Below are 57,464 nucleotides of genomic sequence, written 5' to 3' on the forward strand. Positions count from 1 at the left end.
CACCAGTATCGTCCAGCACTTTATGAACAAGGTCATTCTCCAAAAACGTTTTCAGCGTTCTATAAATAGTTACCCTATCAAAATTATCCTTTAATGCATCTTCTAGATCAGCATGAGACAAGGCTACTTTCCTATTAAGAAAAGTGGAAAGCACATCTCTCCTGCAACTGGTTACTCTTAGGTTATTGTCTTTTAATATTTCAGCCGTTTTATTAGCCATAAGTTTTCTTTTGGGATGACTTAAATATTCAACTGCTATAAGGGTGTTTTCATCTATTAATAAGCTGAAACCACTCTTATTTCTGGTCTTAATCTGTAATAAGTGATCCCTTTAGGATCACCTCATTTTTTTCCAACCTTTATAAACTAGGACACCACCAGCAAATGTAATTATTGTTGCAATTATTGCTGGAATTGTTTCGCCATAAATCCAGAACCCTACACCAAATAAAGCCGAGAAGACCATAATTGAAGCAATCAGCATTAAGCCTATTTCCATAGGCAATTGCCCTACTTCTTCTTTTACATCAGGGTGTTTGATTAATAATTTTTTCCAACCGTAAGATGCAGGCCTAACTTTCTTATAAAAAGCAATTAACACTTTATCATCCTCAGGCTTGGTCAATAAGGTAACAGACACCCATGTAATCGTAGTGATAGATACACCCAAAAGTAATTTCAGGTATCCCATGTCTTCCGGTATAGGCCAAAAGCCTAATTTATTGTGAATTGATTCAAAATAAATCGCCACTATAAAGGAAACGATCATTGCCGAGATTTCAGTATAAGCGTTAATTCTCCACCAAAACCAGCGCAAAATAAATATCAAACCAGTACCTGCACCAATTTGTAACAGAATATTGAAAGCTTCAAGGGCATTGGAAAGTACTGTGGCCAATAATGCTGCAAGCAACATTAGGCCAACTGTGGAAATTCTACCAACAGCCACAAGCTCTTTGTCAGAAGCATCTGGCTTGACAAACCTTGAGTAGAAATCATTAACCACATAAGAAGAACCCCAGTTAAGGTGTGTTGACAAGGTAGACATTACTGCAGCGATCAAGGATGCAAGTACAATTCCTATTAGCCCCTTAGGGAGGAAGGTAAGCATGGCTGAGTAAGCTAAATCATCCCCAAGCTTGCTCGCTTCTATATGAGGAAAAGCCTCTTGCATATCACTCAACTGAGGGAAAAGTATGAGGGAAGACAAAGCAATTATAATCCAAGGCCAAGGTCGAATGGCATAATGAGTGATATTAAACAACAAAGTTGCACCGATCGCATTCTTCTCGTCTTTGGCCGATAACATTCTTTGAGCGATGTAACCCCCACCACCTGGCTCTGCGCCTGGGTACCATGTAGCCCACCACTGGATGGCCAAAGGCATTATAAATAAAGGTATCAATACGTTCCAATCACTGAAGTCTGGAATGATGTTAAGTTTTCCCACTACATTTGGATGTGTCAACAATGCATCTAGACTACCTATTTCAGGTAAAGTAATGATATAAATGGCTGCACCGAAGGCTCCAATCATGGCAATGAAAAACTGAAAAAAATCAGTAAGTAAAACGCCTTTTAGACCTCCCAAAGAACTATAAAATACAGTAACTACAGAGACAATCAAAAGCGTTTCAATAGAACTAAGTCCTAACATCACGCCAAAGATCTTTATCGCAGCAAGGGAAACCGTGGCCATAATTACAACGTTGAAAAACACTCCCAGGTACAAGGCCCTAAATGCTCTCAAAAAAGCAGCAGCCTTACCTCCATACCTAAGTTCATAGAATTCCAAGTCGGTAGTGACTTCAGACCTTCTCCAAAGTTTTGCGTAAACAAATACCGTCAACATCCCTGTCAATAAGAATGCCCACCAAACCCAGTTACCAGAAACACCGTTTTTCCTAACAATATCGGTTACCAAATTGGGTGTATCTGCTGAAAAGGTCGTGGCTACCATACTAACCCCCAATAACCACCAAGGCATATTTCTTCCGGAAAGAAAGAATTCTTTAGCGTTTTTGCCTGCCGTTTTAGAGGCATAAACCCCTACTAGCATGGAAATAACAAAAAATGCAATGATTATTGCCCAATCAAGGATTGAAATATTCATGTTGAAGTATTTATATTATAATTTTTTCAAATAATGCTTATGTGCTAGGTATTCAACCTTCGAGTAAGAAGAAAATTTTTCCAAATAAATAAAACTTTTTCAATTATTTTAATTAATTCCTTTAAATATTTGTAGAACAAGAAGTATTTCTTCTTTCATTGAGTTTCAAAACACTTCAAAGGTAAATATAAACCCTTTCAATAATATATAATTTAAAAGTATTGTAAATTTACCCTTTGGAAATGCTAAAGGGACAACTTAAATCTTTTAAGCTTCTAAGAACTTCGAATTAATACTATGAAAGATACCATATTGGATGCGCTCAAAGCTGCATATAAGTTAGATGCAGACAACCTAGTTGCCAGTAGATTTGGCTCAGGACATATCCATAAAACGTACAAGGTAGATAGCAATACTCAGTCCTATATACTACAGGAATTCAACGATACCGTTTTCAAATATCCAGAACGGATTTCAAATAACCTGGGCTACCTACTTGATAATTTTGACCCTGCCAACATTCCATTTATTTTGCCACTCCCTATCCCCAACCTTGATGGTGGTCTATTTACAGAATTGGACGGAGGCCTGTACAGGCTTTTTCCATTCGTAAACGGAGTGACCAGAGATGATATTGATTACAAAGAGCAGGCAAGCAAGGCCGCTGAAGCCTTTGCCTATTTTGTACTCGTCTTTTTACCTACAGATGCTAACAAACTTCAGGATACCATTCAGGATTTTCATCACCTAGGATGGCGCTACAGTCAATTCGATGATGCATTAAAAGCCCCATCCATTGAGATAGATGAGGAGACCAGAGAGATGATTGCCTACTACGAAAAACGCAAGGACTTGCTTGGTCAATATGGGGCTTACCGCGATAAGTTACCACTGAGGGCAACCCATAATGACACCAAGATTAACAACCTAATCTTTAGTGAAGACTTAAAAAAAGTCAACGCTGTAATAGATCTGGATACCATTATGGCAGGTTTCGTATTCTATGACTTTGGAGACCTTGCCAGAACAGTGGCCTGTACAAGAGACGAATCTTCTCTAGACTGGGGAAATATAAATATCGACATGGTCAAATATGAAGGGCTTCTTGAAGGTTTTTATACTGTCTTGGCGGGTCATGTTACTGAGGAGGAGTTAAATTCCCTTTCATATGGTGCCGAAATGATGACCCTTATCATGGGCCTTCGTTTTCTTACTGACCACCTTAAAGGAAACACTTACTATCAAGTGGATTACGAGGAACAGAATCTTCACCGGTCCAAAAATCAAGCGGAGTTGCTAAATGCTTTTATGGAAAAAAGAGCCGAAATCAAAACCCTTGAAACGAATCTAAAAAGAAAATTTCTGTGAAGCATTAAATAGTAAGACTTGTCCGGATTCTTTGATACTAAAATCGAATACCTGAAAGGAGTAGGCCCTCAAAAAGCAGCTTTGATCAATAAGGAGTTGGATATTTTTACCTTCGGTGAAATGCTACAGCACTATCCTTTCAGGTATGAGGATAGGACTAAATTTTATAAGATTAGTGACATCCGATCAGACATGCAACAGGTGCAATTGATTGGCTCGATCTACTCCATGGAGACCATCGGTGATGGTAGAAAAAAGCGGCTGGTCGCACAGTTTAGGGACGAAACAGGGGCGATAGAATTGACTTGGTTTAAAGGCATACAATGGGTAACCAAAAGACTGGTGAAAGGTGCCCCAATGATCGTTTTTGGGAAACCACAGCAGTTTGGAAGAAAAATTAGCATAGCCCATCCTGAACTTGAACCCCTCACCAATAAGCAGGAAAAAGAGGTTAACTTTCAACCGGTCTATCCTACTACTGAGAAATTGCGTAGCAGGTACCTTGACAGCAAGGGTTTGTCCAAAATAGTAGAAACCCTGCTTCCTTTGGTCCTTCCAAAGGTACCGGAGACCTTGCCTTTCACCCTTTGCCAATCTCTGAGCTTAGCCCCAAAACCTTTAGCCCTAAAAGAAATACACTTTCCATCCGGCCATCAGGCATTAAAAAAAGCACTCTACAGGCTGAAGTTTGAAGAATTCTTTTTCTTACAATTGCGGTTGCTTAAAATGAACCTGACCAGAACTGAAACATTCAGAGGTAAAGTTTTGGACAAGACAGGACTATTAACAAAGTTTTACCAGGATTTTTTGCCTTTTGACCTTACCAATGCCCAAAAAAGGGTCATTAGAGAAATATACAACAACCTGAAATCTGGCTTACAAATGAATCGATTGGTTCAGGGAGATGTGGGCTCGGGCAAAACCATTGTAGCATTTATTTGTCTATTGGTAGCGGTGGATTCCGGTTTTCAAACCTGTCTGATGGCTCCCACCGAAATCCTAGCCACACAGCATTACGAAGGATTAAAAGATTATTCCGATAAAATGGGCCTAAAGATAGCCCTGCTTACAGGCTCCACCAGTAAAAAAAATCGCGCGATTATTCATGGGGCATTAAAATCAGGAGAACTTAATTTACTGGTAGGTACCCATGCCCTCTTAGAGGATGTCGTAGTATTCAAACAGCTAGGCTTGGCTATCATCGATGAACAGCATCGATTTGGAGTGGCTCAAAGGGCAAAGTTATGGGGAAAGAACACGGACTTTTACCCACATGTGCTCGTGATGACTGCTACGCCAATCCCTAGAACACTTGCCATGACGGTTTATGGCGATCTGGATATTTCTGTGATCGATGAAATGCCTGCAGGTAGGAAACCTATTCAAACAGTGCACAGGTATGACAAGGACAGGCTTAAAGTTTTTGGCTTTTTAAAAAAAGAAATTGAAAAAGGCCGTCAGGTTTATATTGTCTACCCCTTGATTGAAGATTCTGAAAAAATGGATCTCAAAAGCTTAATGGATGGACATGAAAGCATTTGTCGGGCCTTCCCTAATATGCCTATAGGCATATTGCATGGCAATATGAAGCCTGTCGACAAAGATTTTGAGATGAACAGGTTTGTAAAAAACGAAACAAAAATCATGGTAGCAACCACTGTCATTGAAGTTGGCGTAAATGTCCCCAATGCTTCGGTCATGGTTATAGAAAATGCAGAAAGATTCGGCCTCTCTCAGTTACACCAATTGAGAGGACGCGTAGGCAGGGGTTCGGACCAATCCTACTGTGTATTGATGAGCAAATACGAGTTAAGTAAAGACAGTAGGGTACGTCTTGATACCATGGTAAGAACCAATGATGGATTTGAGATTGCAGACGTAGATCTCAAGCTGAGAGGACCTGGTGATTTAGCTGGCACACAACAATCAGGCATTACGGATTTAAAAATTGCAGACATTGGAAGAGACAGTGAGATTCTGGTACAAGCCCGAGCATCTGCCCAATCCATTTTGGAAAAAGACCCCCAACTAAATAGCCAAGAAAATAAGCCAATAGCTGATCAGTTGGCCCGGCTAAAAAAGAATGAAATGAATTGGAGCAGGATTTCTTGAACTATTTGGCCGAAAAAGCAATGTTTTCAACAGAAGCCCTTAAATTGGTATGTTTTTCGTTACAGGTTTCTTAAAACTAGACAATTATGTGGAACAAGATAATTTTTCGAAGTATCGTACTATTGATTCCTTTATGGTATTCATGCGTACCCCAAAAGAAATACAACGAAGTAAATATAAGGAATGCAGAAATGATGCGTTCATTGAGAGAGACAGAAAACAACCTGGACAGTACCAATAATAGTCTTGAGGACTTTAAGACAAAGGCTGAAAAGCTGGAAGAGGAAGTCGCTTCCTATAAAAGTAAAAATGCTGCCTTGGATGCCAAGCTAGACAGGGCCATCGCTACCTCCTCATCCGTTCAGCAAGAGCTGTCTGCAAAAGACCAACGAATGGTAGAGCAACAGGAAAGATTAGATTTATTGCAAAGTCTACTGGATGAGCAAAAAGCGGTGATGGAAGGGTTAAAAACCACTATAGACAAAGCGCTGGTTCAATACCGTTCAGATGAGTTGCAGGTATATGAGCAGGACGGAAAATTGTACGTTTCTCTACAGGACAAGCTATTGTTTCCTTCAGGAAGTGCCACGGTCAACAAAGATGGCAAAGAAGCCCTCAGCAAATTGGCTGTCGTAATCAATAACAGTCCTGACATACAGATTTTGGTCGAAGGGCATACCGACAATGTTCCTATACGAGGTAAATTTGAAGACAATTGGGCATTAAGTACTGCCAGAGCAACTGCAATTGTGCGCATTTTAACCAATTCTTATGATGTTGTTCCCGAACGGGTAACAGCTGCAGGTAGAAGTTTTTACTATCCAAAAACCTCAAATGAAACTGCAGAAGGAAGGGCTAAAAACAGGAGAACTGAAATCATTCTTACCCCTCAATTGAACGAACTATTCCAATTGTTGCGGTAAAAGATATTATGGCACTTAGTTATTACATTATTTACAAACCTTTTGGCGTGCTGAGTCAATTTAGCGGAGAAGGAAACACCCTGGGCATGCTTAGTGATTTCCCTTCCGATGTTTACCCTGTGGGTAGGCTGGACAAGGATAGCGAAGGTTTATTGCTATTAACCAATGACACCCGATTAAACCATTTATTGCTGGACCCAAATTATTCTCATGAAAGAACCTACTGGGTTCAGGTAGAAGGAGAAATAACGGATCAAGCCTTGAAAGATCTTGAATCGGGAGTAGAAATTTCCGTTAATAAAAAAATACATAAAACGCTCAAGGCAAAAGCTGAGCGACTTAAAGATGTGGCAGGCATATTACCTGAACGGGATCCCCCCATTAGGTTTAGGAAAAATGTACCTGATTCATGGATAGCCATCACCCTCAAAGAGGGGAAAAACCGGCAGGTAAGAAAAATGACGGCCGCAGTTGGCTTTCCAACCCTTCGCTTGGTGAGGTGGTCATTGGAAGGGTTAAGCATTAAAGGATTTGGAGTCGGTGACGTAAGGCTCCTGGATGGTGCTACTCTTTACCCTACTTTGGGTATTTCAGGTAAAGGACAAACCAGTGAAGCCCTAAAAAAGCCTCAATATCAAAAAACGAAAAAGAAGAAAAGGTACTAAATTGCGATAAAGAATGAATTGTTCTAATTTAGGCTTCTTATAGGCAAAAAATAAATAGAAATTTCAAATATCCATTATGCATCAGGAGAAGATAAAGGAAGTAATTAATGAAGTAAAAAAAGTTGTAGTTGGGCAGGAAAAAATGGTCAACAGGCTTTTAATAGGTCTATTTACAAATGGTCATATTTTGTTGGAGGGAGTACCCGGTCTAGCCAAAACGTTGACCGTAAACACCCTATCCAAGGTGCTTCACCTGGACTTTAAGCGTATCCAGTTTACCCCAGATCTATTGCCAGCTGATCTGATCGGTACTATGATATACAATCAATTGAATGCTAATTTTGAGGTGAAAAAAGGACCTATTTTTTCGAATATTGTTTTAGCAGATGAGATTAACAGGTCTCCAGCCAAAGTACAATCAGCTTTACTTGAAGCCATGCAGGAAAAACAGGTCACCATTGGTGAAACTACTTTCCCCCTTGATAAACCTTTTCTAGTATTGGCCACACAAAACCCTGTAGATCAGGAAGGCACTTACCCCTTGCCTGAAGCGCAGGTGGATAGGTTTATGATGAAGGTAAATATTGAGTACCCTACAAAATCTGATGAGCTAGAAGTCATGAGAAGGATGACCAATGCTAATTTCATTTCAGAAGTCAACCCAATTTTGGGTAAAGAAGATATTTTCGCCATAAGAAGTGCCATTAATGAAGTTCAAATAGCGGAAGCATTAGAAAACTATATTATCGAGGTGGTTTTTTCTACAAGATATCCGGAAAAATATGGCATGCATGAAGAGGCGAAGTACATCCAATTTGGTGCTTCTCCTAGAGCATCCATAAACCTAAACCTCGCAGCCAAAGCAAACGCTTTTATGCAAGGCAGAGATTATGTATTGCCTGAAGACATTAAAGAAATTGCTGAGGATGTTCTTAACCACAGAATAATCTTAAATTATGAGGCTGAGGCAGACGGCATCAGCACACGTGATTTGATCAATAAAATTCTTGACAAAATACCTTTAAATAAAACAGTTGCAATTCAGTAGAGGCAAAGGTGCAGCCGGAAGAAGGGTTTGAATGGATAAATACAAGTTATATTGGTTGTTACAAATTTTTGGTTGGCTGAGCTTCGCTTTAGTCAACCTGTTTTTTGTATCTATGGCCCGAGGGATAACTCCTATTCAAATTGGTGCCTATATATCTTTAGCGATTTTCTATTTTGCATCTACCCACTTTTTTCGCTACTTAATCAAAAATAAAAGCTGGCTTGAGTTCCCAATTGGCAAATTGATAAGCCATGTCTTGATCGCCGTTTTGATCCTTGGAATTCTAAATACAATCTCTCAAATCCTCATCAACTGGATCTTTGGCACCCTACATCTTCCACAGGATTTCAGCCCATTGGTGATTATAGTCAACCTATTCACCAGCTTTCTTTATTATTCCTTATGGGCCTTGTTGTATTTTCTTTTTTACTTTCTAGACAATTACAACTCTAGCTTGCAATACCAGGCAAGGATTAATGAGATTAAGCTTATCCACCTTCGCAATCAACTGAACCCTCACTTTATTTTCAATGCCTTGAATAGCGTACGGGCTTTGGTAGATGAAGATCCTATAAAAGCCAAATCTGCCATCACCCAATTGTCTAATATATTGAGGTATTCTTTAGTGGTAGACAAACACAAAACTATTTCCTTAGCAGATGAAATGAAGACGGTAAAGGATTATTTAAATCTTGAATCTATCCGGTTTGAAGAGCGGTTAAAGGTAATATATGATGTGGAGCCCAAAACCAATCAATACAGAATTCCTCCGATGATGTTACAAACGATAGTGGAAAATGGCATCAAACATGGGATTTCAAATTTAATGAAAGGTGGGCTAATTGAGATAAAATGCACCGTCGGATTGCTAGATGATTTATACATTTGGGTAAGGAACAGTGGTCAGTTAAAACCATCAGGATCTACCAAAAAAAAAGGTGAAGGACACGGTATCGCCAACACCATTCAACGGTTAAAACTTATTTTTGGAAACAAGGCTTCATTCAAGATTTTCAATTATGGAAATGAATTTGTAGTGACAGAAATAAAAATACCGAAACAAAAAGGTTAATTTAGAGGAAAATATAAATATTATGCGCGTATTAGTAGTAGATGATGAAAGATTGGCCAGAAAAGAGCTTATCAGCTTACTGAGCCAAAATGACAACATAGAAATTCTGGGCGAAGCACCAAATGTAGATGAAGCCAAGGAAAAAATAGAATCGCTACAGCCCGATGTAGTTTTTTTAGATATTCAAATGCCAGAGAAAACTGGTTTTGACCTTCTTGAAGAATTGGATTATGTCCCTTTGGTCGTGTTTATCACCGCTTATGATGAATTTGCGCTTCAGGCTTTTCAGGTAAATGCACTCGACTATTTACTAAAACCAATTGAATCGGAAAGATTAACTGAAACCTTAAAAAAGCTTGAGAAAAAGCTCGAGGAATTAAAAAAAGAGGATGAATTCACAACAGATGCTCCTAAGGATAAGCTTGCTTTAAACGATCAGGTCTTTGTTAAAGACGGAGACAAGTGCTGGTTTGTGAAATTGGCAAATGTTAGACTTTTCGAATCTGATGGGAATTATATTAAGGTCTATTTTGAAAAAAATAAGCCGATGATTCACAAGTCACTTAATGCACTCGATGAAAGATTAGACGAAAAATCCTTCTTTAGAGCCAGTAGAAAACACATCATAAACCTGAGCTGGGTAGAAACTATAGAACCATGGTTCAACGGTGGTTTAGTCGTAACGCTCAAGGGTGGCGAGCGAATCGAAGTCAGTAGAAGACAGGCTGCCAGGTTCAAAGATTTAATGAGTTTATAGCTTTAAAACCAAAATAATTGAATTAAATGATCAGTTAATTGTTTATTCTGTGCTTTTTTTTGTATTTTAATTTGTAAATTTCGTTACAGCAATGATACCAATATTTTTCAATTACAAAACAGTTTAGAAATGAAAGAAGAACGGATACTGATCGTTGAGGACGATGTAAATATTTCCGAAAATATCGAAGAGATTTTACAACTTTTAGGTTATGTAAACATAGACATTGCCAATTCTGCAAATCAGGCCATCAAAGTGGTGAAAAAATACCGCCCTGACATGGTATTTATGGATATCAAGTTAAAAGGCGATAAAGATGGAATAGAATTGGGAGAAATAATCCAGCAAATGGTGGATGCCCCTATTGTATATGTTACCTCTTACAGCGATCCAGCAATTATAGAAAGAGCCAAGAGAACCCACCCTGCAGGTTTTATAGTTAAGCCTTTCAATAGCAATGACATCCATGCGATGGTGGAAATTGTACTGTACAATCAAAGAACAAGACCCGCTACCTCCGAAGGAACCTCTTCAAAGATAGCAGAAAGCCCCTACTTAGTGGTTGACGCGGTTTATATCAAGGCAGACAATAGTTTTGAAAGAGTAGATTACAGCGATATTTATTATGTTGAAGCCAATGGGAACATGGTAACCATTTTCTCGAAAAACAGAAACTTCACGATCCGCAAATCAATGAAGGATATGGAAGAGAAGTTACCCTCCAATTTATTTTTAAGGGTTCAAAAATCATACATTGTTCAATTGGCTCAAATAGAAAGCTTCAACACTAAAGAGATTTACCTGAGAACAGGTGATGTAGTGCAAGTGGGAAGACAATACTACAATAGCTTCCTAGCGAAACTCAATACAATAACGGAGAGTTAAGCTACTATTTCATAGCAATTCATTGGCGAGATTGGCCAATTCCGACCTTTCTCCCTTTTCTAATTTAATATGGGCATAAAGAGGGTGATTCCTTGCTCTGTCTATCAGGTAGGACAAGCCGTTACTCTGACTATCCAGATAAGGAGTGTCAATTTGAAAAACATCTCCGGTGAAAACGATCTTAGTGTTTTCACCGGCCCTACTTATTATGGTTTTGACCTCATGAGGAGTTAAATTCTGCGCTTCGTCTACTATAAAGAAAATATTAGACAAGGAACGGCCACGAATATAGGCCAATGGCTGAATGACCAATTTTTCTTGGTTGATCATGTCCGTGATACGTTGGTATTCCTTATCACTTTCCTGGTATTGATTTTGGATGAACTTCAAATTATCCCAAAGTGGTTCCATATAGGGATTCAACTTTGATTTGATATCACCTGGCAAATAACCTATATCCTTGTTGCTCAAGGGAACAATCGGTCTTGCTAAAAAGATCTGCTTGTAATCTTTTCGCTGCTCCAAAGCACCAGCAAGAGCTAAAAGTGTTTTTCCCGTTCCTGCTACGCCCTGAATGGACAAAAGCTTGATTTCCGGATCCAAAATGGCATGAAGGGCAAAAGCTTGTTCCGCATTTTTTGGTGTAATATTGTACGCGATGGATTTAGAAATTCTAGAAAATCGACTTTGTTCGGCTCGATAAAAAGCAAGTATGGATGCGTTACTTTCCACTCCTTTAAGAATATAAAAAGTATTGTTTTTTGGTAGGGCTTTTACTTTACCAAAAATCTCCTTGCCTTCAAGACTTCCTTTTTCGTAAAGATCATTGATTATGTCATTGTTTAAGTTTTCGATTATGCCTTTCCCCGTATTTTCTATTTCACTTATATTCTTAATTTTTCCCGTTTCATAATCTTCAGCAGCAATATCCAACGATTTAGCCTTCAGTCTAAGGTTAATGTCTTTGCTGACAAGGACAACTTTTCTGTTTTTTTCAGTTTCCTTTAAGCTTAATGCTGCATTCAGAATCCTATGGTCATTCTTTTCTTCTCCAAAAATCTCATTGGCATTGAGCTTATTATCGGAATTCATCATTATTTTAAAAGACCCTTTATTTTTCCCATTTAAAGGGGTCCAGTGTTGAATCATATGGTCTTTGGATAGCTTATCCAAAAGCCGAATAAATTCTCTGGACTCAAAATTTTTAGTATCGTTCCCTTTTTTAAACTGATCCAACTCTTCCAATACTGTAATGGGGATGACCACATCATGCTCAGCAAAATTCAAAATGGAATGATGGTCATATAGAATAACCGAGGTGTCAAGCACAAAAATTTTCGAGGCACTACTTGTTGTTTTTTTCAACATATGGCTTATCTGAAGGTAAAAGTCTACTAATAATAATTATTTTAATTTACAATGCTTCAATAATGGCACCGAAAATTCAGGACTGATTAAGGGAAAATTGTGGCCCAAAACATAAATGACTAATAAACTGTGGTTTACAGAAAATAAAAATTTTTAATATATATATCCTGTATCCAGTTATAGCTATTTATCAGAATTTAGGGAAAAATAGCCTGTAATACTACCATTTCATTTATCTAAAACGAAACTTAAATCGTTCGTTTTAGGGTTGTTCAGCTCCTTCCCAAATGCTATTTTTGTACATTTTATCTTAAATTGATTGGTTTCATAAGCAGAGATTATTTTTCTTTGGCACTGAAAAATAATTTTATCATGAAAGATCCCCAAACTTTAACAGCCGTAGCTCGCTTTCACCAAACCTTCAAACACCCCATTCTTCCTTCACCTGTTATACCTGAAGCCAAAAGGTGCAAACTTCGCGTATCCTTAATCGCCGAAGAGTTAAAGGAATTGGAAGAAGCTATTGCCAATGATGACTTGGTAGAAGTTGCTGATGCCTTGTGCGACATTCAATATGTATTGTCCGGAGCCATATTGGAATTCGGCTTAGCAGATAAATTCAAAACCCTTTTTGACGAAGTGCAACGATCCAATATGAGCAAAGCTTGTAAAACTGAAAAGGAAGCCATAGATACTGTGGCCCATTACGAAGGTAAAGGCACAAATTGTTACTATATAAAAACAGACGATGTCTACCTGGTTTATCGCAAGGAAGACAATAAGACGCTTAAATCAATTAACTACTCCCCTGCTGATTTGACAACAATTTTGAAAACCCCCTAACCATTTACCTTTCATTGGACCGGCAATAGTTTCCACACTGTTGTCCGGATTCATTGATTTTTTTAACAGACTAAATCACGAAATAGAAGGTTAATTGCCTATTCCAAGCTAAACCTACTGTAGCACAAAACCTTTAACATCAGTCAGAATTCCATTTTTTATCTCTATATTATTCATACAATCAATTGATTGTATTTTATTTTTAAATTTATTAAAATTTAATAGAGAAATCCAGTTACATTATTGCAGTAATTACACTTAACCTTCTAATACTCATTCTGCTCCTAAGCACTTGAATAACCTGAACCTTACCAAAGTTGAGATCTCTTGGAAATGAATTAACTACACCCCTTTATTCCATATATCCAGTGACCTGCCCTGAATCCAATTGACAAGCAAATGAAAAATTTCCCAAATGCATTCGTAATTATTTTAGCAGTAATCGTTTTCTCCTGGGCACTTACTTTTATCGTTCCACAAGGCGTCTACGATAGAGAAATAAATGCAGAAACGGGTTTGGAAGAAGTGATCAATAACTCTTACAAGGAAATAGATGGTGAAAATCTTTCTGTTTTTGACTTGCTTTTGGCTATACCCAGAGGGATTATTGGCAGGGCTGATATCATCGTCTTGATTCTTCTATTGGGGGGTTGCTTCTATATAATAGAAAAAACAGGGGCATTGTCTCAAGGTTTAGCAAAATTGGTTTCTGCATTAGAAGGCAGGGAAGTTATTGCTTTGCTAATTGTGTCTGCTTTTTTCACTGCTGGAGGAGCTACTATTGGACTTCAGGAGGAGGTCATTGCACTCACGCCTATGTTATTACTTTTCGGGAGGAGCCTTGGCTATAACACATATACTACTCTTTATATAAGCTATGGTTCTTCGGTACTGGGGAGTAGCTTTAGCCCTGCAAACCCTTTCGCAGTGATGATTGCTCAGAAGGTAGCCGGGCTTCCCTTACTTTCAGGAAGTGGATTAAGGCTGATTTTTTTAGGCATCGCTTTTACTATTTGGATATTATTCATTATTCGCTATGCTAGAAATAACCCCATTGCTAAAGTTGCCTCCCACCAGAATGAGAAGGTTAGTAATAGAAGTAAAATTATCCTAAGCCTATTGGCTTTAACCTTTGGGACTGTCACTTATGGTCTTCTCAGTCTTGGCTGGGGTTTTGAAGAACTTGCGGCCTGCTTTTTTGCCTTGGGTATAGTTGCAGGGTTAATTGGTAAATTGGGCATTAACCAGACAGGTGAAGCCTATGTAGCAGGGTTTAAAGAGATGATTTTCGCCTCGGTAATTATAGGGCTGGCCAATAGTATTACGATTGTATTGGAACAAGGGCTCATAATCGATTCTATTGTTTATGGCCTATTTGGCCCATTAAAAAACATCCAACCTACCATCTCTGCCATTTTAATGATGTGCTCTCATTTGGTATTGCACCTACCTATTCCCAGTTATTCAGGTCAGGCTATACTGACCTTGCCTATTCTTGTCCCTCTTTCGGACTTGATAGGGCTTTCCCGACAAACCTGTGTATTGGCCTATCAGTATGGTGCAGTTATGGCCGACCTTGTCGTCCCCACCAATGGGACCTTAATGGCAGTGTTAGCCATCAGTGGTATCTCCTATAATAATTGGATAAAATTTGTCTTGAAACCTATGGTCTTAATGCTGATTTTGGCTGCAATTGCCATTTTTACGGCTGTAGTAATTGGATACTAGTAAGCGCAAACCTATGAGTAAAAAAGTTTAATTATAAACACCCTTACCTGCCCTCTCCTTCGGCTCCGAACAGGAACCGGCGAGGATATTCTCACACTCTGGTCGAAGTTGGAGCGGTAGCGGAAACTTCGTCCCATCATAATCCAAGTTTTCAACTTGAAAGTAAATTAATCATTTTGATTTTCACTAAAATAAAAGCTCAACATCTATTTTTTAAAGTTAATTTCAAAAATCTAGACATGATAGTTTTATGGGCAGAAAATAGGTATTCCATGATTCCCGTGAACTTTATTTCGTAAGTTTTGCTATTGTAAATCTAAATTATGAAAGTTGAAAACTTTACTCATTTTAGGCCTAAGTTACGCTCCGCCAAACTTAGACCAGTAAAGGTAAATTTTGCCTTATTTTTTTTCCCTGAAATCTGTGGGAGAAATTCCCTCATGGTTTTTAAAAAACCTGCTAAAAGACTGAATGTCCTGAAATCCCAACTCATAGCCAATCTCCGAAACATCCTTGTCTGAATAGAACAACAACCTTCTAGCTTCCAACATAATTCTTTCCTGAATCACCTGTAAAGGGGTTTTTTCACATAGCTTTTTGAAGGTATTAGAGATGGTTTTAGGGGCTTTAAACAGCAAGTCTGAATACTCGGCCACCGTATGCTTTTCTCTGAAATGCGTCTCCACCAGATAGTTAAACTCCCTAAATAAGTCATTCTGTTTGGGGGTAGGACTTTCATGAAAATTTTGCCTCTTGAAAATCCTTGTGCAAAGAATAAGTATTCTTTTAAGCATCATTTGCAGCATCTCCAGTTGAAGGTCATCCTTCATTTCAAATTCTAAAACAGCCATTTTCCAGGCAGTTTCCAATATTTCCAGTTCCTTGTCGGCTGCTTTAATAATGGGTGGAGTTGCTGCTCCATAATACAACACCCCTTTGCAACTGACCTCACTGTCATGATCCAGAATGCAATAAAACTGCCGATTAAACCTTAGTAAATTAATGGTATTAATTTTCTTGAATTCCAGTTTATTGAGCTGCGACAAGCTTAATAGCTCATTTTTATTGAAAGTATAAGGGATCCCATCTATTAACAACTTGTTATTGTCTGAAGTAAACCAGATCAATTTCAAAACCTCAGGCAGGCTTTCTAAGAGGTGTTTACAATTAGAAGAGTCAATTGCCTGAATTTCAAAATATTCGTTTTGCTTGCCTGTATATATCATCTTTGGTAATTAAGCCGACTTTGAACTGTTATCAAATCCATAACGGCTTTTACTGGTCGAAGTTACCGCTGTCGCTCAAACTTGGACCCAGGTGGCTAGTTTCTATCCCCGGCGGCTGAGCGGAGTCGAAGCCATAGGGTGACGTGTATGAAATGCCTACTTCTTCGGCTCCGCTCAGGAACCGGCAAAAATCTTATTGCTAAAGTTATTTTCAAAAATCTAGATATGATAGATTTAAGGGCAGAAAATAGGTATTCCATGATTCCCGTGAACTTTATTTCGTAAGTTTTGCTACTTGAGGTTTAGTATTGAAAGTTGAAAACTTTCGTCATTTTAGGTCTAAGTTACGCTCCGCTAAACTTAGACCAGGCCGAGATCAGATGGGATATTACTAGCCGGTTCCTGAGCGGAAGGATTATGCATAACGTGCTCATTACCCTATGGTTTCGACTACGCTCAACCGCCGGGAGGGGCCGATCAAAAGCCATTACAATTTCTCTTTCACGTAATTCGTCAGCATTTTATACAGGTGCCAGGTAGTGTTGCCACCATGAATGCCATGGTTTCTATTGGGATAATAAAAGCTGTCAAACTGCTTGTCTGCAACGATTAATGCATCTACCAAAGCCACACTGTTTTGAAAATGCACATTGTCATCACCCGTTCCATGTACCAACAGAAAGTTGCCTTTAAGCTTGTTGACATGGTTGATAGGACTGTAGTCATCGTATCCGGCAGGGTTTAACTGAGGAGTCTGCAAAAAACGCTCGGTATAGATGGTGTCATAGTACCTCCAGGTAGTTACCGGTGCCACGGCCATGGCTGTTTTAAAAGTTTCATTGCCAATCATCAGGGCTAGGGATGACATATAGCCACCATAGGACCAGCCCCATATTCCAATCCGGTCTTCATTTACATAGGGCAACTTAGCTAGGTATTTCGCTCCTGCTATTTGGTCTTCTGTTTCCAGTTTTCCCAACTGATTGTAAGTGCTGTGCTTGAAGTCCCGGCCTCTTCCTCCGGTACCTCTATTGTCTATTCCCGCCACAATATATCCCTCGGAAGCCAGGTGCTGGTGCCACCAATCACGGGTACCTCCCCAACTGTTCATTACTGTCTGAGAACCGGGTCCCCCGTAAACATATATCAACACCGGATAGGTTTTTGCCGGATCAAAATCAGCAGGCTTTATCATATAACCATTAAGAGGGGTGCCATCGATGGTTTTGAAGTCAAAAAACTCCTTCGGGAGATAGGCAAATTCCTGTATTTTCTCCTGAAGCGCTTGATTGTTTTCCAGTACTTTAATCTCTTTGCCCTTATTGTCACAAAGAACAGTTTGCAAGGGTAGCGAAACGGTGCTGTAAGCGTCAATATAATACTGCTGATCGGGACTCATGTTTATGGAATGCGTACCTTTTTGAGGTGTAAGTATTTTTTTCCTTTTCCCATTTAGGTTAATGGAATAAAAATGCCTCTCCATAGGAGACTGCTCTGTTGACACATAATACACTTTCCCCCCTTCACTATCAACTGCCACCAATTCGGTCACTTCCCATTCACCACTTGTAATTTGACCGGTTTGGTTTCCTTCAAGGTCATATTGGTAGATGTGTTTGAAACCATCTTTTTCCGAAGTACTAATGAAACCCTTTCCTTCTGGAAGGAAAAGAAAATTATCATTGAAATCCATGTCCACATAGGTATCTGATGTCTCAGAAAGAATGTTTTTGGTTTCACCTGTTTGGCTATTTGCAAACAAGATATCCATTTGGTTTTGTAGCCTGTTTAAACGAATAACAGCTAGGGTATTGTTGTCTTCTGCCCAATACATTCTGGGCAAATAAATGTCTGTATCAGCGCCGGTATCCACAGTTTGCGTCTGCTCATTTTCCAGGTGGTAAATTTGGATACTTACCAATGCATTATTCTCCCCAGCCTTAGGGTATTTAAAATGTTCGTCTTCGGGATACAATTCTCCCCACTTTTGCATGTTAAAAAGTGGCACTTCTCTTTCATCAAATCGGATAAAGGCCAGCTGTTGACCATCATTGGACCAGAAAAAAGCCTTGGACATGGAAAATTCCTCTTCATAAACCCAGTCGGCAGCCCCATTGATGATTGCATTTTTGGCTCCATCCGAAGTCACTTGTACCTTATCATCCGTTTGAAGATCCAAGTAATACAGGTTATTCTCCTTTACATAAGCAACTTTTTTGTTGTCTGGAGAAAGGGTGGCATAGGAAATTTTGTCTCCATTCTCCAATTCTTTCAAGGTACCGCTTTCTAAGTCAAGCAAATGATAAGTCGCTTTGGTAGACCTTCTGTAGATGGGTTCCACCTCTGATCCAAGTAAGGCCATGCTCTCCTCCGGATTGAAGGCATAATTGCTGAAATCAAGCCCCAATTCCCTACCATCAATTAGGATTTCACTCTCTTCACCGGTAGCCACATTTATTTTTACTACTTGGGAAAATCCTGCCACCTTTTTTAAACTGCTGTAGTATTTCCCATCCTTCATCCAGTTGATGCCTTGAACAGTTTTGGGGGTGAAAACCTGGTCTTTAATTACCGCTTCAAGTGTTATTTTATTATCCTGTGCCAATCCACTAGTTGTAAAGAGTAAGACAAAGGCCAAAAAAGCCTGTATTTTAAGGTATTGTTTCATATTTTTCTCCTTTTAGCCGGCTGTCCAAAAGACATCCCAGCTGATATGATGCCCAAAGGTAATTAAACGGTAATTACTTTAAAAACCACCACCATTCCAATAATGTTTTGTTATGGAAATGAATGGTGATACTGCTTGTCTCCTTTAAAAGGATGCATTTACAAAACGATATAGGGCAATGTCTTCTTTTAAAATGAACACCCATTAATAGATTGATAAACAGCCAATTATTACCTCACATTCTTCCCAATTCTAAGGAATTAATATATTATTTCATTATCTTCAAATCCAAGCATACCAAAAGCCCTCATGTCGAAATTAAAATTTTTTGTTCTAATAGCCCTTATTGGTTTCGGTTGCGAAGAAAAACCAGTAGCGGTTAACTTTCAGCAAGCCTATAAAGGTAAAATTACTGAAGGCCAATCAAAATTGATCCATACCGAAGCAAAAGGATTTTTTAACCAAACCCAACTTTCCATTGCCATTATAAAGAATGGAGAGCCTAGCTATTATGGAGTGAAAATAGAAAATGACACCTTGTTCTCCGTAGAGAACCAAGATCGGGTCTTTGAAATCGGATCTATCTCTAAGGTCTTTACCGCTACATTACTGGCAGCCTTAAGCCTCGAAGGCAAGCTAAACCTCAATGACCCTGCCAGTAAATATTTGCCGTGGAAACTCAATAACACAGCTGAATTTACCCTGCAACAACTTTCGAACCACAGTTCAGGCTTACCCAGGCTCCCTGATAACCTGATCCTTTCAGAAGTGGATACAGCCAATCCCTACAAAGATTATGGGGAAGAAAAATTGAGAATATACCTCACAGAACAGCTAGAATTAAAACAGGAACCCGGACTAAAATTCGACTATTCAAATTTGGGAGTAGGACTATTGGGTTATATTCTGACCAAGATAGATTCTTCCAGCTATGAGGTAATGTTGCAAAGTAGAATTACCCAACCATTGCAAATGAAGTCCACCACTATCGAAAGAGAAAAGGTATCGAATCAACTAGTCAAAGGTCTGGACGTAGAAGGTCAGGTTACTCCCAACTGGGATTTAAATGTTTTACAAGGTGCCGGGGCCATTTTATCTAATACACAAGATCTGACTAAATTTACCCTTGCTCAATTCAACCCGGCCAATCAGGCATTGGCGCTTACACAAAAGAAAACATTCTCTATTAACCCTCTTGAAAATTCCATTGGGCTAGGCTGGATAATTGTAAATAAAAAAGTAGGCAAATGGTTTTTGCATAGTGGTGGAACAGGAGGCTACACTTCTTATATCACCCTGAATTTAGAAAAGAAAAATGCCGTTATCATTTTATCCAATGTCTCTGGTTTTTCAGAGGATGGGGTAAACATTTCAAATCTAGGTTCGCGATTAATGGAAATCATCGAAGACTGATTCCGTCCTTCCATATATCCTTAAATTTCTTAAACAGGGTTCCAAGAAGAAATGCACTTAATTATCCAAATTAAGCCTTGTGATCTCATAAATTCCTTTTAAAGTCAGGTTGACATCCACATTATTAAATCTTTCGCCCAAGTGCCCCATCAATGAGGACATGCCTCCGGTAACAAGCAGCTGATATTTGCAATTTGTTTCCTTCTCAATGGCCTCCACCATTCCCTTGACCAAACCCGAGTATCCATAAAAAATACCTGCCTGAATGGCGTGAACCGTATCTTTTCCCAAGGCAGATTCAGGCAATTTCAATGCTACTTTTGGCAGTTTCGCTGTGTTATTGAACAATGAATTGATCGCCGTTTTTATACCCGGAACGATATTGACTCCTATAACCTCTCCCTTATCATCTACCACACTAAAGGTCAATGCCGTTCCAAAATCCACAATGATACAGGCGGAACTAAAACGCAAATAAGCTGCGGTTATGTTGGCCATCAGGTCAGTACCTATTTCTGTTGGGTTTAGGGCAGAAACCGGTAATTTTTCATAGCTGTATTCATTGACAATGAACGGGGTTTTACCAAAAAACCGCTGGCAAAACTGCACCAAAACCGGTTCCAAATCCGGAACAACAGTACTTAGCCCAATTTGATCCACCAAGTCCACATTCCACCCCTTTTCAAGGAAAAAAAGGCCTACTTTTCTTTCCAAAGAAAAAACTTTCAGGTCCTTTTTTGTTGGTATTCTAAGCACTTCTTTCCAGGAAGCATTTACCTCGTGGTAAAAACCAAATACTATATTTGAATTCCCTGCATCAATAGATAAAAACATAAGTTGGTGAATTAAGGGTCAAAGATTAAAAATAGTAAGTAAAGCAGTAATTATGAATTGGTCAATAATATTTTTCAGAAAGGCTGGACGGGTTAAAGGTAAAGTTGCTCAATTTTATTAATTTCAAGTTATGTATACTGTAAGAAAAGGAAAAAAAGAGGACTTACCCGCCATTCTTGAATTGATCAAAGAACTGGCGCTTTATGAGAAAGCACCAGATGAGGTGACCAATACGCTTGAAATGATGGAAAAAGATGGGTTTGGCCCGGAACCTGTGTTTGGTTTTTTCGTTGTCCAAAAAGGAGAAGAAAAAACCATTATCGGAACAGCCATTTATTATTTCCGGTACAGCACCTGGAAAGGCAAACGCTTGTATTTGGAAGACTACATTATCACTGAAAAAGAGCGTGGCAAAGGTGCCGGAAAACTACTTTTCGAAAGGGTGCTCGCTAAATCCCTGGAAGACGACTGTACCGGAATGATGTGGCAAGTATTGGATTGGAATGAACCAGCGATAAATTTTTACAAAAAATATGGGGCCAGTATGGAAGAGGAGTGGATCAACTGCAACCTTCAGTCTGAAGAAATCCGAAAGCTTATTTAAAAGTGTGTTTATAGGTAATGCTCAAAATAGCATAAGGGAATTATGCCTAAGTTAGAGTACTACTTTGAAGTCACGAAAATGACTATTATTTGCTGATCTTGATGTGATTCCTTTACTCAATAGGAAGGCCTTTGTTTGTTTCAAAACCAAATTCCTAAAAGGTATTTGGCCAAAATTAAACCTCATGCCCATAATTCTTGTTACCCTACTATGAAAGGATTTAGATTCAGCGAATTTGTCCCCCAGAAGGACGAAGATAAAAATACTTTTGAGCAGCTTTTGGACATTTTTCTTCAGTTGGTCACCATGACGGGTGGAGATGCTGCTGAGGCACTTAGCTGGCTCACCGATTTGGACAAGCGATACAATATGACCAAGCCAGGGTATGGTATTGGAGACTTTATTGAGGACCTGAAGAGCAAAGGCTACCTGGATGAAAAACAGGGAAACGGAGGTTTTAAAATCACCGGAAAAGCAGAACAGTCCATCCGAAAAAGCGCACTGGAAGAAATATTTGGAAAGCTTAAGCGAGGAAAAGGGGGGCAACACAAAACCAACCATACAGGACCAGGAGAGGAGAGAGGTACCGATCGCAGGCCCTTCTCATTTGGCGACAACCTCGACCAGATAGCCCTCACAGATTCATTGAGAAACGCCCAGATCAACCATGGGTTTTCTGGTGACTTTCTACTTACAGAAAGTGACCTAGAAGTAGTGGAGAGTGAGGCCAGTACCCAGACTTCCACCGTGTTGATGATAGACATTTCTCATAGCATGATCCTTTACGGAGAGGACCGGATAACGCCCGCCAAAAAAGTGGCCATGGCTTTGGCGGAATTGGTCAAAACCCGATATCCAAAGGATACACTTGATGTAATTGTCTTTGGCAATGATGCCTGGCAAATTGAAATAAAAGACCTGCCTTACCTTCAGGTAGGCCCTTACCATACCAATACGGTAGCAGGTTTGGAATTGGCCATGGACCTGCTCAGAAGAAGAAAAAATCCCAACAAGCAAATATTTATGATCACCGATGGGAAACCTACCTGTCTGAAGGTGGGCATCAAATATTATAAAAACAGCTTTGGCATAGACAGCAAAATTCTCAAAGAAACGTTAAAACTCGCTGCCCAGTGCAGAAAAATGAAAATCCCAGTGACCACCTTTATGATCGCCTCCGATCCCTACCTGAAGGAGTTTGTAAAGGAATTCACCACTGTAAATAATGGCAATGCCTATTATAGCAATTTACAGGGGCTGGGACATTTAATTTTTGAAGATTACAAAAGAAATAGAACGAAACGTTTTTAAAACATGGAATACACAGAAATGAGCAATAAAGATTTATTGAAAATAAAAACACTGGGACAATTAAGAGCATTTGGTTATACTCCCAAATCCATCAAAGAAGAACTTAGAAGTAACCTCATTCAAAAAATCAAGAATAATGAAAACGTATTCGAAGGGGTTTGGGGTTATGAAGACACTGTTATTCCTGACATAGAAAGGGCCATTCTTTCCAAACACAATATCAACCTTTTGGGATTGCGTGGACAAGCAAAAACCAGGATTGCCAGGATGATGACCATGCTTTTGGATGATTATGTACCTGTGGTAGCAGGAGCAGAACTGAATGATGATCCTCTAAGCCCTATTTCTACCTTTGCTAAAGCATTAATCGCTGAAAAGGGTGATAACACGCCTGTGACTTGGTGGGCAAAAGAAGAGCGTTATACTGAAAAATTGGCAACGCCAGATGTGTCTGTTGCAGATTTGATAGGTGATGTGGACCCAATCAAGGCAGCAACCATGAAATTGTCCTATAATGACGAAAAAGTCATCCATTTTGGCTTGGTTCCTCGCTCAAATCGATCCATATTCGTGATCAATGAATTACCAGATTTACAGGCAAGAATACAGGTGGCACTGTTTAATATCCTTCAGGAAGGTGATATTCAGATCAGGGGTTTTAAATTAAGGCTGCCTTTGGATCTTCAATTCGTCTTTACTGCCAACCCTGAAGATTATACCAATAGGGGTAGCATTGTTACGCCTCTTAAAGACAGAATCGAAAGCCAGATCATTACCCATTACCCAAAGAGCATCACAATTGGTAGAAAAATTACCGAACAGGAAGCCAAAATTAAGGACAGGCCTATGTCTCAGATCCATGTACCTGAGCTGATGAAGGACCTGATCGAGCAAATAGCGGTAGAAGCAAGGGAAAGTGAATACGTGGATGAAAAGAGTGGCGTATCTGCCAGGCTGACCATTTCCGCTTATGAGAACCTGATTTCTGCTGCTGAACGCAGGCTATACCTTAACAATGAAACGAACACCATTGTCCGAATCGTGGACCTTATTGGCGTAATTCCTGCAATCACCGGCAAGGTAGAACTTGTCTATGAAGGAGAACAAGAAGGGGCAGGCCTCGTCGCTTATAACCTTATTGGAAAAGCCATTCGCACCATGTTTGCCCAAAACTTCCCTTCACCTGAGCAAAAAAAGAAAACGAAAGAAGGCAATCCTTATGTACTGCCACTGTCTTGGTTTGGTGAAGGCAATAGCCTGGATATACTCGCTTCTCAAAGCGACAAAGAATACAAAAAACTTCTTCACGATGTACCAGGCTTAGAAAACATCACCACAAAGTTTGTTAAAGACCTTCCTGAAATGGAAAAAGAATTTTACATGGAGTTTGCCCTGCATGGCCTGGCAGAACACAGCCAACTGAGCAAAAAATTACTGGACACCGGTATGCAGTTCAATGACCTCTTCAGCAGCATGTTTGACCTCGGAGCACCTAGTGAAGAAGAAGAGGATGAGGACTTTGATGGGCAATAAGTCCTGATTATTTAGGAGTGAGGACCTTTCCAAGCATAGGAATCATTTGCGCTTATTGTAAAACAGGAACAATTCCCGTTGGGAATTGTTCCTGTTTTTTTATGCCCTGTTTTAACCAAACCGGATAGTCGATCCGCTATTCTTTAAGGAATGAAATAAAGCTTCACAGTAGTTTAGGCATATGAATGGTATAAACTGTTTAAGATTGCTTCGTTTTGCAAGTTTTTAATCCAAACAAAGTATAGAGCGGACAGAAACTTATCAGACTGGTTAATAAAAATATTACTGCAACGACGATTAGAACAATACCAACTGTTCCCGTCACAGTGCCCGAGAAATATAGATACAATGCTACGATAGCGATAAGTGTTCTTACTATTTTGTCGGCTGATCCCATGTTTTTTGTCATGATGCTTTGGTTTTTTTATAAAAGAAAATTGAAGAGCAAGAGAGCCTATTAAAGGCTTATGCACACAATAAAAATAACTTTTATAAATCAGTATATAAGTGACTTATATCACCCAAAGCAAAATCCACCAAACAGTCTTATTGACTAAAAAAGCGGCTCTTAATTTTGACCAATAAATAGTAAAATTTCATTTACCATTCGCTTTTGTTCAGTGAAAGGCAGCAAGTGCCCTTCCTCCGGTATGGTTTTTATAGTCAACCATTTTTTCGGAATCCTTTCCTCAGAAAAATTAACGTTTCCATAAGGCACCAACCCATCCTTATCCCCATGAATATGAAGGATTGGAGAATTTATTTGATCCCAGCTATTTATAAAAGTCCGAAGTTCTTCTTCATGAGAATACTTTTCATCGGCCGCAACACGAAGGGACTTAGAAACCAACCATCGGGTACTTTTATACAAAGCCAGTTTGCCAAACCACAAGTATTTTTCTTGTTCCGGATCCAAGGCTGGAGCGATCATCACTGACCCTGTGAGCCATTCCGGGTCCTGAATGGCTGTATAGCCGGCGATGGTTCCACCATAGGAATGTCCTATCGTGTAGACCTTCTGATTATGCCCCCTAACTTCATTCATCAATGCATCTACCGCCTCATACTGTTTGGGAATGGGTTGGTAATTGCCATAGTCAGAATAACCGTAACCAAGTCGATCAATTATGAGAATCGAAAAGTCTTTTCGTAAAGTATCTTCCTGCATATAAGATAGAAAAGCAGAAGAAGATCCGGGAGCACCATGAATAAACAGTAATATAGGTGCATTCTTGTCTCGGTTTTCGTGCCATAACCACCTGAGAGAATACTTCTCAAAATAATTGATATCAAAAGGATGGCGCTCTTTTTCCATTAACTTAACGAGGCTTTTATCACTGTCTCTGAAAGAAAAGCAGCTTGAAAAAAGTGGTAATAATAAAGACAATAGAAGGAACCTGATAGCATTTTGATTCATAAAGGTGGGTTTAATGATGAAAACGAAAACCAGCCGCTACTAGTTTTCAATTTGAAGTAAATTACTGTTGCTTAAGGCAGATTTCCCCTTTACTCCAATTATGCGACAGCTTTACCTACCTGTTAAAACCAGGTCAAAATCAGCCACTCAACCCTTTTATTATTGGTTTTTAGGGCTAAGATGTTTTAATTGCTCCCAATTATGAAAGCATTTATATATATTCAATTGACAATAATGGTTTTGGTCATGGGAAGTTCAAGTTTAAAGGCACAGGCGTATTTTTCCGATCAATTTCCTGATGTTTGGAAACGTAGCATGGACAATTCAAGGAAAATGGCTGAAGCCATGCCTGCCAACCTATATGATTACAAACCTACACCAGAAGCCATGTCCTTTAGGGATCAAATATTACATATTGCTGGTAATATCAGCTATCTTACAGCAACGATCAATGGTGAAAAAAAGTCCTTTTTTGAAAAGGAGGACACCCAGTCTTTGGATAAAGATGCTATCATCGCAATTTTGGATGCTGCCAATAACTATGTGCTTGAATTAATAAAAGAAACAGACAAAAGCCAATTAGATGAAGAAATTGTCTTTGCTAATGAGAACATGACCAAGGAAAATATTTTCTATTTGCTACGCGGGCACCAAACGCATCACCGCGCGCAATGTCTGGTTTACCTACGGTTAAATGGCATAAAAGCACCGGCTTACGTGGGATGGTAAATTGAGGAAAAGGCGTATTCGCTAAAGTATATTTAGGGTTTTAGAAATTATTAATGCCGAGATTTTGTTCTAAAACCATGAAAGTCTTATACATTCTTACTTTTTGGCTAATTACTATTTCTGCCTTGTCAGGACAGGAAACTTATGGACAAAGCTTACCGTATAAAGCATTGTTAAATAGTACCTATGACAAGAATTTTGCTTTGGTCTACCCAGACCAAAAAGAATTGATCAATGGAGCCGTTTTGTTGGACACTCGCGAAAAAAATGAATTCAATGTTAGTCATTTAAAAGGGGCTCAGTGGGTAGGTTATGATAACTTTGACATGTCTAGGGTAAAAGGAATTCCCAAAGAACAAGCCATAATAGTTTACTGCTCTATAGGCGCCAGAAGTCAGGAAATAGGCAAGAAATTAAAACAAAGTGGCTACAGTGAGGTTTATAATCTCTATGGCGGAATCTTCCATTGGGTGAACGAAAATAACCCTGTATTTCAGTTGGACAGCATCCCTACCAACAAAGTACACACCTACAACAAAATGTGGGGAGTCTGGCTAAATAAAGGTGAAAAAGTGCATTGATTGTTCTTCTATTACTTTCATTCCAGTAATTAAAGTCTCCCTTCTAAAATTCGAAAATTATGCCTTCCACACCACAATTAATAATATTTGATGTTAACGAAACCCTGCTAGATACAAAATCAATAGCAACTGCCATTAATCAAGCTATCGGGGATCCCAATGCAGCAGACAAGTGGTTCCAATCGTTGTTGCATTATTCTTTAGTTGAAACGGTGTCTGCTGGTATTGATGATTTTTCGCTGATCGCAGATGCATGCTTGGAGATGACTGCAAAAAGTTATGGCAAAGACCTTCTCCTGGAAGATAGACAAATAATTTTGAGCAAATTTAAATCCCTGTCGCCACACCCGGATGTTGCAGAAGGGCTGCAGCGCTTAAAAAATGCTGGTTTTCTAATCGTGGCCCTTAGCAATGGTACCCTGGAGGTTGTAAATGAGCAATTGAATTCGGCTGGAATTAGTCAATTTTTCGAGCGGATATTCAGCATTCAAAATGTAGGAAAATTTAAACCTCATCCTTCCACCTACAAACATGTTCTGGATAGAATGGAGATTTCCTCAGACAAGGCACTGATGGTGGCTGCCCATCCTTGGGATCTCATTGGAGCAGCCAAGGTAGGAATGCAAACCGCATTTATCCAAAGACCCGGAAAAATCAATTACTCCCTGGCTCCAAATAACAAATTTGTGGCCGAAGACTTAATTCAACTTTCAGGGCAGCTTATCAAATAACACCAAATTTTTAAATGACAAACCTATTATTTTACTTCAGTATTTTGTTAATAAACCTTTCTTGCGGAAGTTCTACCCTTGGACAAGTAGGAACCAATCCTCCAAGTCATTCTTCCTTTGATGCGCTGCTAAAATTGCATGTATCTGAACAAGGAAAGGTAGACTATAAAGGGTTTATAGCTGATGTAGACAAACTAGACACCTATTTGGCATTGCTCAGCAATAATGCGCCAGACAGAAAGGCCTGGTCAGAAGATGAACAACTCGCTTACTGGATCAATGCTTACAATGCTTACACGATAAAATTGATCATCGACCATTATCCAGTTGAGAGTATTAGGGACATCGGCCCCAAATTAAGCATTCCTCTAGTGAACACTGTTTGGCATTTGGAGTTTTTCGAAATTGGAGGGAAGCCCGCAAGTTTGGATGAAATAGAGCACAAGATACTGAGGCAAGAATTTGATGAGCCTAGGATTCATTTTGCAATCAATTGTGCCTCGATTTCCTGTCCTAGATTATGGAATCAAGCTTATTCAGCTAAAAATTTGGACGCTGAATTGGAACAAGCCGCACGTTCATTTATTAATGATCCCAATTACAATGATTTAGCAAATAATAGTGCAGTAGTTTCTAGCTTATTTTCATGGTTTTCATCCGATTTCACAAAGAATGGGAGTTTAATTGAATTTATAAACCAATATGCAGATCAACCACTAAACAAAGGGGCAAAAATCAGCTACAAGGATTACAACTGGGCTTTGAACGAATAAGATAAATCGATTGCAATGGTCTATTTAACTACCTTGATTTGGCAGGCTTTTGTGGTAGATGGAGCCACACCAAAATTATCATCCACTAGATGACGTAAACCCTGGTCTGTCAAAGAAATTTTTATCAGAGCCTGGTGGTGAATGCTATGTTCGAGGCAATAAGCAAGTTCTCTTCTGTAAGAAGATGGGACAATGCAGTCATGATCCTCCTCAAGAGAAAAGTTAGCCACCAAAGCAGCTTTTCCTACCACTTTTTCTTCATTCAAAAAATCAATCAATTTATCAATGGTGAGTATTGCCTTTTTGGCATCTTGCTCTATTGACTTATCGCGTTTTCTTTTGTCGTAATTAATTTGAGTAAGGTTTAAGCAAAAAGACTCTTTAAGGCAGGTATAAAACTCAATGATATGACGAATATGCTGACCTATGGAAGCACCTGACAATAATTCTGATTTATAGTTGTACTGCTCTGTGGACAAGCTTCCCAAAAGGAAGGAAAGTTGATTTAGATTCTGTTTACATTCAGCTTGCATGATTCTTTATTTGGGTGATTTAATACTTGTTGATACCTAGAGGAAAACGTCCATCACTATAAAATCAGACGTTAGGTATCACCCGTCCTGACAAATTCAGGCAATCTTTTTTATTTTTTTCCATCTGTTATAATGATCCCAAGCTTCCTTTATTGAAAGATTGGATGGGGCTAGATGCTTATTTTCCCTGCTGATTTGATAGATAATTCCCCAATGTTTTAAGAGCGTTACAATCCCATCAAATAACTTTGCATTGGGATCATAAATATGAGCAGGCTCTGCGTTCACACCGTTGATTTCCAAAATCTTTATACCTTTTCCCTGAATAAAATCTTCCAATGAAGGTGCTTTTAGATCCACACGCCCATAAAAAAAAGAACCCAATTGATGACTAATCTTATCAAATACTTGAACTAGCTCTGCATTGGAAAAGTGTGTTCCATCCAAAAACTTTGTCCCTCTATTGTGATTACCAATGGGTTCAAGTAACTTTTCTTTACCCAAAACCAATACTTCTTCTGGATTTAACCGTCCATCTTTAAACAATTCAGTGCTAACAAGCCGTCCTCTTGGAATTTCGTTGACCAAGTCTTTAAGGTTAGATTTCCCATCTCCAATAACAGTTAAAAAATCCTTTAAAACAATAGAAGGAATTTGACCCGAGCTTTCGCTAGGCAACCTATAATAAAATACACCCGCTTCAAAGGGGCTTTGAATGAACTCTTGCAAAAGGACATCTGATTGACTTTCCTGTAGGTAATTTTCAAGTTGCTCAGTACAGCCAATTACTTTCACTGCCGTGCCACGCTCACCCCTGTCAGGTTTTGCGATAATGGGATAGTTAATTCCGTGAAGTATTAATGCCTTACTGGCAGACTCAAGAGAGGAACCAGTTTGAAGAAAAATCGTTTTCGGCTTTAACGCATCAGGAAGCTTACTCAACTGACGGTATTTGCTACAATTGTAAAGCCCTCCCATCTCCATATCGGGATTGGCAAGGGTGAAAAAAAAGAAGGATCTTGCCCTTAAAGAAAGTAGAAAATAATAAAACACAACAGGCAAATAAACCAACCAGGTTGGCCAATATTCCCAGTGGGTCAATTTGGTGAAGAAGTTACTCTTGTAGCTCATGTTTTTAAAATGCCTCAGCGAAATAAATATAGAAACCCCTAGAGTCAGGTGTAAAGCTGTAGTCCAACCTAACATTTGTTCTATCATTTTTGCTTATTCGAAACCTAAGGCCTCCACCAGCAGCAAGGTGTATTTGTTTGAATAAATCCTCTCTTAAGGTATTGTATACTCTCCCTGCCGAGCCAAAAACAGCAAAACCAAATCTTCCTATGACATGCTGGCGATATTCGGATTGCAAAACAGCCAAATGCCTATCCCTAAATCTACCTTGGTAATAACCCCGGTGAAAGAAGGGCCCACCCAAGGTAGGCAATGCCCGAAAAGGTACCTCCCCATAGGTCAGCTGCGTCAATAGCTGATTGGCCCAGGTAATCTTTTCAGAAATTGGCCAATAATGCCTGAAATCAAGGCTAAGCATGCCGAAATTAAAAGCAGTCCCTGCAGTTTTGCCTAGTGCAAATAAAGGCGTTATTTCCATAAAACTTCCTGATGAAGGAGATAATATGTGATCCCTGCGGTCCCACATCAAAGAAGGGCCAAAACCTAAATAACTGTACCCAGCTCTTCCGTTTTCTGCTACTATATCTTCAAAAACGGTTTCAGTTTTCGAAAATTCAGGAGTCAATCTTTGCCCTTCAAGCGCCAGGCCGAAATAAGTATTTCTTTTTACTTTTTTATAGCTTTTGCTCTTTATTGTTAGCGCTTTAAATTCATAAAGTGCCCTAGAGTCTTCCTTGGTATTATTCCCCAATCCATAATAATACTCCGGAAATTTGCGGTAATCAATGCTTCCATTCAGAAAATATTGATCACCTGCGGTATATACTTGCCACGGAAGGGTAAACAAGTATTGCATATTTTGTGTGAAAGTGATAAAAAGTCGCACATTGGACTTTCTAAGGCTATTCTTGGCATAAAAGCTGTAAAAGGCAAAGCCCTCTAACGCTATTCTCGTTTCTGGCGTGAAATAAGCCAAGGGCAAGGCTTTGAAAACAGTACTGTCTTCTTTGGCCTGCCTTGCGCTCACTTCTGAAAAAGAAGCGAATAAACACAAAACGATTATATATGGTTTAATCCATTTAAACACCTACCTTCTTATTTAAGCTTCACTTGACAATTACAAGATCCAGGTAGACCTCATCTGACATGACCCAACTGCTGCCTCCAATTTCATAATCTCTCCTATCGAGTTCTCCTTTGATGGCAAATCGCGTTGCTGAACCTGCTGTTGTCAACGCCACCTCTAAAGTAATAGGTAGGGTCTTGCCTTTTATGGTAAGATTCCCAAGGACTTTAAGCCCACTTTCACCTACAGCCCTTACCTTTGTAGATTGAAACTTGATGCTGGGGTACTTTTCTACATGAAAATATTCCTCCTGCTTTAGGTGACTGTCCCTTTTGTTAATTCCTGTGTCAATAGAATTGGTTTGAATTTCTGCCGTAAAATTGCTTTTTTCAGGCTGGGATTTATCGTATTCGACCGTGGTTTTATAAGTCATGAAGGCTCCCTCAACATTTAATCCCAGGTTTCTAATATTGAACTTGATATAGGACTCTTCTAACTTATTCTCTGAATTGGAGATATTGTTTGCATGATCTGGTGACATGATCCAATAAAACAGAAGGACTAATATGGAAGCTTTCATAGTGTTTAAAGTTAAAACCTGAATTATGCAATAGCATTCCCCTATACAATGGAGAAGTGTTGGAATCTCCAAACAGGATCAATGTGACTGATTTCAGCCAGCAATTGATTGTCTATTGAATAATTTGAGTTTGATGAAATTTACTTAAAAGGATTGTAGGAAATAGCTACGAAAAATAACATGGCTTTATTTCTGAATCTGTCATTTTCAAAGCTCAAATTTTGTTCCGTTGTGTATTCCGAAAACGTCAGGTCAAACCCAGCCCTTAGCCAGGTATTTTGGGACACTGCATAAGCCAAATAAAACTCTGATTTAAGCTGACCAAGGTCATTGTCCCCTCCCAATAGGGCATTAAATGAGGTTGGACTAGCTGAGAGGCGCTCAGGAAACTGTCCAGTATTCTCAGAACTGATAAAAACTGCATTTTTATCTCCCCCAAAGCCAAGTCCCAAGGCATCGATATTAAATCCAGCCTTGAATTTTGGATGAAACTGGTATTGAATATTAATCAAGGCATTTAGTGCCATGGTGTTGGCTTTACCCATTGATAAAGTATCAATAGTCGCATCTTCACCCGTCAGATCAGCTGGGGCAGTGATATAATAGAGCTCTTTACCACTAAATCCTGAAAAACGAATCCCATAACCTAGTCTTAATTTTTTAGAAGAAAACAAGCCATGGTTTTTATTCCAAGAGAGAGAATAGCTCGTTTGACTATTTTCTCCTAATCCCACAGCCAAATCAAAATTTTGATCTGTTTTAGGTAAAGGCGTTTGCTGAGCATGCACACAAGTGACTGCTAAAAAAAAGGTGGCAATAAATAGATAAAATTTAAGTAAATGTACATTTCCCATAATTATTGAAGTTGTTGAGTTTTATAAATACTATGCAAGTTATTTGAAAAGGGAGGTGGAATTATCAGGCGAATCAGCCACATCCCTATTAAAGGTTTATAGCACCACTTCAGAAAAACAGTTTGGAAATCCTTCCTTAAAATTCTTGGTTCAATGGTTTGACCCACCCTTTTTCCTGTCTTTAAATATGGTGCGTTTTCTTAAACTACCTGTATTCAGGATTAGGATGGTCTTTGGTCTCGCGATTATCCCACTTGTCTCTTTGATTGCCATGAGCAGGAATACCCTTCTTAAGCATATTGGCCATATGCATTAAATTCCAGGTCATAAAAGTTGTGTTTCGATTGGTGAAGTCATTTTCTATACCGCCTGAGTCTTTGTCTAAATAAGAGGGCCCTGGACCTGCTTCACCTATCCATCCAGCATCTGCCTGGGGAGGGATAACATAGCCAAGGTGCTGAAGACTGTATAAAAGGTTCATGGCGCAGTGTTTGATTCCATCTTCATTTCCTGTAATCAGACAACCTCCGGTTTTTCCATAATAGGCGTATTGCCCCTGTTTGTTCATTTCTCCTGAAAAACCATACATTCTTTCTATTACAAGACTGGCTATGGAAGATTTTTCTCCCAGCCAAATAGGGCTTCCTAAGACCAAAATATCTGCTGCCATTATTTTCTATTGAAAGGCTGGCCAGTCATCCCTATCCCAACCATGTTCTGTCATGTCTGGATATACACCGAAAGCAATGAGATGATCTACCGGTCGAATTATTTCAGTGGAGATGCCATTTCCTTTCATAATAGCCTCACTCATTTTTATCAACCCCTCAGTGTGGGAGATTTCGGGGGATTTTTTGAGCGTACAATTAAGAAAAACCGCTTTTAAGGCTGAAAAGTCAAAAGGGTTGTCTTTGTTCAAGCTCTTCTGAAAAGTACTTAGTTCCATAATGCGTCTATTTGTTACTATTTAAAATGAACCGAGAAGAAAAGAAATTACATTTTTATTCCTCTCGAATTGAATTCATCTGAACAATCAATCAAATAGACGTTAACAGGTTAATTACCTGACAAAAAAGTTAAAATTATTTATGACTAATTTTTTGAAGGATCTCCAATTTTATTCTTGAAGGTAACTTTTTGGTAAACATCCCCTCATTGACCCACTTTTCCAAGGCTTTATTCATCGTTTCACTTTGGCTTTGATAGGCGTTACAAACCTTACAAAGTTTTAAATGCATCCCTAATCTTAGTCTTTCTGTAAAAGTCAATGGACAAACCATTTGCTTTTCTACCAAGAAAGTAGCTTCCTTACATGAAAGAAGTATTTGATTCATTATTTTCTCCAACAACATCACATTAATTATTTTTTACAAACCAGTTGACTTCCAAACATTTTTTCAAGAGTAACTTGCCCCTATGTAATACTTGCCAATAATTAGACTCCGAAATTTCTAGTTCCTGACAAATTTCAACGGATTCTTTTTGCAGCAGGTATTTTGAAAGAATTGCAAGTCGCCAATTGGTGGGAAGATCTTCAATACATACCTCCATGACGGTATTAAAGGCTGGGTCGTCAAGTAAATTGTTTTCCTTTGTCCAGGCTTCTTCCAGTCCATTGGCCTTCCAGTTATCTGCACCATTAAAAAATGAATCCGTAAACTGTGAAGCAGTATCCTCCTGGTTATTTTGGTGCTTGGGGGACTTCCGGTAATGATCTATAATTTTATTGTTCAAAATTTTTAGTAGCCATGTCTTGGGACTACTTCTGCCTTCAAATTTCTCGTAATTTTTAACGGCCGCCATAAATACTTCCTGCACCAAGTCTTCGGCTGTTTCATTGCTGCCCGTTTTATGATAAGCCCAGCTATAGAGGTAATCTCCGAAGGAATTAACCCATTCGCTGATAACTTTTTGCTTGGACAGAGATCTTGTCTTTTTTTCCATGGTGACAAATAAAATTTGGTATATTGACGGATACTACGATAGACTTTCAACAAGCAGCGAATATTTCCTGCTACTATGCTCTCTATTGGGGGTAGCAAAGATATTCACACCGTTTTGTTAAAATTTTTAGGTGTTATTTTTCAGGGATAAAGCTCAATAGCTCGGTTGTACCATCCAATAAGGTCAACCTGTCTTTAACAACCTTAAAATCCTTCACTTTGGAAAGTGCAGCCAGAAATTCATTCTCTCCTGATCCAGGACAGGCTTTTTTGGTTAGTGCACCTGGATTCAAAGAGATGTTCTTTCCTTCCAAATTAAAGTCTCCAGAAAAATTATTGCAGCCAGTAAAGCCACTCAGTTTGCCGCCATCCATAAAACTTAACATTGGCAAAGCCTCGGCAAATTTTCCAGTATCTATCGCTTTTCCCATCATTCCAGCTAGCTGCCATTTATTTCCCGTAAGTAGACTTAGGGGGTTTATATTGTTAAGCGAACTACAAGAAGTAAAACTTAAGAGCAAGAAATAGATAAAAATCAGTTTGATCTGTTTCATAATATTTTGAGTTGAGCAATTTTCAAAAACCAGTAAAGCAATTCCAAGAAAATAAATACCTATAAGTATAAATTCATTTTTTTTGATCAATAGCGGCCGCAACCTATTTTTTAGGCTAAACCTCCACACCCTTAATGCAATACGGTTCATAATAAACGCTATTATAACGCTCTGAAAACAGTATGGTTTAATTAAGGCCCATATACCTGCGTCTATCTCTCAAACATTGCCATCTCTTTTTTCTCAAGTTTTGCTTGACCTACAAAACTACGGTTTCCCCTTTTACTATTTAAGGGATTTGTCTTTCTAAAAGGTGATTTTTCTGTTCAGAAGAAGGACAACGCCATAATCTCCTGAAATATTTCCCCTAGTAATTTAAATTTAATTGTTGTAAATACCGCGATATAATTACAAAAAGTAAAATATTGTGCGGTTAGATCTCATTAAATTTATCCCTGCAATGGTCACTATTTATCAGCACTTTCTTAATTTTAGGAGTGGAAAACCCAAAAATCATTTCAATGAATGAATCTAGATACAATAACAGAGTAGCAGTAATTACCGGAGCCGCAGATGGAATTGGCAAAGGCATCGCCAAAAAGCTAATTGATGAAGGCGCAAGTGTAGCCATTTGGGACTTCAACAAAGAAAAGCTGATGGCCTTAGAAAGTGAATGGCAAAAAGAAGGCCTTCCGGTTAAAGCTTTTGTAGTAGATATTTCTAATGAAGAGGCTGTAATGAATGGCTATCAGGAGACAATAAGTCATTTTGGAAAACTAGACATCCTGGTCAACTCTGCTGGAATAGTTGGTCCTACCCAGGTAAAAATAACAGATTATTCAACAGCCGATTTCGATAAAATTTACAATGTAAATTTGAGAGGTTCTTTTCTAACTGCTAAGTATGCCCTCAAGCATATGGAAAAAGCACAGTACGGCAGAATTCTGCTAATTGCGTCTATAGCGGGTAAAGAAGGGAACCCTAATATGGTAGGTTACTCCACCACCAAAGCTGGTGTCATTGGTTTGGTAAAAGCATTGGGTAAAGAATATGCTACCGCTGGGATAACAGTAAATGGACTGGCTCCAGCGGTTATCTTAACGGCAATGAATAAAGATACTGACCCTGCGCAATTGGAATATATGGCATCCAAAATCCCTATGCAACGGTTGGGTACTGTGGATGAAGCCGCCTCCATTGCAAGTTGGATTCTATCTGAGGAAGCTAGCTTTAACACAGGATTTATATTTGACTTATCTGGGGGTAGAGCTACCTACTAAGTAGGTAAGCTTTTCATAAATGTACGGATAGCTTGTTGGGTTTGTTGGGTTCGTTCAAACATCCCCATGTGCCCACAATTTGCCAGTTGATGAAATTGATCTACTGCATGCTTATGGTTGAGACTATCTGCTATTGGTACAGCCGTATCCTCATTTCCACAAATCATCAAAGTAGGCTTTTGAAATGCTGAAAGTGTTTTCATGTGGTCTTTGCGGTTCCGCATGGCATGAAGGTAAGCGATAATACTCGCCAAAGGCAATTGGCTAGCATGATGTATCAGGGAGGCTATGTCCTCCTTGCATCTTTCCCTGTTTTCTCTCAGAAAAAGCAAAGGCAATGAAGATTGGATAAAGCTCTCTACACCATGTTTATTAACAAATTCTATGGTTTTTATCCGGCTCTTTTTCTTCTCCTCGCTATCAGCAAAAGCGGTAGAATGAAACAACCCCAGGCCTCTCAAGTCAAGTTTACTTAGACGGGCCATTTCCAAAGCCAGGTATCCACCTAAAGAATGCCCTATTAATACCGCATCTCCAATTTTGTTGGCCAGCATCCAATCTGCCAAGATTTCGCCGATTTCTGCAATAGAAAATAGATCCTTAGCTGCTGAACTTTTTCCAAATCCTGGTAAATCCGGACACCAGATTTCACAAGTATTCATAAGGGGTTCAGCAAATTCTTTCCACATTTCCTTTGTTTCGCAAAACCCAGGTAACAAAACCAGTGCTTTACCAGCTCCTTCCTTCCAATAGGATATATCAGGCATTTTTCATCAAAAGATTTAATAGTTTTCTATCTAATTTCTCTCCATACCAATCTTCATATTCGATGTCTGTCCTGCCTGAATTAAGAACGCCGAAAGTCCCAGAAAACTCCCATAGACCAAAGCCAATTTCATTCTCGTCAAGTATATCCAAAATATCACCAAACCAAGCTAAAAAAACCTCATGAGGCGTTTTATTATAACAACCCAATTCACCACAATGCACTCCTACACCTTGCGCTAGCAAGGCAATCCATGGGGCATAATGTTTTTCCAAATCCTCCCTTCGATAAAGCCGATCATTGTGCATGCCCGGCCAGCTAGGTGGTGGCAGGCTTTCGGGATCCTTGAAAACCCAAGAAGCTTTATGATGGGAAATATGCATAGGAAAATACCCCCTGCAACTTTGATTTAAGTCCAGGTCTGCAAATTCAGGAATGGCTATGCCTCCTCCACCATTTCCATCTGCAATGACCAACCGCTTTTTATTGACCCCTTTGATGGTTTTCAAGGCTGCTTCAGCGACTTTTCTGTATTCATTTATCGGTACTGGCCCCCCTGGAGAATGTTGGTCGTTTGGATCCTGCCTTTTAAAAGGCTCATTTACCAGATCAAAGCTCATTCTTTTAGAGGAAACACCTTTATACCGCTTTGACCACATCTCCCAATGCGCACAGAAGGCGTCTAATGCTTCTTCATCCTCCCATAAATTATAGGGTTCTTTAAATCCAGCATTAATGCAGAATCCTGGTGCCCTGTGTAAATTCAAACTTACGTGTAAATTTTGGTCGTGGCTGTGCTCAATTATTTGATCTATTTCATCAAGAACCTTATTGTTAAACTGCATTACCTCATCAGGTCGGATGGGTTTGCTGCGGTCAAAGTCCAAGTAACTTGGATAGGATATTGGTATTCGAACAAAATCAAATCCCCAATCCGACATGTATTTAAAATATTCCGGTTTGGTTTTCCGTCCATCCTCTGGCTGGGGGTTAAAAAAATCCAAAAGATTAAATCCCCTCCACTTTGGCAATTTGTTTTTTTTCTTTCTAGCCGTAGCTGAAAAAGAAGTTTGATTCATTGACAGCGCTAAAGAGGCAGCTGTCGCCTTTTTCAAAAAATCTCTTCTTGGGTTGCGTATTTGAGACATAATAGCAAAGGGTTAATGATTACCACTCGTAATTATCAATTACAATTACCCAATTTAAAAAAAATTTTGTGGAAATCACCTTCGGTTCCTTTCACTGAAAGTCTTCTGCTATTAATTATATTTTAATTTTATCAGCAACATTGAGGTTCATCATGTCTTTTACAGTCTGTAATATACCCGATGCATCGAAGCCACACTCAAGATGCAATTCCCCTTGCTCCCCGTGCTCTATTACTTCATCAGGAATTCCCAGACGCTTTATCTTGGATTGATAATCGTGATCCATCATCCATTCAAGCACAGCACTTCCAAATCCGCCCATCAGGCAACCATCTTCGACAGTAATTACTTTGTCAAATTTACCGAAAACCTCATGAAGAAGAGATTCATCCAATGGTTTGACAAATCGCATGTCATAATGGGCCACACTAAGACCAAGTTCGTCAAACTTCTCCTTGTTTTCAAGGACATAATTACCAATATGTCCAATAGTTAAAATGGCAATGTCTTTTCCTTCTGTAACTATCCTCCCTTGTCCTGTAGGTATTTTCCTAAATGGTTTTCTCCAATCAGGCATCACACCTTGACCTCTTGGGTACCTGATCGCATAAGGACCTTGGTGATCAGCTCCTGAGAACATCAGGTTTCTTAATTCTTCTTCGTTCATCGGCGCACTTACCACTAAATTAGGCACACAACGAAGAAAAGCCAAATCATAGGCACCATGGTGGGTCGGACCATCTGCACCAGCAAATCCAGCCCTATCTAAACAAAGAACAACTGGTAGATCCTGCAGACATACATCATGAATTACCTGATCATAAGCCCTCTGCATAAAGGTACTGTATATGTTACAGAAAGGTACTAAACCTTGAGTGGCCAAACCTGCCGAAAAGGTAACAGCATGTTGCTCCGCTATTCCAACATCATAAGACCTTTCAGGAAATGCCTTCATCATTATATTCATGGAGGATCCTGAAGGCATGGCAGGAGTAACCCCAACAATATTTTTATTATTCTCAGCCAACTCCACAAGGGTATGACCAAAAACATCCTGGTATTTAGGAGCTTGTGGGGTGGTAGGGATTTTCTTGGCTATTTCCCCCGTAATTTTGTCAAATTTACCTGGCGCATGCCATTTCGTTTGGTCTTTTTCCGCTGGAGCAAAACCTTTTCCTTTTACGGTTATGCAATGAAGAATTTTGGGTCCTGGAATATCCTTAAGGTCATTGAGCACCTCCACGAGGTGATTCACATCATGGCCATCTACAGGGCCAAAATAGCGCAGGTTTAGTGATTCAAACAAGTTGCTTTGTTTCAGCATGGCCGATTTTATCGCTCCTTCCACCTTAGAAACCACATCCTGAGCACTAAAACCAAATTTGCTTATTTTACCAAGAAGATTCCAAACTTCATCTTTGACCTTATTATAGGTATGAGAAGTGGTAATATCAGTAAGGTAATCTTTGAGGGCGCCTACATTGGGGTCGATTGACATGCAGTTATCATTGAGAATAATCAGCAAGTTACAATCTGAAACCCCTGCATGATTCATTGCCTCAAAGGCCATCCCACCAGTCATGGCACCATCCCCTATTACGGCTACATGTTGCCGATGGGTTTCTCCTTTGTATTTAGATGCCATTGCCATTCCAAGGGCAGCAGAAATGGAAGTACTGGAATGCCCTACGCCAAAAGCATCAAATGGACTTTCTTTTCTTTTTGGAAATCCTGACAGACCTTTGTATAATCTATTGGTATGAAAATCGTTTCTACGTCCAGTAAGAATTTTATGGCCATAGGCTTGATGTCCTACATCCCAAATCAATTGATCGTCAGGGGTATTGAGCACATAGTGCAAAGCAACTGTCAATTCCACGACACCTAAGCCAGCTCCAAAATGCCCCCCATAAACGGAAACATGATCGATTATAAACTGCCTTAGTTCATCACAGATTTGAACCAATTGGTCCTTACTGAGGTTTTTAAGCTCCTCCGGATGATGGATTCCTCGAAGTAATTTTCCAGGTTCTATTTGCATATGCTAATCTTCTATGTAAAAATCTATAACCTTCGGAAAGGTTATAATGTTTAATATTACCAATAATTATTCAAGCCTCCATGGCTTTAGGTAAATTATTGACATGCCTATTGATTTAACCAGATATGTGATATCTTTGAACACAATAAGAAATACAAAAATAACAAAAAATAATCTTATCCAGTGAGTTTCGAAATCAAATTACCTTTATTTGAAGGGCCATTTGACCTTATGCTGTTTTTCATTGAACGTGATGAACTGGATATTTATGATATACCCATTTCTAAAATTACCCATGACTTCCTGGATTACATCCACCATTTAGAAAAAATGGAAATAGAGGTAGCAAGTGAATTTATTCTTTTTGCCGCTACGCTCATGAAAGTCAAGTCAAAAATGCTGCTTCCAAGACCTGAATTCAATGAAGATGGTGAAGAGGTAGATCCCAGGGAAGATCTGATCAGGCACTTGCTGGAATATAAAAAATACAAATCTGTAGTAGGTGAGCTCTCTAATATGGAGGGTGATAGAATGTCCAGGTTTGCCAGAGGAAATGTTGCGGAAGAGCTTAGACAGATCAATCAAATAGACAAGGTAGATGCTGAACTTCAGGATCTTGACCTTTACCGCTTGCTTAAGGTATATCAAAGAGTATTGACTAAATTTGCACATTATAAGGATGACACAAAACACACCGTCATCCAATACCCATATTCGATAGAACAACAAAAAACGTTGGTTTTAGACCGTCTGGACGAAAATCCCAGAATCCCATTCTCTGACTTTATTGTCATCAATCCCGATAAAATTTTTATCATTTATACTTTTTTGGCCATTTTAGAGCTCCTTCAACTTGCCATGGTTACAATAAAAATCGGAGAGGGTTTTAATAACTTCTGGGTAGAACGATTAGAAGCTATACCTGTAGAAAACTTATGAAATTAGACAATAGGGAAATTTTTAAAACCTTAAATCCAAATAAGGTTTGGGTTCCTGTATTGATAGGGATCGGAATAGTATTTGCGATGTTTTACATGGACCCAACTGTAAATGCACAAACACTTAATGGTGTCTTTGATGCTTCCATTTGGTCCATAATAATTGCACTGGTCTTTATATTTCTAAGAGATGCCGGCTACGTTTTTAGAATCCGAGAAATAACAAATCACCACCTTACCTGGACAAGAGCGATATACGTCATTATTTTATGGGAATTTGCCTCTGCTGTCACGCCTTCAATAGTAGGAGGTACTGCAGTCGCTGTATTTATATTGAATAAAGAAGGCATCCCTTTGGGCAAAGCATTGGCATTTACCATGTTGACCGCCATCATGGACAATTTGTTTTTTGTTTTAGGGGCTCCAGTGATATTGTACCTTGCTCAAGGTTATATTTTCCCAGAAAGCAGAGTGCTTGAAGTAAGATTAGGATCTAGCCTTGAATACCTCTTCTGGGGTAGCTATTCTCTGTATACTTTGTATTCAGTACTTATGGCCCTGGCATTGTTTTACCGACCGAGGGTATTTAAGTGGATAATGCTGAAGCTATTCTCTATAAAATGGCTGAGAAAATGGAAATACCAGGCCAATAATTATGGCGACCAAATAATAGATGCGAGCAAGGAACTTAAAGGTAAAAATGCCCGGTACTGGTTAGTTATAATCCTTACCACTATTTTCATTTGGTCCTCTAGATACCTTATGCTGAATGCCCTGATTTCTGCTTATGAGACACTTTCAGTATTTGAGCATGTGGTAGTCTTTGCAAGACAGATAATCATGTGGATTGTAATGATGATCAGCCCTACTCCAGGTAGTAGCGGAACAGCAGAGTTCTTCTTCACTCAATTTTTCAATGAATTCTTAACAGGTTACACCTTCGTGACAAGTATTCTTTGGAGGATGTTCTCCTATTACCCTTACCTTCTTCTAGGGGCAATATTTTTACCAAGATGGGTCAAACATGTGTTTTTTAAAAAGGGTAAAGAAATAAAGTAATACTATTCGGATGGGTTAAAGAGAGCTAATGGCTTTGCTCTCCAAATCCCCTCTAATGATGAGCGTTTGGTCTGGGCGAGACCGTATCTTTAGCGGAATTAAGCTATAATTTTCAGGCACTTACAATTGCTGAAGCTGGGAAATGCTTGGCGATGGTTTGTCGTATCGGCCATTGTGATAAAAGCAGGAAAGATTAACGCCCAAAAACCCAATAGGCCATCTATTAACTATTGATCCTCCGCGGCAGACAAAATCAGCCATTTCGTTGCTGATTTCAATTTGACTATAACGATGTTATGCTAAAACTTCCAAATAGCCTGGATTTTCTTGATATTAAAACAGTTTCCGTAAATACAGTACCGCTTTACCCCTGAGTCAGGGCGGAGAAATCCTACTACAAAACCCATGTTAAAAATCGCACGCTGGACAAAAGGAAATTCTCCCCAATAATTAAAATTTCCCCAAGGGAAATACCCAGTTGAGCTTGGTGGATCAAATCAAATGTTAAAAAATGCTAAATTTTTCTATCCCTTCTAATTAAGAGAAGGGATAGAAAAATAGTTAATCAATTTTCTCGAATGCATTAAAAAAGAAACTTCCTTCAATTTCAGCATTTTCATCTGAGTCAGAACCATGCACAGCATTTGCTTCGATTGATGTTGCATATAACTTTCTGATGGTTCCCTCTTCCGCATCATCGGGATTGGTAGCCCCGATCAATTTTCTAAAATCAGCGATAGCATTTTCCTTTTCTAGGATTATAGCGATGATAGGACCTGAAGACATATACTTGCATAAAGCATTGTAAAAGGGTCTTTCCTCATGTACTTTGTAAAAATTTCCCGCCAGTTTTTCATCTAGCCTAGTGGTTTTCAATGCAATAATTTTGAAACCTGCCTCTTCGATCATTTTCAAGATTGCTCCGGAATTGCCTGCACTGAATGCATCAGGCTTGATCATGGTAAACGTTCTATTGGTAGCCATAAAGTTTAATTAGGATTATTAGTTATGGTTGTAAAATTAATCCTTTTAAGTTAAAGTCCGAAAGTTAAAAGGAGATAATAAATAAAGGCTATATTTCGATAAATTTGGAATTGGGAATTTCAGAAAATTATATGGAACTTTGTATCCTGTGTTTTTTAAATACGGTACTCAAATATTACACATGCAGAATATAGATCTATTTAAAGAACAGATTTCTTCAGCTTCGTCCAAAAAGATCGTAATCACCACCCATCATAAACCTGACGCCGATGCGCTTGGATCTTCATTAGCTTTAGCAAGCTATTTAAAAAAGAAAGGTCATCAAGTAAATGTTATAACGCCGTCAGATTACCCTGTATTCCTTCACTGGATGAAAGGAAATGATGAAGTGATAAATTATGAAGATCCTGGACAGCTTGAAAGAGCTGAAAATTTGATTGCTGAGGCAGAAATTATATGCTGTCTTGACTTCTGTGGTCTTAGTCGATTGCAAAAAATGGAAGAATCAGTACGTCAATCCAAGGCTTTTAAGGTCAATATTGACCATCATCAAGAGCCAGAGGACTTTGCTGACTTCACTTATTGCAGCACAGAGGCAGCAGCTACCTGTGAGTTAATGTATGACTTGATGGTGAAAGTGGGCGATAGGGATCTTATCGATAAGGACATTGCTGAATGCCTTTATTCGGGTATAATGACAGATACAGGTGGTTTTAGACATCCAAACACCACTAAAAATGTTCATTTGGTTACGGCTGAATTAATTGACCTTGGAGCTGACAATTCCAAGATTGCCCGGTTGATATACGATACCTATTCAGTTAATCGGCTGAAATTCTTAGGTTTTGCACTTACAAGGAGGCTGACCATTTTACCTGAACTCAATACTGCTTATATTGCCATCAGTAAAAAAGACCTGCGGAAATACCAATCTCAAACCGGTGATACTGAAGGACTTGTTAATTACGCGCTTTCTTTGGATGGGATCAAAGTTGCAGCCTTGTTTACAGAAAGAAAAGATGGTGTCAAAATCTCTTTTCGCTCTGCAGAGGATGTATCAGTCAACAAGTTCGCAACCAAGTACTTCAATGGAGGAGGCCATAAGAATGCATCGGGTGGAACATCTAATGTCCCTTTGGAAGAAACCATTGAAAGGTTTAAGGAATTAATAAAAGAAAACAAACAAATCTTATTTAATCAATTAGAATTAGTCGATGAAAAAAATCAATAATTTAGTTCTTGGCGCCATGATGTTGGCATCTAGCTCACTTTTATTTTCTTGTGAAAAGACAGAAACTACTTCCGACGGCATAGAATACCGTTATGTTTCAAAAGGAGACAAAGTAACCAAAGACGGTGAATTTGTCGTTTATCATTTTACTGCTAAAACGGGCAGTGACTCATTGTTCATTTCAAGTTACGACCAACCAATGCCTCCTTATCTACAGCATTTGGATACGGCTTCTGCAAGAACTGGTGTAGATGAAATTTTTCTAAACCTAAACAATGGTGATAGTATTGTTATCACTTCTACAGCTGAAAAAATCTTTACCCCTGAAGGTGTGCCTCCTTTCATGACAAATGATGAAAAGGTTACCATCAGCATCGGTGTGATTAACGTTCTTGAAGAAGAAGTTTTTCAAGATTACTTCAATGACCTCGCAGCTGAAGGCCAGAAAAAACAAGCTGAAGAAGCTAAAGTGCTGTTGGCTGAAGACATTAAGTCCATTGAAAGTTATATTTCTGAAAATAATTTGAAAGCTGACAAGACAGAATCAGGTGTTTATTACGTCATAGAAGAAGAGGGTTCTGGAGCACAAATAGAACAAGGCGACGAAATCTCTGTTAATTATACAGGATACGTTTTGGATGGCACTGTATTCGATACTAGTATTGAAAGCAAAGCCAAAGAAGCAGGGACCTTCACAGAAGGAAGACCTTATGAACCATTTACGTTCAATGTAGGCCAAGGAATGGTTATTCCTGGTTGGGATGAAGGCCTTCAGTTATTAAAAAAGGGTTCAAAAGCGAAATTATTGATTCCTTCTCCACTAGCCTACGGACCTAGTCAAAGAGGTGAAGTGATCGTTGCTAACTCTATTTTAATATTTGATGTAGAAGTAACAGACGTAACCAAGCAGTAAACCTTTAGCTTCTGCGAAGTAGCAATTATTATTAAATACCTACCATGAAAAGAAACATTAAGTATTGGGCTTTATTGCCCCTAGTGGCCTTCTTGGGCTCCTGTATCTCTGACGATGAGAATGTAGATGTAATTTTTGAGCAAGACCTCAAAAAAATTGAAACCTACGTCCAAAATTTTCCTACAGAATACATGGAAAAAGAGACCGTTGGTGAAACAGGTATTGTATTATTGTTTACGCAAGTAGTTGAGGAAGGTGAATTGGCACTACCTGGAGACACGCTGTTAGTGGATTACACAGGTATGCTATTAGATGGAACTGTTTTTGACACTTCCATTGAACAAACAGCTATTGACAATGGTGTCTACAATGAAAGCCGTACTTATGAGCCTTATGGCATCATTCAAGCTTATTCTAGCGTTATTCAGGGATGGCATTGGGCACTCTCTCGCATGAAGGAAGGGGAAAAAGCTATCGCATTAATCCCTTCCGCTTATGGATATGGAAGTCAGGGTCAAGGCCCAATTCCAGCAAATTCGGTATTGGTATTTGAGTTGGAGATCATCGAAAATCGGCCAACCCAGCCTTAATCACATGAATATTTAAAGGATGAGTTTTAGAAATATTATTATTGTTTTTTTAGTGGCTTCCATGGGTTTCTCCTGTGACGATCAACTGAGTGGTTTTGGATATCCAACCTATGACTCCGAAGGAAATCTAGCTATAGACAGAGAAAAAATAGATGAGTACTTAAAAACTGCCCAATACGATAGTCTATATCGCATACATGATCCTTCTGGAGTAGTAATCATTGTGGAAGAGGAAGGTGATGGCTCAAGACCCGTATCAGGTAATGTGGTGTATACCAATTATACTGGATATTTATTGGATGGATCGGTTTTTGACACCAACTTGGAAGATGTAGCCATTGCCAATGACATCCATGACGAGGAAAGAAAATATGCTATATTTAATTTCTTCCTGGGACAAAGCTCCTCTCAAGGTGGCGCTATTCAGGGTTTCACGCTGGGTTTCCAAAGACTACGAAGTGGCGCAAAAGCAAGTATCATTATTCCTGCCCCTTATGGGTATCAGGACAATGAAGATATAGATAGAATACCTGCAAATTCGGTATTGGTATTTGACGTCGAATTTCTCGGAATGGACTAATCATAAGCTAAGAAATAATAAATAGTAAAAGCCAGCGGAAAAATTTCCGCTGGCTTTTTTTCTTTCCCCATGAAAAAACCAAGATAAAATAACCCGGTTTCAACTGTAATTAAACGCTACATTTTAGCGCTGTAATTAGGTGCTTCTCTTGTTATGCTTATGTCATGTGGATGTGATTCTCTGACTCCAGCAGCTGTTATTTTGACAAATTTACTTTTTTCCCTAAGGTCATCTATTGTAGCTGTTCCACAATACCCCATTCCTGCCTGCAAACCTCCTACCAACTGGTAAAGCACTTCTGATACCAAACCTTTAAAGGCAACCTTTCCTACAATACCTTCTGGAACCAGTTTTTTTACATTTTCTTCAGCATCCTGAAAATAACGGTCTTTAGATCCAGATTCCATCGCCTCCAGGGAGCCCATTCCTCGGTAAGACTTGAATTTTCTACCTTCAAAAATAATAATCTCACCAGGAGCCTCTTCTGTACCTGCCAGTATTGATCCAATCATCACAGAACCTGCACCAGCTGCTAAAGCCTTCACCACGTCTCCAGAATACCTAATTCCCCCATCAGCTATCACGGGTACATTCCTTCCCTTAAGGGCATTGGAACATTCCATTACAGCCGATAACTGAGGCATACCAACTCCGGCAATTACCCTTGTGGTACAGATACTTCCAGGTCCAACGCCCACCTTTACGGCATCTGCCCCTGCATCGGCCAATGCTACCGCTGCTTCAGCAGTTGCAATGTTCCCAACAATGACTTCAAGATTAGGAAAAAGGGCTTTTATTTTCTTACAGGTTTCGATAACTCCTTTAGAATGGCCATGAGCAGTGTCTATACTTACCACATCCACTCCTGCGGTCACCAAGGCATCAACACGCTCAGCTATATCTGCAGTCACCCCTACAGCAGCACCAACACGCAATCGACCAAACTCATCCTTGCAAGCATGGGGCTTGTCTTTTCTTTTAAGAATGTCCTTATAAGTAATCAAGCCAGTAAGCTTGTACTCCTCATCAATAATTGGTAATTTTTCGATTTTGTATTCTTGCAGAACCTCTTCAGCTTCTTCCAGCGTAATCCCTGCTTTTGCAGTGATTAGGTTTTCCGTAGTCATTATTTCCTTGATAGGCCGAGCTGCATCCTTAATGAAACGTAGGTCTCTATTGGTAATAATCCCTTTAAGAAAGCGATTCTCATCCACTACTGGAATGCCACCAATATTGTATTCAATCATTATGGCTACCGCATCTTTTACCTTAGCATTGATGTCTAATGTGATCGGATCCAGTATCATCCCGCTTTGAGACCTTTTGACCTTGCGAACCTGGGCGGCTTGCTTTTCAATGGTCATGTTTTTGTGAATAAATCCAAGCCCACCTTCTAAGGCAATGGCGATGGCCAAATCTGTTTCCGTAACGGTGTCCATAGCAGCAGAAACCAATGGAATCTCCAATTGGATGTTTCTGGTAAGTTGCGAAGAAGTATTTGTATTACGGGGAAGTACTTCGGAATATCCTGGTACTAAAAGCACGTCATCGTAGGTGAGTGCTTCGAAGAGAAATTTATCTGTGTTTGGATTCATGGCAAATGGTTAGTAACCCTATTTGCCCGTCAAAGATACAATCTTTTTGAGATGCGAATCAATAGTTTGTTGAAAAAAAAAGTTAAAATATTTAAAATGAATCCCTTTCAAGGAATAATCTTTGGAGAGCGACTATTAATAAAAGGTCAATAGCGCTGTTAAAAAAGTCCTAATTATCCCATTAAACCTAAAATTCTTGGATGCGATAAGCTCTCCAATAAGTTAAGTTTGAGCTGGAGTCCCAAGTTAAATTCTTGATTCCAATCTCTCTGCAAGAAGAAACTCCCTGACTTGGACCAATAACAAGTAAAAAAGCAATGATAATTTAAACTCAGGTTATTACTAAAGTTAAAAGCACAAGTAATAACCTGAGTTTAATATAAAAATAGCAGCCCTACAGCTTGAATACTGAAGCAGCAATAAATCATTTATCCCTTCTTTTTTAATTTTGCGATGTAAAATCCATCAAACCCACTTTCATGAGAAAGCACCTGCGTTTCCTCCAAAAGCTCAAATTTCTGTCCTTCGGCACTTTCAAGGAAAGCCGCAACTTGCAAGTGATTTTCGGATGGAAGAATACTACATGTTGCGTAGACCATGACACCTCCTGGCTTAAGCATAGAAGGATATTGGGACAAAATCTCCTGCTGCAGCACTTGTACTTTGGCGATAGACTCTTCGCTAAGTTTCCATTTTGTATCAGGGTTTCTTTTCAAAACACCCAATCCAGAACAAGGAACATCCAGTAAAAGCCTGTCGGCACTTTCGTGAAGTCGCTTTATCGTTTTGTTACTTTCTATAGGTTTAGTTTCCAGAATTGAAATACCTGCTCTTCTTGCCCTTAACTTGGCATTCTGTAGCTTCCATCCTTCAGTGTCCATGGCCAGGATCCTTCCTTTGTTCTGCATCAATGCAGCAAGGTGTAAGGATTTCCCTCCTGCACCAGCACAGGCATCAATCACCCTCATGCCAGGTTCAACCTCCAAAGCGGCAGCCACCATTTGGGAGGAAGCATCCTGCACCTCGAAGAGGCCTTCTTTAAAAAGTGGCGTTCTAAAAACATTTTTACGCTTCAGTAGCACCAAGGCATCAGGATATTCTCTTGGAACATAAGCACTAATCTCCAACTCCTCCAGTTTGATTTTCAAATCAGTTCTGGCAGTTTTCAAGGTATTTGCACGCAAGACCACTTGGGCCTGCTCATTAAGGCTATTTAATTCAGCATCCCATTTTTCACCTAACTGAGCGGAACCCATATCCTCCATCCAGTCAGGAATGGATTGCAGAACAGCACGGTCCGTAATTTTTCTTCGATGTAACCTGATTTTTTCACCATTGATTCCTTTAAATTCCCTCCAGTCAGGCAAGGTCCTGTCCTGTAATACCCAATAGGTCCCGAACCAAAGGTAGTAATCATGTGAAGGGCTGAGTTTTTCGATCAACCTTTTCCAGCGGACGATTTCATAAACACTTTCAGCAATAAATGCCCTGTCTCTAGCACCCCACTTAGGGTTTGATCGTAAAACTTTCTCGATTACTTTGTCAGCATAGCGATTATTGTCAAATATTTCCTCCAATGCTTTGACAACTGCATTGACTGTATTTGGAAAGAGCTTCATATAGGCATTTTTGATTAAGCTACAAATATAGAGAATATGTACGGGGATTATTAACTTGAAGCAAAGTCGAGTTGGCTTAGTTTGTATATTTTGGTATTTTTGCCATTATGGGAGAAAAAAAATGCCCAAATTGTGGTAAATGGTCCAGCTGGAATCAAAATTTCACAGACACCTGTGAACATTGCGGCGAAATCCTCAGTAAAGTAGACTTGGAATTCGAAGAAAAAAGAGCTGCTCAAAAAAAGGTCAATGAAGAACAGTGGGTCTTCCATATTAAAGAAGACGACAGTGATTTTATTAAGAAATCTAAAAAGGTGGGTGAATTCTTTTACAGTATTTACCTAACCATCATCACCGCAATTGCATGGTTGATCGCAGCCTTGCCCGGTTAATGTCAGTGCTCAGAAATCCCTACTTTTGGGTACCGTGCATACTATTTTGGGTCAATCAATACCTAGAAAGAATTCAAAAGGTATTTTTGCCATTTTTCCACAGTTATTTAGATGACCTTTTGGCTATCCCTGTGGTTTTGGGCATTACCCTACAAGCTTTTAGATGGATGAATGGGGAGGCCAAACCAATGGTTTTTTCCAAAAAACAGGTCATCATTGGTGTAGTCTATTTTGGTTTTTTGTTCGAAGGACTTTTACCTTTCTGGTCTTCCACTTATGTTCGCGACCCCATTGACCTGCTATGCTATGCGGTCGGCGCTGTTTATTTTTGGGTTTATATCAATAATAAAGGAATAGAGAATTAATTGAACCATGAATTTACGCGCCCTTTATAAGCACTATGTCAGCGAGCTCTCCCGCATTTATCCAGATTCGGAAGCTCAATCACTGGTAATGTGGATATTTGAAGCTTTTTTGTCAATGAGCAGAAAGGATGTGCTGAACAATACCCCAATTAGTGCGATTCCTGAAGCGCTGGAAATTGCTTTCACCAAATTGATTGCAGGAGAACCCATCCAATATGTACTCGGCAAGGCTCCCTTTTATGGCCGATATTTTAAAGTAGCCCCAGGCGTATTGATTCCCAGGAATGAAACAGAAGAATTGGTGCAACTGATCGCTCAAAATCACCAGGAGGCAATTAAGATACTTGATTTAGGAACAGGTTCTGGCTGTATTGCCATAAGCCTGGCGCTAGAGTGCCCCAAAGCGGAAATAACCGCCATTGATATTAGTGAACAGGCTTTGGCCATTGCAAAGCTTAATGCTACGGAACTAAAGGCAAAACTACATCTTGTCAAAAAAGACATATTAGAGGAAGATTTGCAAATAGGTAATTTTGACTTGATGGTAAGTAATCCACCTTATGTATTGGAAAAAGAGCGCTCCTTGATGCAAAGCAATGTATTGGATCACGAGCCCAGTTTGGCCTTGTTTGTCCCAGATAGCGATCCTTTACGCTTTTACAAAGCCATAGTTCTGCAGGCCAAGCAAAACTTGAATGCAAATGGATATTTGTATTTTGAAATCAATGAGGCTTTTGGTCATGAAGTAATGGCCTTGATGCAACTTGAGGGGTTTTCAGAAGTAAAGCTGTATCAGGACATCAATGGAAAGGACAGAATTGTTTATGGCAAAAAACCGCTCCATTAAATCCAGATCATACAAAGGTGCCTAACCAAAATAGTTTATTGCTACTAAAAGTCTGCATGCCTTCTTCTATCTCTAAAAAAGTGGCATACTTTATAGGAAATACATCAGAGCCTGAAGCTGCTTGGTGTTCTACAAATTGCCCTTCTTTACCATGAACCTGAATCGAACAATTGGGCAACCACTTCCTAATTTTACCCTTTTTAGCTGGAAAATACCTGATCCCATTGTTAAAAAACACAATGTCAAGAGCAGGAAGATATGGGTCTAGTAGTTGTGAATCTAGCGGATCAAAGGACAAGATATTTACCGCCTTGTGGTTTTTCTTCATGAGGTATTTCAATCCGACCGCTAAAAAAGTAGGTTCATTAGCGCTAATAAAATAGATGGGATACTGTTCTTCAAGCAATATTGAATTGTTTTCCTGAAATTCTTTGTCTGCGATTATTCCATCAATTTTTATCCCCAATGACATGATTTTATGAACATTGTGCTGAGTAACCAATACCGTAGGCACCCACTCAAGAAGCCCTGGGAGCAAATTTGTCGCCTCAGTGTCATCGGTCAAAACTAGTAGGGCCGGCTCTTGTTGGTCTTTTACAAAATGGTGGGAGGACATAAGGTTTTTGAAAAGGGCTCAGGAAATAAATATTGGAGTAAAATTACGAAGGAATACGGCTGAAAACAGCCATACGTTTAAAACTTATTCATTTACTGATTTCCGCAAATCATAAAATAGCCTTTATTAAAAGGGATTTCATCAAAATCCAGTAAAAAAACCACTGTTGAGGTCATTTTTACCTATTTACTAATGCGCTGGTCTTTATAGTTAATTACTAGGATTTTTTTTATAATTTTGGACTTACACCTTTTGCCTGTTGTTCTACCAACAAAAGCATCAGCAAAAAACCTTACCAGTAAATCAATATATATTATGGCCATTTCTCAACCAATCAACTTCACCAAATGGATAAATGATAACCGCCATTTGTTAAAACCACCAGTTGGAAACAAGCAACTGTACATTGAGAATGAGGATTTTATCGTCATGGTGGTAGGTGGCCCAAATTCCAGAAAGGATTACCACTACAATGAAGGGGAAGAGTTTTTCTATCAGGTAGAGGGTGACATCACCTTAAAAGTGGTGGATGATGGTGAAATGAAAGACATTTCAATTAAAGAAGGAGAGATTTTCTTATTGCCTCCAAAAGTGCCTCATAGCCCCAGAAGACCAGCCAATACCGTGGGACTGGTGATAGAAAGGTATAGAAAGCCAGGAGAAGAAGATGGGTTTTTGTGGTTTTGTGAAAAATGTGACCACAAACTCTACGAAGAATACGCTACCATAACGGACATAGTAAACCAACTTCCTCCAATAATGGAACATTTCTGGGCCAACCCAGAGAATACCCATTGTAAAAAATGTGGTACAGTGATGGAGAAATAAATCAATTATTATCACCCAAATTTAGATTTATTTAATACACTCCCTCTTTCCATCCAACCATGGACAATATTGAATTTAGATTGACCCCTGAGTTTGCACTTAAAATGGATCAGGAGGATCCCTTGCACAGTTTTCGGGAAAAATTTCATATCCCAGAGAAAAATGGCAAGCCCCTAATCTACTTTTGTGGCAATTCCCTAGGTTTACAACCGCGAACAGTGAATGCTCACTTGACAAAATATTTGGAAAAGTGGGCTACCAAAGGAGTAGATGGACACTTTGAGGGCGATGTACCCTGGGTAGATGCCAGAAAACCCTCAAAAAGCCTATTGGCACCCTTGATAGGAGCAAGCGAATTGGAAGTAGTGGCCATGAATAGCCTTAGTGTTAATCTCCACCTACTTATGGTCTCCTTTTATCGGCCCGAGGAGAAAAAATACAAAATTTTAACAGAAGCGGGTGCTTTCCCTTCAGACCAGTACATTCTAGAGTCTCAAGTAAAATTCCATGGTTTTTCCCCAGATGATGCTATTCTGGAAGTGAAGCCTAGAGCCAATGAACTTGTTCTTCGCACAGATGACATTCTCGAACAAATAAGAAGACACAAAGATGAACTTGCCCTAATCATGCTCTCCGGAGTACAGTATTACACCGGGCAGTTATTTGATATGGAGGCAATCAGTAAGGAGGCAGCACAGCATGGAATTTGTGTCGGTTTTGACCTTGCTCATGCCATAGGAAACGTGCCACTTCAATTGCACGACTGGGGGGTAGATTTTGCCACTTGGTGTAGCTACAAATACCTCAATTCAGGTCCGGGAAATGTTTCAGGAATATTTGTCCATCAAAAACACAGTGACGACGACCAACTACCCAGGTTTGCTGGATGGTGGGGATACAAAGAAGAAAACCGCTTCAAAATGGAAAAAGGTTTTGAACATATGCAGGGCGCAGATGGTTGGTTATTAAGCAATGACAATGTGTTGGGGCTGGCTGCTCATCAAGCAGCCTTGGAACTATTCGAGAAGGCCGGCATAAAAAAACTAAGAAAAAAAAGTATACTGTTGACAAGTTATTTAGAATTTGCAATTCGTGAAACGATTGGTGACTCAGAAGCGTTAGAAATTATAACACCTTTAAAATCAGCAGAAAGAGGGTGCCAACTCTCTTTATTAATCCATAAAAAAGGAAAGCGCGTGTTTGATTTTTGGATTAAAAATGGTGTTGTTGCTGATTGGAGAAACCCCAACGTTATAAGGTTAGCCCCTACACCCATGTACAACAGTTTTCAGGATGTTTTTGAATTTAGTAAAATTCTTAAAAACGCATTGAGGGATTGAACCCTACGCATTAAACCTATTAAAATAATGAAAGAGAAAATAGACCTATTGGGCGCAGGGCTCATTGGATCCCTGCTAGCCATATACCTCAAAAAAAGAGGATTGGACGTAAATATTTACGAAAAACGTCAAGATTGGCGCAAGGTACAGAAGAAGGGCGAAGGTCGATCGATCAATATGGCCTTGAGTGACAGAGGGTGGCAGGCACTGGAAAAAGCCGGCATAAAAGACAAAGTATTGCCATTTACCCTTCCCATGTCGGGGAGAAGAATTCATGATGAACATGGGAGCACCTACTTTCAGCCTTATGGCAAGGAAAATCAAGCCATCTATTCCATAAGCAGAAATGCTTTCAATGAGATCCTTCTGGATGAGGCTGAGGCACTTGGAGCAAATATTCACTTTAACCATAAGGTAGAACAGGTAAATGTTTCCAAAAGAGAAGTAGAATTTTGTCTTGAAAATGGGGAAGAAAAGCGCATGACTTCTGATGTTTTGATAGGTTCTGATGGCTCATTTTCAGCACTTAGAAATGCTTTTCAAAGCCAATTGAGGTTTAACTTTTACCAAAAATTTATTTCACACGGCTACAAAGAGCTGCACATACCTGCCACTCCTGCAGGAGAGTTTGCCATGGATCCCAAGGCCCTCCATATATGGCCAAGGGGAAAGTTCATGCTCATTGCATTGCCTAACCTTGACAAATCCTTCACTTGTACATTGTTTTTGCCTTTCGAGGGATACAAAGTCAGCTTTGAAAACATTTATGATGACCAGGATGTCGTTCAAATCTTTAAAACTTATTTTAATGATGCTTTTGACCTGATGCCTAATCTGTTGGCTGATTTCAAAAACAACCCTACCTCAGCACTTATCAATACAGAGTGTTACCCTTGGACAGAAAATAACGCCTTATTGATCGGCGATGCGGCGCATGCCATGGTTCCCTTTTACGGACAAGGCATGAACTGTGGGTTCGAAGACTGCTTTATACTAGATAATTTAATTGAGAAATACGGTACTTCTTCCTGGGATTTGGTATTTGAAAAATTTCAGAAAAATAGAAAGCCGGATACCGATGCCATCTGCCAACTCGCCATGGATAATTTCGTGGAAATGAGTGACAATGTAGCCGATCCCAATTTCTTGATCAGAAAGAAAATAGAAGCGAAACTTCACGAATTGTACCCCAATGAATGGCAGCCCCTGTATACCATGGTTACCTTTTCTGACATCCCCTATTCAGAGGCTTATGCCATTGGCAAGTTGCAAGCCAAAATCATGGATGAGGTAATGAAGGATCCAAACGTCACCAAAAACTGGAATAATTTGGATTATGAAGCCATTTTGGCGAAAGTCGAAACTTCTGGAGCCGTCTAATTGGGGAAATACACTAGGTCAAAGTTGGATGCCCAGCCTTTGTTCAAAGCCGCGGATGCCTTGCAAGCCACCAGTATGTAACACCAGTATTTTGCTTCCATAGGGAAAGTAATCTTTCTGAATCAAATCGAAGAGGCCAAACAGCATCTTGCCTGTATATACCGGGTCAAGAGGTAGATTGGCTTTTTTCTTCAGCTCCTGCATAAACTGAATCAAGGCTGGTTTGTGTTTGGCGTATCCGCCGAAATGATAAGCAGTCTGAATATTATAAGTACATTTTGGACGAATATTATGCTTCTGAAGTAAATCGTCTATTTCTGAAAATATAAAATCGCCTTTTAATGCAGAAAAGCCTATAACCTGTTGCTTCGCTGTTGCACTGCCCAAAAGCCCTGCAAAAGTGCCGCCGGTGCCAATAGGTGTGGTGACAAAATCCATGTTTAGGTCCTGATCCGTTAGAATTTCTTTCGTGCCTTTGATGGCCAGGGCATTGGTACCGCCTTCGGGAATAAGGTAAAAATCTCCAAACATGCCCTTTAATTGCTCAAGAATTGTAGGGCTGTCCTTTTCCCTGTAATCTGTTCTGTTCATGGGGTGAAGTAACATCCCCTGATTTTGAGCATCTATTAAGGTGGGGTTAAGTGGCGCAATGAGCTCGCCCCTGATCACTCCAATGGATTCAAGTCCATTTGCTGCCGCGGCAAAAGAAGTGGCATGGATATGATTGGAATAAGCCCCTCCAAAGGTTAATACGCTACGAAAACCAAGGTCTTTGGCAGTTTTTAAATTATAATGTAGTTTGTAGAATTTATTACCTTGTACGTCTGGATGAAGAAGGTCCAGTCGCTTTACCATTACTTTTAATCCCCTTTCTCTAAATAAAGGGCTAAATAATTGTTGATAAATAGGAGGTTTAGTTGGAGCCAAAATAAAATAATCTAATGATTTAAGGTCAAAACTCTTATTGTTTTTGATCAAATCCTAATTTTGCACCATGACAGAGATCACAAATGAAGAATTACCTGAAGAGGAAAGCTATTTTGACCATTATGAACTTGGCGTAGATCCAGGACAACGGCCAATAAGAATAGATAAATTTATTACTGATAAAATGGCCTATACTACTAGAAGTAAGGTTCAACACAGTATTGCATCAGGAATTGTAAAAGTCAATGGGGAAACAGTCAAGGCAAATTACAAAACCAAAGCTGGTGATGTAATCACATTTGCCATGGAAAAAACCCGCAAGGAGACTGATGTTGTGGCAGAGAATATTCCTTTAGACATCAGATATGAAGATGATCACCTTATGGTGGTATATAAGCCCGCTGGAATGGTTGTTCATCCGGCACATGGCAACTGGACAGGCACTTTGGTCAATGCTTTGGCTTACTATTTTGAAAACCTCCCTGAATTGCCTGGAAATTCCGGACGACCAGGTTTGGTCCATCGCATTGACAAAGACACCAGTGGATTGCTGGTAATTGCCAAATCTGAGCGGGCGATGACTCATCTCGCGAAGCAATTTTTTGACCATTCCATAGCAAGAACTTATGTGGCCATGATTTGGGGTGAACCTGAAGAGGATG

General features: G+C 39.3%; 58 protein-coding genes (2 of these 58 running past the window's edge). 32 read left to right on the plus strand and 26 right to left on the minus strand.

Features of this window, described 5'->3' with window-relative positions:
- Positions 1-220 carry the 5' portion of a transcriptional repressor gene (locus AAC073_RS16375; RefSeq protein ID WP_339924871.1) on the minus strand. It extends 197 nt beyond the left edge of the window, so 220 of the gene's 417 nt are visible here — the first part of the coding sequence; its start codon is at positions 218-220; its stop codon lies off the left edge, out of view.
- Positions 221-337: 117 nt separating this feature from the next.
- Complete coding sequence (locus AAC073_RS16380) at positions 338-2,113, minus strand: sodium:solute symporter family protein (protein ID WP_339924872.1); 1,776 nt, start codon at positions 2,111-2,113, stop codon at positions 338-340.
- 297 nt (positions 2,114-2,410) lie between these two features.
- Here AAC073_RS16380 and AAC073_RS16385 point away from each other — a divergent pair, with 297 nt between their 5' ends.
- The 8 genes from AAC073_RS16385 (at position 2,411) to AAC073_RS16420 (ending at position 10,943) form a co-directional block, all read left to right on the plus strand.
- Positions 2,411-3,481: an aminoglycoside phosphotransferase family protein gene (locus AAC073_RS16385; RefSeq protein ID WP_339924873.1), complete on the plus strand. Its 1,071-nt coding sequence runs from the start codon at positions 2,411-2,413 to the stop codon at positions 3,479-3,481.
- An 18-nt stretch (positions 3,482-3,499) separates the two neighbouring features.
- Entirely contained in the window at positions 3,500-5,593 is a 2,094-nt protein-coding gene (recG, locus tag AAC073_RS16390) for an ATP-dependent DNA helicase RecG (protein ID WP_339924874.1), read from the plus strand.
- 86 nt (positions 5,594-5,679) lie between these two features.
- Positions 5,680-6,516 (plus strand): flagellar motor protein MotB, encoded by an 837-nt coding sequence (locus AAC073_RS16395; protein WP_339924875.1) that lies wholly within the window; start codon positions 5,680-5,682, stop codon positions 6,514-6,516.
- A gap of 8 nt (positions 6,517-6,524) precedes the next feature.
- On the plus strand, positions 6,525-7,181 hold the full coding sequence (locus AAC073_RS16400; protein ID WP_339924876.1) for a pseudouridine synthase: 657 nt from the start codon (positions 6,525-6,527) through the stop codon (positions 7,179-7,181).
- A 76-nt stretch (positions 7,182-7,257) separates the two neighbouring features.
- On the plus strand, positions 7,258-8,229 hold the full coding sequence (locus AAC073_RS16405) for a MoxR family ATPase (protein ID WP_339924877.1): 972 nt from the start codon (positions 7,258-7,260) through the stop codon (positions 8,227-8,229).
- A 31-nt stretch (positions 8,230-8,260) separates the two neighbouring features.
- Positions 8,261-9,301, plus strand: a complete 1,041-nt coding sequence (locus AAC073_RS16410) for a histidine kinase (protein ID WP_339924878.1) — start codon at positions 8,261-8,263, stop codon at positions 9,299-9,301.
- A gap of 22 nt (positions 9,302-9,323) precedes the next feature.
- Positions 9,324-10,058: a LytTR family DNA-binding domain-containing protein gene (locus tag AAC073_RS16415; RefSeq protein WP_339924879.1), complete on the plus strand. Its 735-nt coding sequence runs from the start codon at positions 9,324-9,326 to the stop codon at positions 10,056-10,058.
- Between the two features lie 129 nt (positions 10,059-10,187).
- Positions 10,188-10,943, plus strand: a complete 756-nt coding sequence (locus AAC073_RS16420; protein WP_339924880.1) for a response regulator — start codon at positions 10,188-10,190, stop codon at positions 10,941-10,943.
- 9 nt (positions 10,944-10,952) lie between these two features.
- Here the strand turns inward: AAC073_RS16420 and AAC073_RS16425 are convergent, their stop codons facing one another.
- Entirely contained in the window at positions 10,953-12,311 is a 1,359-nt protein-coding gene (locus AAC073_RS16425; RefSeq protein ID WP_339924881.1) for a PhoH family protein, read from the minus strand.
- 372 nt (positions 12,312-12,683) lie between these two features.
- Between AAC073_RS16425 and AAC073_RS16430 the strand changes: the two genes are divergently transcribed.
- Entirely contained in the window at positions 12,684-13,154 is a 471-nt protein-coding gene (locus AAC073_RS16430; RefSeq protein WP_339924882.1) for a nucleoside triphosphate pyrophosphohydrolase family protein, read from the plus strand.
- A gap of 399 nt (positions 13,155-13,553) precedes the next feature.
- Entirely contained in the window at positions 13,554-14,882 is a 1,329-nt protein-coding gene (locus AAC073_RS16435; RefSeq protein ID WP_339924883.1) for a Na+/H+ antiporter NhaC family protein, read from the plus strand.
- A 401-nt stretch (positions 14,883-15,283) separates the two neighbouring features.
- On the opposite strand, the gene AAC073_RS16440 is transcribed toward AAC073_RS16435, so the two are convergent.
- Complete coding sequence (locus AAC073_RS16440) at positions 15,284-16,108, minus strand: helix-turn-helix domain-containing protein (RefSeq protein ID WP_339924884.1); 825 nt, start codon at positions 16,106-16,108, stop codon at positions 15,284-15,286.
- A 487-nt stretch (positions 16,109-16,595) separates the two neighbouring features.
- Positions 16,596-18,776 (minus strand): S9 family peptidase, encoded by a 2,181-nt coding sequence (locus AAC073_RS16445; RefSeq protein ID WP_339924885.1) that lies wholly within the window; start codon positions 18,774-18,776, stop codon positions 16,596-16,598.
- A gap of 309 nt (positions 18,777-19,085) precedes the next feature.
- Between AAC073_RS16445 and AAC073_RS16450 the strand changes: the two genes are divergently transcribed.
- Positions 19,086-20,189, plus strand: coding sequence for a serine hydrolase domain-containing protein (locus AAC073_RS16450; RefSeq protein ID WP_339924886.1), 1,104 nt, complete (start codon positions 19,086-19,088; stop codon positions 20,187-20,189).
- A gap of 57 nt (positions 20,190-20,246) precedes the next feature.
- Here AAC073_RS16450 and AAC073_RS16455 read toward each other — a convergent pair whose 3' ends face one another.
- Positions 20,247-21,023 carry a type III pantothenate kinase gene (locus AAC073_RS16455; RefSeq protein ID WP_339924887.1) on the minus strand — a complete coding sequence of 259 codons (777 nt, stop codon included), beginning with the start codon at positions 21,021-21,023 and terminating at the stop codon, positions 20,247-20,249.
- Positions 21,024-21,153: 130 nt separating this feature from the next.
- Here AAC073_RS16455 and AAC073_RS16460 point away from each other — a divergent pair, with 130 nt between their 5' ends.
- From AAC073_RS16460 to AAC073_RS16470, 3 genes are all read left to right on the plus strand, one after another.
- Positions 21,154-21,627 carry a GNAT family N-acetyltransferase gene (locus AAC073_RS16460; RefSeq protein WP_339924888.1) on the plus strand — a complete coding sequence of 158 codons (474 nt, stop codon included), beginning with the start codon at positions 21,154-21,156 and terminating at the stop codon, positions 21,625-21,627.
- 210 nt (positions 21,628-21,837) lie between these two features.
- Positions 21,838-22,938 carry a VWA domain-containing protein gene (locus AAC073_RS16465; RefSeq protein ID WP_339924889.1) on the plus strand — a complete coding sequence of 367 codons (1,101 nt, stop codon included), beginning with the start codon at positions 21,838-21,840 and terminating at the stop codon, positions 22,936-22,938.
- A 3-nt stretch (positions 22,939-22,941) separates the two neighbouring features.
- Entirely contained in the window at positions 22,942-24,471 is a 1,530-nt protein-coding gene (locus AAC073_RS16470) for a magnesium chelatase (protein ID WP_339924890.1), read from the plus strand.
- A gap of 199 nt (positions 24,472-24,670) precedes the next feature.
- Here the strand turns inward: AAC073_RS16470 and AAC073_RS16475 are convergent, their stop codons facing one another.
- Complete coding sequence (locus AAC073_RS16475) at positions 24,671-24,880, minus strand: DUF2892 domain-containing protein (protein ID WP_339924891.1); 210 nt, start codon at positions 24,878-24,880, stop codon at positions 24,671-24,673.
- Between the two features lie 159 nt (positions 24,881-25,039).
- A complete protein-coding gene (locus AAC073_RS16480; RefSeq protein WP_339924892.1) occupies positions 25,040-25,888 on the minus strand; it encodes an alpha/beta hydrolase in 849 nt (282 codons plus the stop codon).
- 201 nt (positions 25,889-26,089) lie between these two features.
- Between AAC073_RS16480 and AAC073_RS16485 the strand changes: the two genes are divergently transcribed.
- The 4 genes from AAC073_RS16485 to AAC073_RS16500 all read left to right on the plus strand — a co-directional run bounded on the left by AAC073_RS16485 (position 26,090) and on the right by AAC073_RS16500 (position 28,702).
- Complete coding sequence (locus tag AAC073_RS16485; protein ID WP_339924893.1) at positions 26,090-26,617, plus strand: DinB family protein; 528 nt, start codon at positions 26,090-26,092, stop codon at positions 26,615-26,617.
- A 77-nt stretch (positions 26,618-26,694) separates the two neighbouring features.
- Positions 26,695-27,198: a rhodanese-like domain-containing protein gene (locus AAC073_RS16490; protein WP_339924894.1), complete on the plus strand. Its 504-nt coding sequence runs from the start codon at positions 26,695-26,697 to the stop codon at positions 27,196-27,198.
- A gap of 59 nt (positions 27,199-27,257) precedes the next feature.
- Positions 27,258-27,929 (plus strand): haloacid dehalogenase type II, encoded by a 672-nt coding sequence (locus tag AAC073_RS16495; protein WP_339924895.1) that lies wholly within the window; start codon positions 27,258-27,260, stop codon positions 27,927-27,929.
- A gap of 14 nt (positions 27,930-27,943) precedes the next feature.
- On the plus strand, positions 27,944-28,702 hold the full coding sequence (locus tag AAC073_RS16500) for a DUF547 domain-containing protein (protein WP_339924896.1): 759 nt from the start codon (positions 27,944-27,946) through the stop codon (positions 28,700-28,702).
- Positions 28,703-28,722: 20 nt separating this feature from the next.
- Here AAC073_RS16500 and AAC073_RS16505 read toward each other — a convergent pair whose 3' ends face one another.
- The 10 genes from AAC073_RS16505 to AAC073_RS16550 all read right to left on the minus strand — a co-directional run bounded on the left by AAC073_RS16505 (position 28,723) and on the right by AAC073_RS16550 (position 35,363).
- Complete coding sequence (locus AAC073_RS16505) at positions 28,723-29,235, minus strand: hypothetical protein (RefSeq protein ID WP_339924897.1); 513 nt, start codon at positions 29,233-29,235, stop codon at positions 28,723-28,725.
- Between the two features lie 96 nt (positions 29,236-29,331).
- A complete protein-coding gene (locus AAC073_RS16510; protein WP_339924898.1) occupies positions 29,332-30,366 on the minus strand; it encodes a hypothetical protein in 1,035 nt (344 codons plus the stop codon).
- A 4-nt stretch (positions 30,367-30,370) separates the two neighbouring features.
- Entirely contained in the window at positions 30,371-31,453 is a 1,083-nt protein-coding gene (locus tag AAC073_RS16515) for a BamA/TamA family outer membrane protein (protein WP_339924899.1), read from the minus strand.
- 19 nt (positions 31,454-31,472) lie between these two features.
- Complete coding sequence (locus tag AAC073_RS16520) at positions 31,473-32,012, minus strand: YceI family protein (RefSeq protein ID WP_339924900.1); 540 nt, start codon at positions 32,010-32,012, stop codon at positions 31,473-31,475.
- Positions 32,013-32,152: 140 nt separating this feature from the next.
- Entirely contained in the window at positions 32,153-32,866 is a 714-nt protein-coding gene (locus AAC073_RS16525) for a hypothetical protein (protein WP_339924901.1), read from the minus strand.
- A gap of 205 nt (positions 32,867-33,071) precedes the next feature.
- Positions 33,072-33,536 (minus strand): hypothetical protein, encoded by a 465-nt coding sequence (locus AAC073_RS16530; RefSeq protein WP_339924902.1) that lies wholly within the window; start codon positions 33,534-33,536, stop codon positions 33,072-33,074.
- 6 nt (positions 33,537-33,542) lie between these two features.
- Positions 33,543-33,812, minus strand: coding sequence for a hypothetical protein (locus AAC073_RS16535; protein ID WP_339924903.1), 270 nt, complete (start codon positions 33,810-33,812; stop codon positions 33,543-33,545).
- A 136-nt stretch (positions 33,813-33,948) separates the two neighbouring features.
- Positions 33,949-34,200, minus strand: coding sequence for a hypothetical protein (locus AAC073_RS16540; RefSeq protein WP_339924904.1), 252 nt, complete (start codon positions 34,198-34,200; stop codon positions 33,949-33,951).
- 22 nt (positions 34,201-34,222) lie between these two features.
- Positions 34,223-34,810: a sigma-70 family RNA polymerase sigma factor gene (locus AAC073_RS16545; protein WP_339924905.1), complete on the minus strand. Its 588-nt coding sequence runs from the start codon at positions 34,808-34,810 to the stop codon at positions 34,223-34,225.
- Between the two features lie 133 nt (positions 34,811-34,943).
- Positions 34,944-35,363 carry an META domain-containing protein gene (locus tag AAC073_RS16550; protein ID WP_339924906.1) on the minus strand — a complete coding sequence of 140 codons (420 nt, stop codon included), beginning with the start codon at positions 35,361-35,363 and terminating at the stop codon, positions 34,944-34,946.
- 521 nt (positions 35,364-35,884) lie between these two features.
- On the opposite strand from AAC073_RS16550, the gene AAC073_RS16555 reads away from it, so the two are divergent.
- Positions 35,885-36,643, plus strand: coding sequence for an SDR family NAD(P)-dependent oxidoreductase (locus tag AAC073_RS16555; RefSeq protein ID WP_339924907.1), 759 nt, complete (start codon positions 35,885-35,887; stop codon positions 36,641-36,643).
- Here AAC073_RS16555 and AAC073_RS16560 read toward each other — a convergent pair.
- From AAC073_RS16560 to dxs, 3 genes are all read right to left on the minus strand, one after another.
- Positions 36,640-37,410 carry an alpha/beta hydrolase gene (locus AAC073_RS16560; protein WP_339924908.1) on the minus strand — a complete coding sequence of 257 codons (771 nt, stop codon included), beginning with the start codon at positions 37,408-37,410 and terminating at the stop codon, positions 36,640-36,642. The genes AAC073_RS16555 and AAC073_RS16560 overlap by 4 nt on opposite strands.
- Entirely contained in the window at positions 37,403-38,557 is a 1,155-nt protein-coding gene (locus AAC073_RS16565; protein WP_339924909.1) for a cellulase family glycosylhydrolase, read from the minus strand. Before AAC073_RS16565 ends, AAC073_RS16560 begins: the two co-directional genes overlap by 8 nt.
- Before the next feature lie 115 nt (positions 38,558-38,672).
- Positions 38,673-40,598 (minus strand): 1-deoxy-D-xylulose-5-phosphate synthase, encoded by a 1,926-nt coding sequence (gene dxs / locus AAC073_RS16570; protein ID WP_339924910.1) that lies wholly within the window; start codon positions 40,596-40,598, stop codon positions 38,673-38,675.
- A 183-nt stretch (positions 40,599-40,781) separates the two neighbouring features.
- On the opposite strand from dxs, the gene AAC073_RS16575 reads away from it, so the two are divergent.
- Together AAC073_RS16575 and AAC073_RS16580 are read left to right on the plus strand one after the other, a co-directional pair.
- A complete protein-coding gene (locus AAC073_RS16575) occupies positions 40,782-41,537 on the plus strand; it encodes a segregation/condensation protein A (RefSeq protein WP_339924911.1) in 756 nt (251 codons plus the stop codon).
- Positions 41,534-42,595, plus strand: a complete 1,062-nt coding sequence (locus AAC073_RS16580; protein ID WP_339924912.1) for a lysylphosphatidylglycerol synthase transmembrane domain-containing protein — start codon at positions 41,534-41,536, stop codon at positions 42,593-42,595. The genes AAC073_RS16575 and AAC073_RS16580 overlap by 4 nt, the downstream gene beginning before the upstream one ends.
- Before the next feature lie 561 nt (positions 42,596-43,156).
- Here the strand turns inward: AAC073_RS16580 and AAC073_RS16585 are convergent.
- Positions 43,157-43,579, minus strand: coding sequence for a nucleoside-diphosphate kinase (locus tag AAC073_RS16585; RefSeq protein ID WP_339924913.1), 423 nt, complete (start codon positions 43,577-43,579; stop codon positions 43,157-43,159).
- A 181-nt stretch (positions 43,580-43,760) separates the two neighbouring features.
- On the opposite strand from AAC073_RS16585, the gene AAC073_RS16590 reads away from it, so the two are divergent.
- The 4 genes from AAC073_RS16590 to AAC073_RS16605 are packed head-to-tail and all read left to right on the plus strand — an operon-like array spanning position 43,761 to position 46,893.
- Positions 43,761-44,810, plus strand: coding sequence for a bifunctional oligoribonuclease/PAP phosphatase NrnA (locus AAC073_RS16590; protein WP_339924914.1), 1,050 nt, complete (start codon positions 43,761-43,763; stop codon positions 44,808-44,810).
- Positions 44,794-45,723, plus strand: a complete 930-nt coding sequence (locus tag AAC073_RS16595) for an FKBP-type peptidyl-prolyl cis-trans isomerase (protein WP_339924915.1) — start codon at positions 44,794-44,796, stop codon at positions 45,721-45,723. Before AAC073_RS16590 ends, AAC073_RS16595 begins: the two co-directional genes overlap by 17 nt.
- A 44-nt stretch (positions 45,724-45,767) precedes the next feature.
- On the plus strand, positions 45,768-46,313 hold the full coding sequence (locus AAC073_RS16600) for an FKBP-type peptidyl-prolyl cis-trans isomerase (protein WP_339924916.1): 546 nt from the start codon (positions 45,768-45,770) through the stop codon (positions 46,311-46,313).
- 19 nt (positions 46,314-46,332) lie between these two features.
- On the plus strand, positions 46,333-46,893 hold the full coding sequence (locus AAC073_RS16605) for an FKBP-type peptidyl-prolyl cis-trans isomerase (RefSeq protein WP_339924917.1): 561 nt from the start codon (positions 46,333-46,335) through the stop codon (positions 46,891-46,893).
- Positions 46,894-47,009: 116 nt separating this feature from the next.
- Here the strand turns inward: AAC073_RS16605 and guaB are convergent, their stop codons facing one another.
- Both guaB and AAC073_RS16615 read right to left on the minus strand, forming a co-directional pair.
- Complete coding sequence (gene guaB / locus AAC073_RS16610) at positions 47,010-48,488, minus strand: IMP dehydrogenase (RefSeq protein WP_339924918.1); 1,479 nt, start codon at positions 48,486-48,488, stop codon at positions 47,010-47,012.
- A gap of 428 nt (positions 48,489-48,916) precedes the next feature.
- On the minus strand, positions 48,917-50,107 hold the full coding sequence (locus AAC073_RS16615) for a methyltransferase domain-containing protein (RefSeq protein ID WP_339924919.1): 1,191 nt from the start codon (positions 50,105-50,107) through the stop codon (positions 48,917-48,919).
- 107 nt (positions 50,108-50,214) lie between these two features.
- On the opposite strand from AAC073_RS16615, the gene AAC073_RS16620 reads away from it, so the two are divergent.
- The 3 genes from AAC073_RS16620 (at position 50,215) to prmC (ending at position 51,711) form a co-directional block, all read left to right on the plus strand.
- Entirely contained in the window at positions 50,215-50,499 is a 285-nt protein-coding gene (locus AAC073_RS16620) for a hypothetical protein (RefSeq protein WP_339924920.1), read from the plus strand.
- An 86-nt stretch (positions 50,500-50,585) separates the two neighbouring features.
- The gene (locus tag AAC073_RS16625; protein ID WP_339924921.1) at positions 50,586-50,864 is read left to right on the plus strand and encodes a magnesium citrate secondary transporter; all 279 of its coding nucleotides are present in this window, start codon (positions 50,586-50,588) and stop codon (positions 50,862-50,864) included.
- Positions 50,865-50,871: 7 nt separating this feature from the next.
- Positions 50,872-51,711 carry a peptide chain release factor N(5)-glutamine methyltransferase gene (gene prmC, locus AAC073_RS16630; RefSeq protein WP_339924922.1) on the plus strand — a complete coding sequence of 280 codons (840 nt, stop codon included), beginning with the start codon at positions 50,872-50,874 and terminating at the stop codon, positions 51,709-51,711.
- A 7-nt stretch (positions 51,712-51,718) separates the two neighbouring features.
- Here prmC and AAC073_RS16635 read toward each other — a convergent pair whose 3' ends face one another.
- On the minus strand, positions 51,719-52,327 hold the full coding sequence (locus AAC073_RS16635) for a thiamine pyrophosphokinase (protein WP_339924923.1): 609 nt from the start codon (positions 52,325-52,327) through the stop codon (positions 51,719-51,721).
- Positions 52,328-52,642: 315 nt separating this feature from the next.
- On the opposite strand from AAC073_RS16635, the gene AAC073_RS16640 reads away from it, so the two are divergent.
- Genes AAC073_RS16640 through AAC073_RS16650 form a run of 3 tightly spaced genes read left to right on the plus strand, consistent with a single transcriptional unit; the run spans position 52,643 to position 55,875 of the window.
- On the plus strand, positions 52,643-53,155 hold the full coding sequence (locus AAC073_RS16640) for a 3-hydroxyanthranilate 3,4-dioxygenase (protein WP_339924924.1): 513 nt from the start codon (positions 52,643-52,645) through the stop codon (positions 53,153-53,155).
- Between the two features lie 59 nt (positions 53,156-53,214).
- Positions 53,215-54,495: a kynureninase gene (gene kynU, locus AAC073_RS16645; RefSeq protein ID WP_339924925.1), complete on the plus strand. Its 1,281-nt coding sequence runs from the start codon at positions 53,215-53,217 to the stop codon at positions 54,493-54,495.
- 27 nt (positions 54,496-54,522) lie between these two features.
- Positions 54,523-55,875, plus strand: coding sequence for an NAD(P)/FAD-dependent oxidoreductase (locus tag AAC073_RS16650; RefSeq protein WP_339924926.1), 1,353 nt, complete (start codon positions 54,523-54,525; stop codon positions 55,873-55,875).
- 18 nt (positions 55,876-55,893) lie between these two features.
- On the opposite strand, the gene AAC073_RS16655 is transcribed toward AAC073_RS16650, so the two are convergent.
- Complete coding sequence (locus AAC073_RS16655; RefSeq protein WP_339924927.1) at positions 55,894-56,853, minus strand: pyridoxal-phosphate dependent enzyme; 960 nt, start codon at positions 56,851-56,853, stop codon at positions 55,894-55,896.
- Positions 56,854-56,869: 16 nt separating this feature from the next.
- On the opposite strand from AAC073_RS16655, the gene AAC073_RS16660 reads away from it, so the two are divergent.
- On the plus strand, positions 56,870-57,464 hold the 5' portion of the coding sequence (locus AAC073_RS16660; RefSeq protein ID WP_339924928.1) for an RluA family pseudouridine synthase. 440 nt of this gene lie beyond the right edge of the window; only the first 595 of its 1,035 coding nucleotides appear in the window; it begins with the start codon at positions 56,870-56,872; its stop codon lies off the right edge, out of view.

The sequence above is a fragment of the uncultured Cyclobacterium sp. genome (assembly GCF_963977555.1).
GTDB lineage: Bacteria > Bacteroidota > Bacteroidia > Cytophagales > Cyclobacteriaceae > Cyclobacterium.

What these genes read in the sequence shown, in the direction of transcription:
- AAC073_RS16530 (WP_339924902.1), bottom strand. Translation starts at nt 33,536, where the DNA reads ATGGCAGCAGATATTTTGGTCTTAGGAAGCCCTATTTGGCTGGGAGAA.
- AAC073_RS16510 (WP_339924898.1), bottom strand. Translation starts at nt 30,366, where the DNA reads ATGAGCTACAAGAGTAACTTCTTCACCAAATTGACCCACTGGGAATAT.
- AAC073_RS16535 (WP_339924903.1), bottom strand. Translation starts at nt 33,812, where the DNA reads ATGGAACTAAGTACTTTTCAGAAGAGCTTGAACAAAGACAACCCTTTT.
- AAC073_RS16400 (WP_339924876.1), top strand. Translation starts at nt 6,525, where the DNA reads ATGGCACTTAGTTATTACATTATTTACAAACCTTTTGGCGTGCTGAGT.
- AAC073_RS16505 (WP_339924897.1), bottom strand. Translation starts at nt 29,235, where the DNA reads ATGCAAGCTGAATGTAAACAGAATCTAAATCAACTTTCCTTCCTTTTG.
- AAC073_RS16565 (WP_339924909.1), bottom strand. Translation starts at nt 38,557, where the DNA reads ATGTCTCAAATACGCAACCCAAGAAGAGATTTTTTGAAAAAGGCGACA.
- AAC073_RS16520 (WP_339924900.1), bottom strand. Translation starts at nt 32,012, where the DNA reads ATGAAAGCTTCCATATTAGTCCTTCTGTTTTATTGGATCATGTCACCA.
- AAC073_RS16450 (WP_339924886.1), top strand. Translation starts at nt 19,086, where the DNA reads ATGTCGAAATTAAAATTTTTTGTTCTAATAGCCCTTATTGGTTTCGGT.
- AAC073_RS16455 (WP_339924887.1), bottom strand. Translation starts at nt 21,023, where the DNA reads ATGTTTTTATCTATTGATGCAGGGAATTCAAATATAGTATTTGGTTTT.
- AAC073_RS16425 (WP_339924881.1), bottom strand. Translation starts at nt 12,311, where the DNA reads ATGTTGAAAAAAACAACAAGTAGTGCCTCGAAAATTTTTGTGCTTGAC.
- AAC073_RS16615 (WP_339924919.1), bottom strand. Translation starts at nt 50,107, where the DNA reads ATGAAGCTCTTTCCAAATACAGTCAATGCAGTTGTCAAAGCATTGGAG.
- AAC073_RS16410 (WP_339924878.1), top strand. Translation starts at nt 8,261, where the DNA reads ATGGATAAATACAAGTTATATTGGTTGTTACAAATTTTTGGTTGGCTG.
- guaB (WP_339924918.1), bottom strand. Translation starts at nt 48,488, where the DNA reads ATGAATCCAAACACAGATAAATTTCTCTTCGAAGCACTCACCTACGAT.
- AAC073_RS16635 (WP_339924923.1), bottom strand. Translation starts at nt 52,327, where the DNA reads ATGTCCTCCCACCATTTTGTAAAAGACCAACAAGAGCCGGCCCTACTA.
- AAC073_RS16525 (WP_339924901.1), bottom strand. Translation starts at nt 32,866, where the DNA reads ATGGGAAATGTACATTTACTTAAATTTTATCTATTTATTGCCACCTTT.
- AAC073_RS16550 (WP_339924906.1), bottom strand. Translation starts at nt 35,363, where the DNA reads ATGAAACAGATCAAACTGATTTTTATCTATTTCTTGCTCTTAAGTTTT.
- AAC073_RS16650 (WP_339924926.1), top strand. Translation starts at nt 54,523, where the DNA reads ATGAAAGAGAAAATAGACCTATTGGGCGCAGGGCTCATTGGATCCCTG.
- AAC073_RS16600 (WP_339924916.1), top strand. Translation starts at nt 45,768, where the DNA reads ATGAAAAGAAACATTAAGTATTGGGCTTTATTGCCCCTAGTGGCCTTC.
- AAC073_RS16620 (WP_339924920.1), top strand. Translation starts at nt 50,215, where the DNA reads ATGGGAGAAAAAAAATGCCCAAATTGTGGTAAATGGTCCAGCTGGAAT.
- AAC073_RS16590 (WP_339924914.1), top strand. Translation starts at nt 43,761, where the DNA reads ATGCAGAATATAGATCTATTTAAAGAACAGATTTCTTCAGCTTCGTCC.
- AAC073_RS16485 (WP_339924893.1), top strand. Translation starts at nt 26,090, where the DNA reads ATGAAAGCATTTATATATATTCAATTGACAATAATGGTTTTGGTCATG.
- AAC073_RS16560 (WP_339924908.1), bottom strand. Translation starts at nt 37,410, where the DNA reads ATGCCTGATATATCCTATTGGAAGGAAGGAGCTGGTAAAGCACTGGTT.
- AAC073_RS16380 (WP_339924872.1), bottom strand. Translation starts at nt 2,113, where the DNA reads ATGAATATTTCAATCCTTGATTGGGCAATAATCATTGCATTTTTTGTT.
- AAC073_RS16435 (WP_339924883.1), top strand. Translation starts at nt 13,554, where the DNA reads ATGAAAAATTTCCCAAATGCATTCGTAATTATTTTAGCAGTAATCGTT.
- AAC073_RS16465 (WP_339924889.1), top strand. Translation starts at nt 21,838, where the DNA reads ATGAAAGGATTTAGATTCAGCGAATTTGTCCCCCAGAAGGACGAAGAT.
- AAC073_RS16470 (WP_339924890.1), top strand. Translation starts at nt 22,942, where the DNA reads ATGGAATACACAGAAATGAGCAATAAAGATTTATTGAAAATAAAAACA.
- AAC073_RS16480 (WP_339924892.1), bottom strand. Translation starts at nt 25,888, where the DNA reads ATGAATCAAAATGCTATCAGGTTCCTTCTATTGTCTTTATTATTACCA.
- AAC073_RS16585 (WP_339924913.1), bottom strand. Translation starts at nt 43,579, where the DNA reads ATGGCTACCAATAGAACGTTTACCATGATCAAGCCTGATGCATTCAGT.
- AAC073_RS16580 (WP_339924912.1), top strand. Translation starts at nt 41,534, where the DNA reads ATGAAATTAGACAATAGGGAAATTTTTAAAACCTTAAATCCAAATAAG.
- AAC073_RS16420 (WP_339924880.1), top strand. Translation starts at nt 10,188, where the DNA reads ATGAAAGAAGAACGGATACTGATCGTTGAGGACGATGTAAATATTTCC.
- AAC073_RS16475 (WP_339924891.1), bottom strand. Translation starts at nt 24,880, where the DNA reads ATGACAAAAAACATGGGATCAGCCGACAAAATAGTAAGAACACTTATC.
- kynU (WP_339924925.1), top strand. Translation starts at nt 53,215, where the DNA reads ATGGACAATATTGAATTTAGATTGACCCCTGAGTTTGCACTTAAAATG.
- AAC073_RS16545 (WP_339924905.1), bottom strand. Translation starts at nt 34,810, where the DNA reads ATGGAAAAAAAGACAAGATCTCTGTCCAAGCAAAAAGTTATCAGCGAA.
- AAC073_RS16460 (WP_339924888.1), top strand. Translation starts at nt 21,154, where the DNA reads ATGTATACTGTAAGAAAAGGAAAAAAAGAGGACTTACCCGCCATTCTT.
- prmC (WP_339924922.1), top strand. Translation starts at nt 50,872, where the DNA reads ATGAATTTACGCGCCCTTTATAAGCACTATGTCAGCGAGCTCTCCCGC.
- AAC073_RS16415 (WP_339924879.1), top strand. Translation starts at nt 9,324, where the DNA reads ATGCGCGTATTAGTAGTAGATGATGAAAGATTGGCCAGAAAAGAGCTT.
- AAC073_RS16430 (WP_339924882.1), top strand. Translation starts at nt 12,684, where the DNA reads ATGAAAGATCCCCAAACTTTAACAGCCGTAGCTCGCTTTCACCAAACC.
- AAC073_RS16555 (WP_339924907.1), top strand. Translation starts at nt 35,885, where the DNA reads ATGAATGAATCTAGATACAATAACAGAGTAGCAGTAATTACCGGAGCC.
- AAC073_RS16385 (WP_339924873.1), top strand. Translation starts at nt 2,411, where the DNA reads ATGAAAGATACCATATTGGATGCGCTCAAAGCTGCATATAAGTTAGAT.
- AAC073_RS16440 (WP_339924884.1), bottom strand. Translation starts at nt 16,108, where the DNA reads ATGATATATACAGGCAAGCAAAACGAATATTTTGAAATTCAGGCAATT.
- AAC073_RS16605 (WP_339924917.1), top strand. Translation starts at nt 46,333, where the DNA reads ATGAGTTTTAGAAATATTATTATTGTTTTTTTAGTGGCTTCCATGGGT.
- AAC073_RS16490 (WP_339924894.1), top strand. Translation starts at nt 26,695, where the DNA reads ATGAAAGTCTTATACATTCTTACTTTTTGGCTAATTACTATTTCTGCC.
- AAC073_RS16445 (WP_339924885.1), bottom strand. Translation starts at nt 18,776, where the DNA reads ATGAAACAATACCTTAAAATACAGGCTTTTTTGGCCTTTGTCTTACTC.
- dxs (WP_339924910.1), bottom strand. Translation starts at nt 40,598, where the DNA reads ATGCAAATAGAACCTGGAAAATTACTTCGAGGAATCCATCATCCGGAG.
- AAC073_RS16595 (WP_339924915.1), top strand. Translation starts at nt 44,794, where the DNA reads ATGAAAAAAATCAATAATTTAGTTCTTGGCGCCATGATGTTGGCATCT.
- AAC073_RS16395 (WP_339924875.1), top strand. Translation starts at nt 5,680, where the DNA reads ATGTGGAACAAGATAATTTTTCGAAGTATCGTACTATTGATTCCTTTA.
- AAC073_RS16500 (WP_339924896.1), top strand. Translation starts at nt 27,944, where the DNA reads ATGACAAACCTATTATTTTACTTCAGTATTTTGTTAATAAACCTTTCT.
- AAC073_RS16540 (WP_339924904.1), bottom strand. Translation starts at nt 34,200, where the DNA reads ATGAATCAAATACTTCTTTCATGTAAGGAAGCTACTTTCTTGGTAGAA.
- AAC073_RS16495 (WP_339924895.1), top strand. Translation starts at nt 27,258, where the DNA reads ATGCCTTCCACACCACAATTAATAATATTTGATGTTAACGAAACCCTG.
- AAC073_RS16640 (WP_339924924.1), top strand. Translation starts at nt 52,643, where the DNA reads ATGGCCATTTCTCAACCAATCAACTTCACCAAATGGATAAATGATAAC.
- AAC073_RS16405 (WP_339924877.1), top strand. Translation starts at nt 7,258, where the DNA reads ATGCATCAGGAGAAGATAAAGGAAGTAATTAATGAAGTAAAAAAAGTT.